58 protein-coding genes, 1 tRNA gene and 1 pseudogene (2 of these 60 cut by a window edge) are annotated in these 55,771 nt (G+C 63.1%); 37 read left to right on the top strand and 23 right to left on the bottom strand.

All coding sequences use genetic code 11. The annotated features are described in order from the left end of the window. The 13 genes from AMC99_RS12190 to AMC99_RS12135 all read left to right on the top strand — a co-directional run. Positions 1–693 carry the 3' portion of a helix-turn-helix domain-containing protein gene (locus AMC99_RS12190; protein WP_061926913.1) on the top strand. Its footprint begins 207 nt before the window's first position, so the window shows 693 of its 900 coding nt (coding positions 208–900); its start codon lies off the left edge, out of view; the stop codon is at positions 691–693. 104 nt (positions 694–797) lie between these two features. Continuing rightward, entirely contained in the window at positions 798–1,208 is a 411-nt protein-coding gene (locus tag AMC99_RS12185; protein ID WP_061926910.1) for an SUF system Fe-S cluster assembly regulator, read from the top strand. Next, entirely contained in the window at positions 1,205–2,719 is a 1,515-nt protein-coding gene (sufB, locus tag AMC99_RS12180) for a Fe-S cluster assembly protein SufB (protein ID WP_061926908.1), read from the top strand. The genes AMC99_RS12185 and sufB overlap by 4 nt, the downstream gene beginning before the upstream one ends. A gap of 62 nt (positions 2,720–2,781) precedes the next feature. Beyond that, a complete protein-coding gene (locus AMC99_RS12175; protein ID WP_157058327.1) occupies positions 2,782–3,111 on the top strand; it encodes a hypothetical protein in 330 nt (109 codons plus the stop codon). Beyond that, on the top strand, positions 3,108–3,644 hold the full coding sequence (locus AMC99_RS12170; protein WP_061926904.1) for an endonuclease domain-containing protein: 537 nt from the start codon (positions 3,108–3,110) through the stop codon (positions 3,642–3,644). The genes AMC99_RS12175 and AMC99_RS12170 overlap by 4 nt, the downstream gene beginning before the upstream one ends. Before the next feature lie 16 nt (positions 3,645–3,660). Continuing rightward, positions 3,661–3,819, top strand: a complete 159-nt coding sequence (locus AMC99_RS14035; RefSeq protein ID WP_157058326.1) for a hypothetical protein — start codon at positions 3,661–3,663, stop codon at positions 3,817–3,819. A 32-nt stretch (positions 3,820–3,851) separates the two neighbouring features. Beyond that, a complete protein-coding gene (sufC, locus tag AMC99_RS12165) occupies positions 3,852–4,601 on the top strand; it encodes a Fe-S cluster assembly ATPase SufC (protein ID WP_198143613.1) in 750 nt (249 codons plus the stop codon). Beyond that, entirely contained in the window at positions 4,598–5,350 is a 753-nt protein-coding gene (locus AMC99_RS12160; protein WP_061926901.1) for a SufD family Fe-S cluster assembly protein, read from the top strand. The genes sufC and AMC99_RS12160 overlap by 4 nt, the downstream gene beginning before the upstream one ends. 41 nt (positions 5,351–5,391) lie before the next feature. Then, complete coding sequence (locus AMC99_RS12155; RefSeq protein ID WP_232301551.1) at positions 5,392–6,573, top strand: cysteine desulfurase; 1,182 nt, start codon at positions 5,392–5,394, stop codon at positions 6,571–6,573. Further along, on the top strand, positions 6,570–7,073 hold the full coding sequence (locus AMC99_RS12150) for an SUF system Fe-S cluster assembly protein (RefSeq protein WP_061926897.1): 504 nt from the start codon (positions 6,570–6,572) through the stop codon (positions 7,071–7,073). Before AMC99_RS12155 ends, AMC99_RS12150 begins: the two co-directional genes overlap by 4 nt. A 1-nt stretch (position 7,074) precedes the next feature. Continuing rightward, positions 7,075–7,374, top strand: a complete 300-nt coding sequence (locus AMC99_RS12145) for a hypothetical protein (protein WP_061926895.1) — start codon at positions 7,075–7,077, stop codon at positions 7,372–7,374. Further along, on the top strand, positions 7,371–7,868 hold the full coding sequence (locus tag AMC99_RS12140; protein WP_061926893.1) for a GNAT family N-acetyltransferase: 498 nt from the start codon (positions 7,371–7,373) through the stop codon (positions 7,866–7,868). The genes AMC99_RS12145 and AMC99_RS12140 overlap by 4 nt, the downstream gene beginning before the upstream one ends. Continuing rightward, positions 7,865–8,227 carry a HesB/IscA family protein gene (locus AMC99_RS12135; RefSeq protein WP_061926891.1) on the top strand — a complete coding sequence of 121 codons (363 nt, stop codon included), beginning with the start codon at positions 7,865–7,867 and terminating at the stop codon, positions 8,225–8,227. Before AMC99_RS12140 ends, AMC99_RS12135 begins: the two co-directional genes overlap by 4 nt. A 43-nt stretch (positions 8,228–8,270) precedes the next feature. Here AMC99_RS12135 and AMC99_RS12130 read toward each other — a convergent pair whose 3' ends face one another. The 3 genes from AMC99_RS12130 to AMC99_RS12120 form a co-directional block, all read right to left on the bottom strand. Further along, positions 8,271–9,212 carry a hypothetical protein gene (locus AMC99_RS12130; RefSeq protein ID WP_061926889.1) on the bottom strand — a complete coding sequence of 314 codons (942 nt, stop codon included), beginning with the start codon at positions 9,210–9,212 and terminating at the stop codon, positions 8,271–8,273. A 107-nt stretch (positions 9,213–9,319) separates the two neighbouring features. Next, the gene (locus AMC99_RS12125; RefSeq protein WP_232301416.1) at positions 9,320–9,760 is read right to left on the bottom strand and encodes a hypothetical protein; all 441 of its coding nucleotides are present in this window, start codon (positions 9,758–9,760) and stop codon (positions 9,320–9,322) included. Beyond that, positions 9,750–10,436 (bottom strand): EI24 domain-containing protein, encoded by a 687-nt coding sequence (locus tag AMC99_RS12120; protein WP_061926888.1) that lies wholly within the window; start codon positions 10,434–10,436, stop codon positions 9,750–9,752. The genes AMC99_RS12125 and AMC99_RS12120 overlap by 11 nt, the downstream gene beginning before the upstream one ends. Positions 10,437–10,564: 128 nt before the next feature. On the opposite strand from AMC99_RS12120, the gene AMC99_RS12115 reads away from it, so the two are divergent. Next, positions 10,565–11,560: an adenosine kinase gene (locus AMC99_RS12115; protein ID WP_061926886.1), complete on the top strand. Its 996-nt coding sequence runs from the start codon at positions 10,565–10,567 to the stop codon at positions 11,558–11,560. Between the two features lie 25 nt (positions 11,561–11,585). Here the strand turns inward: AMC99_RS12115 and AMC99_RS12110 are convergent, their stop codons facing one another. Next, positions 11,586–11,969 (bottom strand): hypothetical protein, encoded by a 384-nt coding sequence (locus tag AMC99_RS12110; RefSeq protein ID WP_061926884.1) that lies wholly within the window; start codon positions 11,967–11,969, stop codon positions 11,586–11,588. A gap of 102 nt (positions 11,970–12,071) precedes the next feature. Beyond that, complete coding sequence (gene purD, locus AMC99_RS12105) at positions 12,072–13,355, bottom strand: phosphoribosylamine--glycine ligase (protein WP_061926882.1); 1,284 nt, start codon at positions 13,353–13,355, stop codon at positions 12,072–12,074. Here purD and xseA point away from each other — a divergent pair. From xseA to AMC99_RS12085, 4 genes are all read left to right on the top strand, one after another. Then, positions 13,354–14,859, top strand: a complete 1,506-nt coding sequence (gene xseA, locus AMC99_RS12100; protein ID WP_061926880.1) for an exodeoxyribonuclease VII large subunit — start codon at positions 13,354–13,356, stop codon at positions 14,857–14,859. The genes purD and xseA overlap by 2 nt on opposite strands. A 24-nt stretch (positions 14,860–14,883) precedes the next feature. Beyond that, on the top strand, positions 14,884–15,087 hold the full coding sequence (locus tag AMC99_RS12095; protein ID WP_061926878.1) for a DUF2093 domain-containing protein: 204 nt from the start codon (positions 14,884–14,886) through the stop codon (positions 15,085–15,087). Positions 15,088–15,179: 92 nt separating this feature from the next. Beyond that, the gene (locus tag AMC99_RS12090; RefSeq protein WP_232301415.1) at positions 15,180–16,022 is read left to right on the top strand and encodes a M23 family metallopeptidase; all 843 of its coding nucleotides are present in this window, start codon (positions 15,180–15,182) and stop codon (positions 16,020–16,022) included. A gap of 50 nt (positions 16,023–16,072) precedes the next feature. Continuing rightward, complete coding sequence (locus AMC99_RS12085) at positions 16,073–17,065, top strand: esterase-like activity of phytase family protein (protein WP_061926876.1); 993 nt, start codon at positions 16,073–16,075, stop codon at positions 17,063–17,065. 69 nt (positions 17,066–17,134) lie between these two features. Here AMC99_RS12085 and rpmB read toward each other — a convergent pair whose 3' ends face one another. Continuing rightward, complete coding sequence (rpmB, locus tag AMC99_RS12080; protein WP_061926874.1) at positions 17,135–17,422, bottom strand: 50S ribosomal protein L28; 288 nt, start codon at positions 17,420–17,422, stop codon at positions 17,135–17,137. Positions 17,423–17,598: 176 nt separating this feature from the next. Between rpmB and AMC99_RS12075 the strand changes: the two genes are divergently transcribed. Beyond that, positions 17,599–18,054: a nucleoside deaminase gene (locus AMC99_RS12075; protein ID WP_083440241.1), complete on the top strand. Its 456-nt coding sequence runs from the start codon at positions 17,599–17,601 to the stop codon at positions 18,052–18,054. 3 nt (positions 18,055–18,057) lie between these two features. Here the strand turns inward: AMC99_RS12075 and AMC99_RS12070 are convergent, their stop codons facing one another. From AMC99_RS12070 to AMC99_RS12050, 5 genes are all read right to left on the bottom strand, one after another. Continuing rightward, positions 18,058–18,765 carry a ribonuclease T2 family protein gene (locus AMC99_RS12070; RefSeq protein ID WP_061926870.1) on the bottom strand — a complete coding sequence of 236 codons (708 nt, stop codon included), beginning with the start codon at positions 18,763–18,765 and terminating at the stop codon, positions 18,058–18,060. Then, the gene (locus tag AMC99_RS12065) at positions 18,762–19,181 is read right to left on the bottom strand and encodes a hypothetical protein (protein WP_157058325.1); all 420 of its coding nucleotides are present in this window, start codon (positions 19,179–19,181) and stop codon (positions 18,762–18,764) included. The genes AMC99_RS12070 and AMC99_RS12065 overlap by 4 nt, the downstream gene beginning before the upstream one ends. A 58-nt stretch (positions 19,182–19,239) precedes the next feature. Next, positions 19,240–20,100 carry a carboxylating nicotinate-nucleotide diphosphorylase gene (gene nadC / locus AMC99_RS12060; protein ID WP_061926866.1) on the bottom strand — a complete coding sequence of 287 codons (861 nt, stop codon included), beginning with the start codon at positions 20,098–20,100 and terminating at the stop codon, positions 19,240–19,242. 118 nt (positions 20,101–20,218) lie between these two features. After that, positions 20,219–21,016, bottom strand: a complete 798-nt coding sequence (locus AMC99_RS12055) for a LytR/AlgR family response regulator transcription factor (protein WP_061926864.1) — start codon at positions 21,014–21,016, stop codon at positions 20,219–20,221. Further along, on the bottom strand, positions 21,013–22,230 hold the full coding sequence (locus tag AMC99_RS12050) for a sensor histidine kinase (RefSeq protein ID WP_061926862.1): 1,218 nt from the start codon (positions 22,228–22,230) through the stop codon (positions 21,013–21,015). The genes AMC99_RS12055 and AMC99_RS12050 overlap by 4 nt, the downstream gene beginning before the upstream one ends. 93 nt (positions 22,231–22,323) lie before the next feature. Between AMC99_RS12050 and AMC99_RS12045 the strand changes: the two genes are divergently transcribed. Then, positions 22,324–22,932, top strand: coding sequence for an HD domain-containing protein (locus AMC99_RS12045; protein WP_232301413.1), 609 nt, complete (start codon positions 22,324–22,326; stop codon positions 22,930–22,932). Between the two features lie 51 nt (positions 22,933–22,983). Here the strand turns inward: AMC99_RS12045 and AMC99_RS12040 are convergent, their stop codons facing one another. The 10 genes and pseudogenes from AMC99_RS12040 to AMC99_RS11995 all read right to left on the bottom strand — a co-directional run bounded on the left by AMC99_RS12040 (position 22,984) and on the right by AMC99_RS11995 (position 32,437). Then, entirely contained in the window at positions 22,984–23,967 is a 984-nt protein-coding gene (locus AMC99_RS12040) for a M48 family metalloprotease (RefSeq protein WP_061926860.1), read from the bottom strand. Next, the gene (locus AMC99_RS12035) at positions 23,967–24,659 is read right to left on the bottom strand and encodes a DsbA family protein (RefSeq protein WP_061926858.1); all 693 of its coding nucleotides are present in this window, start codon (positions 24,657–24,659) and stop codon (positions 23,967–23,969) included. Before AMC99_RS12035 ends, AMC99_RS12040 begins: the two co-directional genes overlap by 1 nt. Before the next feature lie 17 nt (positions 24,660–24,676). Further along, positions 24,677–26,032 carry a M48 family metalloprotease gene (locus AMC99_RS12030; RefSeq protein WP_061926856.1) on the bottom strand — a complete coding sequence of 452 codons (1,356 nt, stop codon included), beginning with the start codon at positions 26,030–26,032 and terminating at the stop codon, positions 24,677–24,679. Positions 26,033–26,042: 10 nt separating this feature from the next. Next, positions 26,043–26,978 carry an alpha/beta hydrolase gene (locus tag AMC99_RS12025; RefSeq protein WP_061926854.1) on the bottom strand — a complete coding sequence of 312 codons (936 nt, stop codon included), beginning with the start codon at positions 26,976–26,978 and terminating at the stop codon, positions 26,043–26,045. A 12-nt stretch (positions 26,979–26,990) separates the two neighbouring features. Beyond that, on the bottom strand, positions 26,991–28,085 hold the full coding sequence (locus AMC99_RS12020) for a phosphatase domain-containing protein (RefSeq protein ID WP_061926852.1): 1,095 nt from the start codon (positions 28,083–28,085) through the stop codon (positions 26,991–26,993). A gap of 1,324 nt (positions 28,086–29,409) precedes the next feature. Beyond that, a pseudogene (locus AMC99_RS14320) lies at positions 29,410–30,093 on the bottom strand (PAS domain-containing protein); the annotation flags it as partial. 138 nt (positions 30,094–30,231) lie between these two features. After that, positions 30,232–30,678, bottom strand: a complete 447-nt coding sequence (locus AMC99_RS12010) for a DUF2141 domain-containing protein (protein ID WP_061926848.1) — start codon at positions 30,676–30,678, stop codon at positions 30,232–30,234. Continuing rightward, positions 30,675–31,409, bottom strand: coding sequence for a sterol desaturase family protein (locus AMC99_RS12005; protein ID WP_061926846.1), 735 nt, complete (start codon positions 31,407–31,409; stop codon positions 30,675–30,677). Before AMC99_RS12005 ends, AMC99_RS12010 begins: the two co-directional genes overlap by 4 nt. A 51-nt stretch (positions 31,410–31,460) precedes the next feature. After that, the gene (locus AMC99_RS12000; protein WP_061928009.1) at positions 31,461–31,973 is read right to left on the bottom strand and encodes an MmcB family DNA repair protein; all 513 of its coding nucleotides are present in this window, start codon (positions 31,971–31,973) and stop codon (positions 31,461–31,463) included. Between the two features lie 53 nt (positions 31,974–32,026). Next, positions 32,027–32,437: a hypothetical protein gene (locus AMC99_RS11995; RefSeq protein ID WP_198143527.1), complete on the bottom strand. Its 411-nt coding sequence runs from the start codon at positions 32,435–32,437 to the stop codon at positions 32,027–32,029. Positions 32,438–32,587: 150 nt separating this feature from the next. Between AMC99_RS11995 and AMC99_RS11990 the strand changes: the two genes are divergently transcribed. The 10 genes from AMC99_RS11990 (at position 32,588) to AMC99_RS11945 (ending at position 47,036) form a co-directional block, all read left to right on the top strand. Then, positions 32,588–32,664: transfer RNA gene (locus AMC99_RS11990), tRNA-Arg, on the top strand. A gap of 175 nt (positions 32,665–32,839) precedes the next feature. Further along, entirely contained in the window at positions 32,840–35,905 is a 3,066-nt protein-coding gene (locus AMC99_RS11985; protein ID WP_061926842.1) for a TonB-dependent receptor, read from the top strand. A 132-nt stretch (positions 35,906–36,037) separates the two neighbouring features. After that, positions 36,038–37,588, top strand: coding sequence for a tryptophan halogenase family protein (locus tag AMC99_RS11980; RefSeq protein ID WP_061928007.1), 1,551 nt, complete (start codon positions 36,038–36,040; stop codon positions 37,586–37,588). Between the two features lies 1 nt (position 37,589). After that, positions 37,590–38,309 carry a SapC family protein gene (locus tag AMC99_RS11975; protein ID WP_061926840.1) on the top strand — a complete coding sequence of 240 codons (720 nt, stop codon included), beginning with the start codon at positions 37,590–37,592 and terminating at the stop codon, positions 38,307–38,309. Positions 38,310–38,334: 25 nt separating this feature from the next. After that, positions 38,335–39,333, top strand: coding sequence for a cupin-like domain-containing protein (locus tag AMC99_RS11970; RefSeq protein WP_083440164.1), 999 nt, complete (start codon positions 38,335–38,337; stop codon positions 39,331–39,333). Beyond that, positions 39,330–40,844 (top strand): tryptophan halogenase family protein, encoded by a 1,515-nt coding sequence (locus tag AMC99_RS11965; protein WP_232301411.1) that lies wholly within the window; start codon positions 39,330–39,332, stop codon positions 40,842–40,844. Before AMC99_RS11970 ends, AMC99_RS11965 begins: the two co-directional genes overlap by 4 nt. A gap of 88 nt (positions 40,845–40,932) precedes the next feature. Continuing rightward, on the top strand, positions 40,933–41,994 hold the full coding sequence (locus AMC99_RS11960) for a LacI family DNA-binding transcriptional regulator (RefSeq protein WP_061926836.1): 1,062 nt from the start codon (positions 40,933–40,935) through the stop codon (positions 41,992–41,994). Continuing rightward, on the top strand, positions 41,984–43,186 hold the full coding sequence (locus AMC99_RS11955; RefSeq protein ID WP_061926834.1) for an MFS transporter: 1,203 nt from the start codon (positions 41,984–41,986) through the stop codon (positions 43,184–43,186). Before AMC99_RS11960 ends, AMC99_RS11955 begins: the two co-directional genes overlap by 11 nt. A 78-nt stretch (positions 43,187–43,264) precedes the next feature. Continuing rightward, on the top strand, positions 43,265–45,652 hold the full coding sequence (locus tag AMC99_RS11950; RefSeq protein ID WP_061926832.1) for a glycoside hydrolase family 3 protein: 2,388 nt from the start codon (positions 43,265–43,267) through the stop codon (positions 45,650–45,652). An 88-nt stretch (positions 45,653–45,740) separates the two neighbouring features. After that, positions 45,741–47,036: a sugar MFS transporter gene (locus tag AMC99_RS11945; protein ID WP_061926830.1), complete on the top strand. Its 1,296-nt coding sequence runs from the start codon at positions 45,741–45,743 to the stop codon at positions 47,034–47,036. Between the two features lie 39 nt (positions 47,037–47,075). Here the strand turns inward: AMC99_RS11945 and AMC99_RS11940 are convergent, their stop codons facing one another. Beyond that, on the bottom strand, positions 47,076–48,284 hold the full coding sequence (locus AMC99_RS11940) for a M20 metallopeptidase family protein (protein ID WP_061928004.1): 1,209 nt from the start codon (positions 48,282–48,284) through the stop codon (positions 47,076–47,078). Positions 48,285–48,409: 125 nt separating this feature from the next. On the opposite strand from AMC99_RS11940, the gene AMC99_RS11935 reads away from it, so the two are divergent. Both AMC99_RS11935 and AMC99_RS11930 read left to right on the top strand, forming a co-directional pair. Further along, positions 48,410–49,435: a diacylglycerol/lipid kinase family protein gene (locus AMC99_RS11935; RefSeq protein WP_061928002.1), complete on the top strand. Its 1,026-nt coding sequence runs from the start codon at positions 48,410–48,412 to the stop codon at positions 49,433–49,435. Next, complete coding sequence (locus AMC99_RS11930; RefSeq protein WP_157058378.1) at positions 49,435–50,331, top strand: hypothetical protein; 897 nt, start codon at positions 49,435–49,437, stop codon at positions 50,329–50,331. Before AMC99_RS11935 ends, AMC99_RS11930 begins: the two co-directional genes overlap by 1 nt. Before the next feature lie 16 nt (positions 50,332–50,347). On the opposite strand, the gene AMC99_RS11925 is transcribed toward AMC99_RS11930, so the two are convergent. Continuing rightward, positions 50,348–50,851: a DUF2141 domain-containing protein gene (locus AMC99_RS11925; protein WP_061928000.1), complete on the bottom strand. Its 504-nt coding sequence runs from the start codon at positions 50,849–50,851 to the stop codon at positions 50,348–50,350. Between the two features lie 273 nt (positions 50,852–51,124). Here AMC99_RS11925 and rpe point away from each other — a divergent pair, with 273 nt between their 5' ends. The 5 genes from rpe to msrA form a co-directional block, all read left to right on the top strand. After that, positions 51,125–51,787, top strand: coding sequence for a ribulose-phosphate 3-epimerase (rpe, locus tag AMC99_RS11920; RefSeq protein ID WP_061926825.1), 663 nt, complete (start codon positions 51,125–51,127; stop codon positions 51,785–51,787). Next, entirely contained in the window at positions 51,787–53,658 is a 1,872-nt protein-coding gene (locus AMC99_RS11915; protein WP_061926823.1) for a heparinase II/III family protein, read from the top strand. Before rpe ends, AMC99_RS11915 begins: the two co-directional genes overlap by 1 nt. 8 nt (positions 53,659–53,666) lie before the next feature. Further along, positions 53,667–55,256, top strand: a complete 1,590-nt coding sequence (purH, locus tag AMC99_RS11910) for a bifunctional phosphoribosylaminoimidazolecarboxamide formyltransferase/IMP cyclohydrolase (protein ID WP_061926821.1) — start codon at positions 53,667–53,669, stop codon at positions 55,254–55,256. A 136-nt stretch (positions 55,257–55,392) separates the two neighbouring features. Beyond that, entirely contained in the window at positions 55,393–55,548 is a 156-nt protein-coding gene (locus tag AMC99_RS14030; protein ID WP_157058324.1) for a hypothetical protein, read from the top strand. Then, on the top strand, positions 55,545–55,771 hold the 5' end (the start) of the coding sequence (gene msrA, locus AMC99_RS11905) for a peptide-methionine (S)-S-oxide reductase MsrA (RefSeq protein WP_061926819.1). 457 nt of this gene lie beyond the right edge of the window; the window shows 227 of its 684 coding nt (coding positions 1–227); it begins with the start codon at positions 55,545–55,547; the stop codon falls past the right edge of the window. Before AMC99_RS14030 ends, msrA begins: the two co-directional genes overlap by 4 nt.

Genomic DNA, 55,771 nt, shown 5'->3' with positions numbered 1-55,771 from the left:
GGCTTTTTCGTTGGCCCGCTCACCGTGGCCTGCCCCTTCAGGATCGATGGCCCGACCGAGATACTCGGCGTATCCTTCACCTTCCACGGCTGGGCTGCGCTGACGCGGCTGCCGGTATCGAAGACCGGTGACCGCATGTTCGCGCCGGGCAAGGGCATGGTCGAGTACATAGGGCCGCAGCTGTCCGAACTCGCCGCCGCATTCGAATCCGGCGAGATCGACGCTGCCGGGGGCCTCGACCGGCTCGCAGAGTTGATGCGCGAATGGATCGAACCGCTGCCGCAGGAACATGCCCGGCTGATCGAGACGGTCTATGATTGGCTCAACAGCAGTTTCAGCCCCCAGCCGCCCGACCTTTATGCAAAGTTGCCCTATTCGGACCGCCAGACGCAGCGGCTGGTCAAACGGTTCTTCGGACTGCCCCCTGCGCGGCTCAAGCGGAGGTATCGCGCGATCCGTGCGGCAACCCTTCTGGGCGACAGCAAGCTGAGCGAAGAAAAGCGCAATGAAATCCGCGATGCGTTTTATGATCAGGCGCACTTGATCCGCGAAATCCGGGAATTCACCGGACGTACCCCGCGGTTCCTGTCGCAGCCCGGGAAGTCGATCGTCAGCGACATGCTCGGGCCGGAAGGATACGGACTGGCCGACCTCTTTGCGTCGTCGGGATTGCGCCACCCCGATCAGGACTGAGATTGCTAACGACTCGCAACAAGCGGAAATGCGTTGAAATCAGGCATCCCGGCGCATAGCTGCAAATCGGAACGAAATGGTCCGATTAAAGAACTGACTGCGCAATGAGACTTTCAAACCTGGCCGATTATGCCGTCGTTACAATGAGCGCAGCCGCGCGCCATTGCGGCGGTGCGCGCACCAGCGCGGCCGAACTGGCGGCAGAAACCGGCCTTCCGGCCCCAACCGTGCAGAAGGTCGTCAGCATGCTCAGCAAGGCCGGCCTGCTGCGTTCGGTTCGCGGGGCGGGTGGCGGCCTGCAGCTGGCCCGGCCTGCTGCGGCAATCAGCGTCGCCGATATCGTAGAGGCGGTGGAAGGGCCGATCGCCCTCACCCAGTGCGTCGATGGCGACGCCTGCGCCGTCGATCACAATTGCTCGGTCAAATCGCATTGGCCGGTCATCAACCAGGCATTGCGCGGGGCGCTGGCGGAAATCCCGCTGACCCGGCTCGCGCGTGAAGAAGTACCCGCATGAGCGACAATTTCGACACCCAGGATACCGAAATCCAGGACCGCGATGCGCGCGAGGCCGCCGCAAAGGCTGCCGAGTATGAGCATGGCTGGTCGGCGGACATCGAAACCGAATTCGCCGAAAAGGGCCTGACCGAGGACACCGTCCGTTTCATCAGCGCCAAGAAGGGCGAGCCGGAATGGATGCTCGACTGGCGCCTGAAGGCGTTCCGCCTGTGGCAGACGATGGAAGAGCCCGATTGGGCGAAGCTCGGCTATCCGGCGATCGATTACCAGGATGCCTATTACTACGCCGCGCCCAAGAAGAAGCCGACGCTGAAATCGCTCGATGAACTCGATCCCGAGATCAAGGCGGTTTACGACAAGCTCGGCATTCCCGTGGCGGAGCAGGAGCTGCTCGCCGGGGTCGAGGGTGCACGCAACCCGATGGCGGAAAAGAAGATCGCGGTCGATGCGGTATTCGACAGCGTTTCGGTCGCCACCACCTTCCGCGAGGAACTGAAGAAGGCTGGCGTCATATTCCTGTCGATTTCTGAAGCGGTGAAGGAATATCCCGAGCTGGTGAAGAAATGGCTCGGCAAGGTCGTGCCGCAGAAAGACAACTTCTTCGCCACGCTCAACAGCGCGGTCTTTTCGGACGGCACCTTCGTCTATGTGCCCGAAGGGGTGCGCTGCCCGATGGAGCTTTCCACCTATTTCCGCATCAATGCCGAAAATACGGGCCAGTTCGAACGCACGCTGATCATCGCGGAGAAGGGCACCTACGTCAGCTATCTCGAAGGCTGCACCGCGCCGATGCGCGACGAGAACCAGCTCCATGCCGCCGTGGTCGAACTGGTCGCGATGGAAGATGCCGAGATCAAGTATTCGACCGTCCAGAACTGGTACCCCGGCAATGCCGAGGGCAAGGGCGGCATCTACAATTTCGTGACCAAGCGCGGGCTGTGCCAGGGCGCGCGGTCCAAGATCAGCTGGACGCAGGTCGAAACCGGCAGCGCGGTGACGTGGAAATACCCCTCATGCGTGCTCAACGGCGAAGACAGCGTGGGTGAATTCTACTCGGTCGCCGTGACCAACAATTTCCAGCAAGCCGATACCGGCACCAAGATGGTGCACAATGGCAAGGGCAGCCGCTCGACGATCATTTCCAAGGGGATTTCGGCGGGCAAGTCGAACAACACCTATCGCGGGCTGGTTCGCGTGGGCGCCAATGCCGACAATGTCCGCAACTTCACCCAGTGCGACAGCCTGCTGCTGGGCGACCAATGCGGCGCGCATACAGTACCCTATATCGAGGTAAAGAACCCCAGTGCCCAGATCGAGCACGAGGCGACCACATCGAAGATCAGCGACGACCAGCTGTTCTACGCCATGCAGCGTGGGCTCGGCGAAGAAGAAGCCGTGGCGCTGATCGTCAACGGTTTTGCCAAGGATGTACTGAAAGAGCTGCCGATGGAGTTCGCCGTCGAAGCGCAGAAGCTGCTGGCGATCTCGCTTGAGGGGAGCGTGGGGTGAGGTATCAGTTTGTCTCGGCCGTTGCTCTTTTCGCCACGCCGGCTCTCGCATCTATGGGGCCTGTGTCCGATCCGTTGGACGGATTTCGCGCCGAGCAAGTCTCAACCATGATTGTTAAAAATCCAACCGACGCGATCGGGGCGGATCCCCGATTCGAGCCTGAGCAGAGCAATCCATCAATCTCGATAGATTGGACACGCGACGACAGCGCGCACCTTTGGGCAGACGTGATCTATCAAAATCCAGATACCGGTATCTATCGCGAGAGAAACGAGCGTTTCGAGTTTGCCCGGCGCGATGATGGTGATTGGAATATGGTTGGCTCGTGGTCGCGCTGGAAATGCCTAAACTCGGATGGCGATGATTGGTCGACTCAAGAGTGCCAACTATGACTGAACGCAAAACCCTCAACCTCCGCGACACATCGGAAGCCGAAACACCCGCGCTCAAGAAGAAGGGCCGCGGGTGGGAGATCAGCGAGAAGCGGCTCGATGCGCTGCATGACATGGCGCGGCAGAAGCGTCGCGATGCGAGCGAAGCGCACAAGGCACTGGCCGAACGCTTCAGCAAGGCGGATCTCGGGCGCTACACTTTCAAGCGCTTCGCCGTGGTGGGTTCGGCCATCGTCGACTTCAACTGCCACAATCTCGGCATGGCGATCATGATCGATGAGGAAGGACAGGACGAAACCCTCGCCAAGCGGCGCGACAAGAGCCTCGAAAGCGTCGGCATCCGCGTGATGCGGATCAAGGCGACGGACATTCTCGAAAACATGGACGCCGTCCTGCAACGGATCACCGCCGGTATGCGCATGCGCATCGCCGACAGGAACGAGGCAAGGCGCAAGCACAACGCCGAAAATCCGCGCCAGACCCGGCCGCGGTATGATCGACCAGGGGGATCACGCAATGACAGGTCTCGATAGTGTAATTTCGCCCGACATGCAGAAGCTGCTGGCATTCCTGCTGCCGGTGCTGTTCGCCATAGGCACGCTGGTGATGAATTTGAGCCGCGGCTTCACCATCGGCGGTTACGTTTTGATCGCCATTTTCACCGCATTGGCGATTTATTTCATGCCAGGCTTTGCCTCGCTCTTCTGATTCACAGGCTTTTTGAAACGATGACCAACCCGATTCTCGAAATCGAAAACCTCCACGCCGAAATTGACGGTAAGCAGATCCTCAATGGACTTACCCTGTCGGTCGCCGCCGGAGAAGTGCATGCGATCATGGGGCCCAACGGTGCAGGCAAGTCGACGCTCGCCTATGTGCTCGGCGGACGTCCGGGATATGAGGTGACGCAGGGCAGCGTGCGGTTCGCCGGCCAGGACCTGCTGGCGCTCGACCCGCATGAACGTGCCGCCTCGGGCCTGTTCCTCGGCTTCCAGTACCCGGTAGAGATCCCCGGTGTGTCGAATGTCCAGTTCCTGCGCGAAGCATTGAACGCTCAGCGCAAGTACCGCGATGAAGAGCCGCTCTCGGGCGGCGAATTCCTCAAGCTGGCGAAGGAAAAGGCAGGCCTGCTCAAGCTCGACATGGAAATGCTCAAGCGCAACGTGAACGTCGGCTTTTCGGGCGGCGAGAAGAAGCGCGCCGAAATGGTCCAGATGGGCATCCTCGATCCGAAATTCGCGGTACTCGACGAAACCGACAGCGGGCTCGACATCGATGCGCTGCGCATCGTGGGCGAAGGCATCAATGCGATCATGCGCGCACCCGACAAGGGCGTGCTGCTGATCACCCACTACCAGCGCCTGCTCGACGTGGTGAAGCCGGACAAGGTCTCTGTGCTTGCGGCTGGCCGCATCGTCCAGACCGGCGGGCCGGAACTCGCCCTACGCCTCGAAAACGAAGGCTATGACGCGGTGATGGCCGAGGCATGAGCGAGGCCGGAACCCTTCCAACGCGGCGCGACGAAGCATGGCGCTATGCTGCCATCGATCGGCTCGGCACCCTGCCCGAATGGCGCGAGATCGCCGTTCCTGAGGGCGAGACTTTGCGTGAATGTTTCGCCATCGAAGACGGCGCGGATGGCTCCGACAGCGAAGTCCGCCGCCTGCGCGTTTCGGTGGGTGAGGGCGCGCGCTGCGAAATCTTCGGCACGATCGCATCGCGCGATTATGCCCGGGTGGAAGTGCAGGTAACGCTTGCCCGGGGTGCGCATTTCGAGCTCGGCGGAGTGACGGTGGGCGGCCGCGATACGGTGCGCGAATTCGTCACCCATGTGATCCATGCTGAACCCGATGCGACCAGCAACCAGACCGTGCGCAGCGTTCACTGGGGGCAGGGCACCGGCAATTTCCTCGGCAATATCGACGTCGTCCGCCACGCGCAGAAGACCGACGCGGCGCAGGACTTCAAGGGCCTGCTGCTCGAAAAGGGCGCGAGCGTGAATGCCGTGCCGCAGCTCGAGATTTTCGCCGACGACGTGAAGTGCGCGCATGGCGCGACCGTGGGCCAGCTCGACAAGACGGCGCAGTTCTACATGGCCGCGCGCGGACTTCCGCCCGAAACCGTCCGCCGACTGCTGGTGCAGGCCTTCATCGGTGACGCATTCGTCGCTCTTGATGACGAGGACGAGGGCGAGCGCCTGATGCGCGCCGCGCTCGACAAGCTGGACGCGCACCTGTGACCCGGACGCTCGAACTGTCCCTGCGCGACGATTTTCCCGGCATGAAAACACCGGATGGCGCGCCGTGGCACTATCTCGATACCGCCGCGACCGCGCAGAAGCCGCAGACGGTGATCGATGCGATGACGCGCGCGCTCGGCAGCGACTATGCGACCGTTCATCGCGGGGTTTACGCACGTTCCGCCGACATGACTTTGCGCTACGAAGCGGCGCGCCGGCGTGTGGCCGGGTTCCTCGGCGGGCAGGAGGACGAGATCGTCTTTACCCGCGGGGCAACCGAGGCGATCAACCTCGTTGCGCAATGCTGGGGCATGACCCGTCTGGGCGAGGGCGACCGGATCGTGCTGTCCACGCTCGAGCATCATTCGAACATCGTTCCCTGGCAAATGGTGGCCGAACGCACCGGGGCCGAGATCGACGTCTGCCCGTTGACCGAAAGCGGCGAAATCGACCTCGGCGCACTCGAGGCGATCCTCACGCCGCGAACCAGGCTGGTTGCACTGGCTCATGTTTCGAACGTGTTGGGTTCGGTGCTCGACGCGAAACGCGCTGCCGAGCTTGCGCATTCGGTAGGCGCGAAGCTGCTGCTCGACGGGTGTCAGGCAGCCCCGCGCATTGCTGTCGATGTCGCAGAAATCGGCTGCGATTTCTATGTCTTCAGCGCGCACAAGCTCTACGGCCCGACGGGGATTGGGGCGCTTTGGGCGCGTGCCGAAATTCTCGAGGACATGCCGCCATATCAGGGCGGCGGCGCGATGATTGACCGGGTGACGTTCGATCGCACGACCTACGCTCCGCCGCCGCAGCGGTTCGAGGCGGGTACGCCCGCCATCGCCGAAGCAGTCGCGCTGCATGCGGCCATCGATTACGTCGAGGAAATCGGTCTCGACCGGATTCATCGGCGCGAGGCGGAGCTGGTTGCCCGCCTGCGCCGCGAACTCGGCAAGATGAACGATGTTACGCTCTTCGGCCCTGCCGAAAGTGCCGGCATCGTCAGCTTTGCGATCGACGGGGTGCATCCGCACGACCTCGGCACCATCCTCGACGAAGAAGGCGTCGCCATTCGCGCCGGGCACCATTGCGCCCAGCCGCTGATGGACCACCTCGGCGTGACGGCGACTGCGCGCGCCAGCTTCGGCCTTTATTCCGACGATAGCGATATCGACGCCATGCTCGCCGGCATCGAGCGCACCCGCCGTATTTTTGGGAGTAGCAACGGATGAACAAGCCATCCGAAGACCAGGATTTCGTAGCCGCACCGGCGCCCAACGAGGATGTGGTGCAGAAGCCGCCGCGCGCACGTGTTTCGGACGCGGTAGATCCCGACGAAACCCCGCGCGAAACGATGGAGCGCAAGCGCGACTATCTGGAGGGTTTCCTGCAGAAGAAGCCCGAGGGCCTCTCGCCCGGCGAACCCGGCGGCGATCTCTACGAGGCGGTCATTGCCGCGCTCAAGGAAATCTACGATCCCGAAATCCCGGTGAACATCTACGATCTCGGCCTGATTTACGGCGTCGAGATTTCCGATGAAAGCGATGCCCACATCACCATGACGCTGACGACCCCGCATTGCCCGGTCGCAGAAAGCATGCCGGGCGAGGTCGAACTGCGCGCCGCCAGCGTGCCCGGAGTGCGCGATGCAGAGGTCAATCTCGTCTGGGATCCGCCGTGGGGGCCGGACCGCATGACGGATGAGGCGCGGCTCGAACTGGGGATGCTCTGACTTGGAAGAGATGCTCGCGACCGCCGACATCCTGCTCGATCCGGATTCGGAGCAATGGCAGCGCATGCATGCGGTGCAGGATCTCGACAGGCACGGTCGGCCTGCTCTCCCCTACCTGTTCGAAGCATCGAACCTCGACTGGAGCCATGACCCGGCCATGTTGAGCCTCATCGGCGACAGCATTGCCAATATCTGGCGCGAAGCCGGGATCCTGATGACTGCTCCGGTCGAAGGTCTCCCGCCCCAGACTATCGACCAGATCGAGGCGCATCGCGATTACTTCAGGAAGCAGGCTTCATGACCGATCAGCAATCCCTTTCAATCACGGTCGCTGACTACAGCGCAGCCGACGACGCGGAAATCCTGCTTTCGCTGCTGGACGCCTATGCAAGGGACCCGATGGGCGGCGGCGAGCCGCTATCGGATCACGCCCGCACCAGCCTTGTATCCGGCATGGCGGCAACGCCAGGCGCATTCTCGCTGATCGCAAGGCTGGGCGGCGAGCCTGTCGGCCTCGCCAATTGCTTCACCACATTTTCGACCTTCGCCGGGGCACCGGTGGTCAACATCCACGACATGGCCGTCCTTCCGGGCCATCGCGGTACCGGTATCGGGCGCGCGCTGATGGGGGCGGTAGAGGGCGAGGCCTTGAAGCGCGGCGCCTGCAAGATCACATTGGAGGTGCTGAGCGGCAATATCACCGCGCAATCGCTCTACCGCTCATGCGGTTACGGCGACTATGCCCTCGATCCCGCCGCAGGCAGCGCATTGTTCTGGCAGAAGAAACTGACATGACCGAAACGACGACATCATCCCGGGCCCGCCCTGCTGCTGTGATCCTGACCCCGGCGGCGGAAGAGCGCATCGCAGAATTGATGGCGAAGGCGCCCGAGGATGCGATCGGCGTCAAGCTGTCGACCCCGCGCCGCGGCTGCAGCGGACTCGCCTATTCGGTCGATTACGTCAGTGAAGAAACCAAATTCGACGAAAAGATCGAGACGCCGGGCGGCATCTTCTACATCGATGGCGCAAGCGTGCTCTATCTCGTCGGTTCGACGATGGACTGGCAGGAAGACGATTTCACCGCAGGCTTCGTGTTCGAAAACCCGAACGCCAAAGGCGCTTGCGGCTGCGGCGAAAGCTTCATGGTCTGAACAGGTCCCGGGCGGCGCCAAGGTTGCACCGCTGCAAACCCGATCAGCCCTCGTCGACGATCCGGCTGAGCAGGGCGCGTTCCAGGTCGTCGACCTGACCGTCTGAATCGATCATCTTTTCGAGCCATTCCTGCTCGTGATCGGTCACGATGTTGCCAGCAGCCTGCGCCTCGGCAAAGTTCGTTCCGCGCACATTTTTGCCGAACACTTTACCAAAATGGTTCTTAACCTGCGGCATTTCCTTGGCCATTGCGCCAAAGAAACGCCCGACACTGGCGCTGTTGTCGGCTACGAAGCTTTCCAGCTCCTTCACCCGCTCATGGCTCAGATGCGCATTCTGCAGCTGGAAACCCTTGAGGTAGTTCGCGACGCCATCGACGAACAGGTCGTCCCACTGGGGCGCATTCTCGTCGTAAACGGTCTCGTCCTTGAGGCGGAACAGCATTTCGGCGTCGTAACGTGTCACGACTGCCGGGCCGTGCCCGCCCGATGCGAATACGAGGCGGCGGACAATGGCGCATTCGGCCGCGCTGATGTGCGTTGCCGACAGGTCGCCGCCGTGGCGCGTCGGCCCGGTCCCGGTGAGGACGGCCTTTTCGATCTGGTTCAGGGCATAATTCTTGAGGCTATCGGGCACGTTGCGGGCGCGTTCTACGATCCGCACCAGCAGTTCGAGTTCGCCCATGCTTTCGAGGCGCCCGTCGTGGTCGAGCGCCTGCATCAGCCATTGGGCTTCGCCTTCGTCGCACATCCCGCGCGGTTCGCTGCCGTTGAGCACGAATTCCGTGATCGCCTCGACGAAGAAATCGACCCACTCGGTGGTTGGATGCGTCAACGAGCGGTTGATCGCGAAGATCGCTTCGGCTTCTCCGCGATGGATCTGTCCGTCACCCCAGCCTAGCTGGCGCAGGCTGAGCAGTTCGGAAGGCGAGATTACGCCGTCTTCCGCCACCTGCTTGGCGAGTTCGGTAAACTGATGGCTCATGCGGTCTCAACCTTTCCCCGTGGGATCGTCCACTTTCAGGAAGGTGCAATCGCATATCAAGCTTAAGACCGGGTTACCGCGGGCCCCTGGCCCATGCTTCCCGCGGGTTAGCGCCTCCCGAGCGCGCGAACGCAGGCGGCCCTGTCGACCGCCTGGCCGTCGCTGGCCCGCCGTGCCTCGACATGGGTTGCGCTCGGCACGGCTCCGGGACTGAGCGGATAGAGATAGATATCGAGCACGCAGGGTTCGCCGCTGAATTGCAGCTTGCGCGCGTCGCCTTCCTTCACATCGAGCCGCGGCTTGCCCAGCAAAGCCTGCAACGCATCGGCATTGCGCCCGATCACGTTTTCGAGCCCGGCTGCACGCATGACTTGCGGCGCGATGAAGCCCGAGGCGGACGGCGCAACTTGCGGTGTTGACGGGCGCTGCGGCGGCGGGGTGGTTGCCGGGCGCAACACGCTCTGCGTGCTCTGCACAGGCGGCATGCCGCCCCCGCCGCAGGCAGCGAGCGCTCCTGATAGCATGACGATGGCGAGCTTACGGATCATGACGACCGAACCTGTGATTGACGAGATGGGTTCCCGCCGCGGCACCGATGACCGGCGCGAGGAAATTGGCGAAAGGAACCAGCATCATACCGGCAATGGCCGATCCCAACAGCAATCTCTCGCCCAGATGCACCGGGTTTGCGCTGTCCGGTTGGATGCGCTGCCTGAGCCAAGCCATGTCGGTCAATTCGCGCCCCAGCAAGACGGCATTGGCACCGAAGAAGGCAATTGCGGGGCCGATGGCGGTCGGGATCAGCAGGAGGGCGACCGGGATCGCGACGAGGTTTACGCCGATGGTGCGGCCGATGCTCCGCAGGCTGTTCGAAATGTCTTCGCTCAGCGGCAGCTTGCGCGCCCGGTTTGCAGCTGCGGGATAGTGCTTGCGCTCTACCGCGATCACGATTTCATCCGCGAACAGCTGGATCACGGCGATGGCAACGACACGGAACAGGAACCAGGCCCCCGCCAGCATCAGGAGCGCCGACAGCACGACATAGGTATCGCTGCTGAGGTCGAGATAGTCGGACACCAACCACGGGAGCGCCTTCGACACGCCGTATCCGGCAGCAACGAACAGCGCGACGGTGATCGCCACACTCTTTGCCAGCACCGCCAGGATCGCGCGGTCGCCCAATTGTCGCAGCGACAGGCTGATGGCGGAAATGACGGCGCGCATGGTAGCTGATCGTTTCGGAGCGCATCGGCGCCAAGTCAACGATTTCGAGGTCATTGCCCTTGGCGATCCCCCGCCAAGTCGCTAGGCGCGCCACCAGTAATGCAATTCAGGAAAATGTGACCCTACCTATGACCGAGCCGAGATACGACGTCATCGCCATCGGCAATGCCATCGTCGACGTTATGGCCCCTGCCACCGACGACCTGATCGAGGAACTGCAGCTCAATCGCGGCGGCATGACCCTGGTCGATGCCGAGCGGGCAAAGGAGCTTTACGACGCGATGGGTCCGGCGCGCGAGATTTCGGGCGGATCGGCGGCGAACACGCTGGCGGGTCTCTCGGCGCTCGGCGCGCAATGCGCTTTCATCGGGCAGGTATCGAACGACCAGCTGGGCGAGGTCTTCGCGCATGACATCCGCGCCGTGGGGATCGATTTCGACACCGCACCGCGCCAGGGCGAACCCTCGACCGCGCGCTGCCTGATCTTCGTGACGCCCGATGCGCAGCGTACGATGAACACCTTCCTCGGGGCGAGCCAGTTCCTTCCTGCCGAAGCTCTCGATGAAGAGGCGATCGGCGGCGCCCGCGTGCTCTATCTCGAAGGGTATCTGTGGGATCCGGAAGAACCGCGTGCCGCCATGCGCCGCGCCATCGAGGCCGCCCGAAATGCCGGGCGAGAGGTTGCTTTCACCCTTAGCGAGGTCTTCGTGATCGACCGCCACGGCGACGATTTCCGCGCGCTGATCGACGACGGGCTGATCGACATCCTGTTCGCCAACCACCTCGAACTGGCTGCCCTGACCGGCGAGGACGACCTTGAGGCGGGCATCGCCGCGCTCAAGGACAAGGTGCCGACGTTGGTCGTGACGCGCAGTTCCGACGGTGCCGTGGCGACGCGGAATGGCGAGCGCGCAGAAGTCGCCGCCGAACCGATCGACCAGGTTGTCGATACGACCGGCGCCGGCGACCTGTTCGCAGCAGGCTTCCTCTATGGCCACGTCAATGGCGAACCGCTGCAGAAATGCCTGCGCCGCGGGGCGATCGCCGCGTGCGAGATCATTTCGCACTATGGCGCGCGTACCGAGGCGAACCTCAAGGCATTGATGGACGAAAAGCTGGGCTGACCCGGCTCGCGGCCTGACTGGAGCCTCAGTCGGGCATCCGCTTGTAGTCGTCAGTGCGCAGCGTCATCAGATAGTCTGCGACCATTTGCGCCTGCTTCGGTTCGAGGTCGAAATCCATCACCTCGGGATAGTTGTGCGCGTCGAGCAGCCAGCTGACCATGGTTTCCTCGGTCAGTTCCTCGCGGTTGGCGATATCGACCCAGCGCGGGGCATGCGGATTGGGCGACAACTCGTTGTCTTCCAACGCGTGGCAGCCGCCGCAGGCAGCCTGGACGAAGGCGAGCGTATCGTGATCGACGGTCTTGGCGGCGGTTTGCTGCGCGCCGCGCGGAGCCGTCTCCGGAATTTCGGAGGTCATGCATCCCGCCACCAGTGGGACGAGCGCCGCGAGAAACAGGATACGCCGCATTATCGATTCTCCGAAACCCGATTCCAATCAAATTGGCCCAACCAACTTGGCGCCAACCAACTGGCCAAGCATCCCACCACCAGGCGGGCTTGGCAAGCGCGCTCAGCCCGCCTTGTTCGCTGCTTCGCGTTCGACCTCGCGCCAGCCGATATCGCGGCGGCAGAAGCCGCTCGGGAATGAGATTGCATCAACCGCTTCGTAGGCAATCCGCTGCGCCTCGGTCACGTTCTGGCCCATCGCCGTCACGTTGAGCACGCGGCCTCCGTTTGCCACCAGCGCGCCGTCAGCCATCGCGGTTCCGGCGTGGAAGACCTTGCCGGATACCGATTGCGCGCCGCCCACATTGATCGCGCCGCCTTTCTCTGGCGTGCCGGGATAGCCCTTGGCCGCCATTACGACGGTAAGCGCGGTTTCGTCGCCAAAGGGGGCATCGCAGCCGTCCAGTCGCCCTTCCGCGCAGGCGAGCATCAGCTGCGCGAGGTCGCCCCGGTAACGCATCATCAGAACCTGACATTCCGGATCGCCGAAACGGCAATTGTATTCGATCAGCCTCGGCCCGGTCTCGGTCAGCATCAGCCCTGCGTAAAGTACGCCCGAATAAGGCATTCCTTCTGCGCGCATCGTGTTGACTGTCGGTTCGATGATTTCGCGCATCACTTGCGCCTCGAGCTCCGGCGTCAGAACCGGCGCAGGGGAATAGGCACCCATGCCGCCGGTATTGGGGCCGGTATCGCCTTCGCCGACACGCTTGTGGTCCTGCGCGCTGCCAAAGGGCAGGATCGCGGTACCGTCTGTAAGCGCGAAGAAGCTTGCTTCCTCTCCGCGCATGAATTCCTCGATCACGACCTCGGCACCGGCATCGCCGAACTGGCCGCCGAACATGTCGGCCAGCGCGGCCTCGGCTTGCGTGCGGGTCTCGGCAATCACGACGCCCTTGCCAGCAGCAAGCCCGTCTGCCTTCAGGACATAGGGCGCATCGAAACGGTCGAGCGCCGCCGTCGCTTCGCCGAGGGTGGACGTCCTGACATATCCAGCGGTCGGAATGCCTGCGCGCTCGCACAGATCCTTGGTAAAGCCCTTGCTGCCTTCCAGCTGTGCCGCCGCCTTCGACGGGCCGAACACCGCGATTCCGGCGCTGCGAAGGCTGTCGGCCAGCCCGTCCACAAGCGGGGCCTCGGGCCCGACCACGACGAGCGCGATCCCGTGCTTCTGGCAAAATGCGATCACGGCTGCGTGATTGGTCGCATCGAGTGCAACCAGTTCGGCTTCCTCGGCGATGCCCGGGTTTCCGGGGGCAGCGTAAAGCTTTGTGAGCGAGGGGGATTGCGCCAGTTTCCACGCCAGCGCATGTTCGCGCCCGCCCGAGCCCAGAAGAAGGATATTCATGGCTGCTCCCGAAGAATACGACAATGCTGGAGGGCTGGTAGCGCGCTCGGCCAAGGGCGACAACGCCGAGCCGCTGACAATCAGCGAGATTTCGTCGGCATTGAAGCGGACGGTCGAGGATCGGTTCGGCTTCGTGCGCCTGCGGGGCGAGCTGTCGGGCGTCAAGCGCGCCGCGTCGGGTCACATGTACTGCTCGCTCAAGGACGAAAATGCCGTGATCGATGCGGTCATGTGGCGCGGCAATGCCGGGCGCTTGGCATTCCGGCCCGAAGACGGGATCGAAGTGATCGCGAGCGGCAAGATCACCACCTATCCCGGGCGGTCGAAGTACCAGATCGTGGTCGACAGCATGGAAATCGCGGGCGAGGGGGCATTGCTCGCCTTGCTCGAGAAGACCAAGGCAAGACTGGAGGCTGAAGGGCTGTTCGCGCGCGAGCGGAAGCGCGAAATTCCCTACCTGCCCAAGGTGATTGGCGTTGTCACTTCGCCAACCGGATCGGTTATCCGCGACATCCTGCACCGGCTGGAAGACCGCTTCCCCTCGCACGTGCTGGTGTGGCCGGTGCTGGTGCAGGGGCAGGGTGCCGCCGAACAGGTTGCACAGGCAATTCGCGGGTTTTCAGCGCTTTCCGAGGAGGGTTCCGTGCCCCGTCCGGACCTGGTGATCGTTGCGCGCGGCGGCGGCTCGATCGAGGACCTGTGGTCCTTCAACGAAGAGGTCGTCGTTCGCGCAATCGCGGAATGTTCCATTCCGGTTATTTCTGCGGTGGGTCACGAGACCGATACGACCCTTGCCGACTATGCTGCCGACCGGCGCGCGCCGACCCCTACTGCGGCCGCCGAAATGGCGGTCCCGGTCAGGACGGAGCTGATTGCGACCGTCGCCGATTTCGGGAATCGCCAGCGCCGCGCGGTCTATCGGCCGATCGAGATGGGGCGCGAACGCCTCGACGCCCGCGTCCGTCGTCTGCCGCAGGCACAGAACCTCCTGCAACCGCAGGCACAGCGCCTGGATGAACTTTCGGAGCGTCTACGCCGCGGGCTGATGGACCGTGCCGCGACCGGCCGCGACAAGCTGACCCGCAGCGCTGCACGCCTTTCCCCGCGATTGCTGGAAGGCGGATTGCGCGATGCTAGGCGCAGGCTCGATGGCGCTAGGTTGCAGCCAGCGCTCGTCACCCGCCCCATCGGGCTTGGCCGCGACCGTCTCGACGCATTGTGGCGGGTCGCGAGCCAGTTTCATCCGGAAAAGCCGCTCGAACGCGGTTATGCCATCGTTCGCGATGCCGATGGCAATGCATTGACCGGGAAAACCGCTGCGGAGCACCATGACCGGCTTGTCCTGCAGTTCCGCGATGGCAAGCTCTCCGTCCTGCGCGAGGGGTCCGATGCCAGCCCATCCTCACCGCCGCCACCGCCCAAGCCCGCCAGCTCCAAACCTCGCCGTGCGAAACCGTCCGCCGCAGGAGGAACCCCGCCCGTGCAGGATGATTTGTTCGGATAGGCGCGCTTTGCTAAGGGGACTGCCATGTTGATGTCATCGAGCGACGACGGGGCGAAGCTCCACTACGGCCCCAATAGTTTCCGCGTGCTTCGCGCAGGCCAGCACGTATTTTGTGCGATCACCGGCGAGGCGATCCCGCTGGAGGAACTGCGGTACTGGAGCGCCAAGCACCAGGAACCCTATGCTTCTGCAGAGGCAGCTGCCCAGCGCCTGGCGGAGCAGGACTGATTCGCGCAGCCGGATCGAAATTCGCAATATTCCTGGCTGCGAGCTGCCTGCTGGCGGCATGCAGCGGTGGCCCTGCCGAAAGCGGCGAGACAGTGCAGGCTCTGCCGACACCGGCGGCATCTCCCGTTGCAGCTAGAGCGCCGGCCCCTACTCCCACCCCTGATACGCCGAAGGGTCCGACCACCTTTCTCTATTCGGGTGAATTGACGCAAGGCGGCTGGATTCGTGGCCAGGCACCTGCGGGCACAGTCGCGGCGCGGCTGGGCGAGCAGAAACTGGTTTTGGGTGAGGAAGGGCGGTTTTTCGCCGCATTCGACCGCGATGCCGGAACGCAGGAAACGCTCGTCGCCGAACTGAAGGGCGGCAAGACTGTAATTTCGCCCCTGACGGTGACGCCGCGGGACTGGCAGATCGAACGGGTCAATGCCGCCCGTCGTCCCGGCGGTTCGAGCGAGGCCTTCATGGCGCGCCGCCGCCCCGAACTCGACGCGATCTGGAACGCGCGCGAAAAACGCACGGGCGCCGGAGGGTGGAGCCAGCAATTCATCTGGCCGGTGACCGGGCGAATCTCGGGCCGGTTCGGCTCCCAGCGCATCTACCGCGGCGAACCCGGAAGCTATCATTCGGGAATCGACATTTCGACCGGCACCAGCGGGACGCCTTATGTTGCCCCTGCCGATGGTGTCGTCGTGCTGGCAGCTGACGATTTCTCGCTCGAAGGCAAGCTGCTGATCATCGACCACGGGCAGGGCCTCAACAGCGCCTTCCTCCATTCCTCGGAACTTCTCGTGAAGGAAGGTGACCGGGTGAAACAGGGGCAGGTTATCGGCAGGATCGGTGCGAGCGGTCGCGCCACCGGGCCACATCTCCACTGGAGCCTGAAATGGTTCAATGCGCGGCTCGATCCGCTGCTGTTCACCGGTCCCATGTCCTGAAGCGCCCGCGGGCTTGACCTGACGCGGCGCGGCGGCAAACACGTTTTCCCATGAAATGGCGGCTGGTCATGATTGCGCTGGTCGCGCTTGCGCTGGCTCCCGGCACCTTTGTCCGCACGCCGATGGGGGAGCCGGACCTTCGGCCGATCCTCCGCATGGCGCCGCTCACGCACGAGCCCCGCTCATTCGATGGCTTCGAGATAGAGGGCGTGTGGCACCTGACCAGCCCCAACGACCTGTTCGGCGGGTTCTCCGGGCTGGCCGCCATCGGTGACGACGAATTTCTGGCGGTCAGCGACAAGGGCAGCTGGATGCGTTTTGGCGTGCCGGGGTCCGGAACAGGGGCTGTGTTTGGCGAACTAGACCGGGCGCGGCTGGGTGACAAGCGGCAGGTCGATGCGGAGGCGGTGACGCTGGATGCAACGAGCCGCCGCGTGTGGATCGCCTATGAAGGCACCAACACGATCGAGCGCAGCGGCTATGACCTCAAGGGGGCGCAGCGCGCGAAACCTGCCGGAATGAAGGACTGGCCGATCAATGGCGGGGCGGAAACGCTGACCCGGCTGGCAGGCGGGCGCTTCCTCGCCATCGGTGAAGGAAAGGCCGGATTGGGAGAAGTGGGCTATCCGGCGCTGCTGTTCGATGGCGATCCGGTTGCGGGCGCAGAGGCGACCTCGTTCCGCTTCGCTGCGCCCGATGGCTTTCGTGCGACCGATGCCCATGCGTTGCCCGACGGGCGCGTGGTGATCCTGATGCGTTCTATCAAGGGTTACCTGCCCCCGCGATTCGGGGCGAAACTGGCGATTGCCGATCCGGCAGAAATCAGGGCCGGCGAGATTTGGCGTGCCGAAGTGCTCGCGACCTTTCCCGCCTCATTGCCGAGCGACAATTTCGAAGGTCTGGCGGTGCAGCAGCGCGAGGGTGGCGGCCTGACGCTCTGGATCATGTCGGACGACAATGGCGCGAGTTTCCAGCGCACGCTGCTCTACAAGCTGCGCTGGGATCCTGCCGCAACGCGCGAAAACGCCATGAAGGACGGTTGACGCGAAAAAGCGCGCAGGGTCGCCCCCGCACGCCTTTCGAATACCAAAGCTGGCCGTGAGGCCGGAAGGTCAGGCCGCAGCCATCGCCTTCTTCAGCTCGCGCTTCACCTTGAGCGCGCCTGCCGAAAGCTTCTCGTCGCTGGTCTTCAGCAGCCAGTTGTCGAGACCGCCATTGTGTTCGACCGAACGCAGGCCCTGTGTCGAAACGCGGAACTTGAAGCTGCGGTCGAGCTTTTCGCTCAGCAGCGTGACGTTCTGCAAATTGGGCAGGAATACCCGCTTGGTCTTGTTGTTGGCGTGGCTCACGTTGTGGCCAACCTGGCGGCCTTTGCCGGTCAGTTCGCAGATGCGCGACATGATATCTCTCGTTCGTTCACAATTGCAGGCCGCCAAGTGATTCGGCAGACCCATTACCAGTCGGGTTTTCCCGGAAAGCGGCGCGCTTAGCGGGGCATGGGCGAATCGTCAAGCAAAGTTGCCGCCTGCCCGACAAGCCGCTAGCGCGGTGCGATGACGTGCTGCGGATCCCCTTCATGACTAGATGGCCGGTCCCCGAGCCGATGCGCCGTGCGCTCGATGCCGCAAGCGAGGCTGGCACGCAAGGCGAAGTGCCGATCGGCGCGGTCGTGGCGCTCGATGGTGAGATTGTCGCGGTTGCCGCCAACCGCACCCGCCAGCCGCCCGATCCCACAGGCCATGCCGAGATTCGCGCGCTTCGCATGGCGGCAGAAGCGCTGGGGCAGGATCGGCTGACCGGATGCGACCTCTATGTCACGCTCGAACCTTGCGCGATGTGTGCAGGCGCGATCAGCCACGCGCGAATCGCCCGGCTCTATTACGCGGCGAGCGATCCCAAGGGGGGCGCGGTCGAACATGGCGCACGCGTGTTCGAGCAGGATCAGTGCCTCCACCGGCCCGAGGTTTATACCGGACTTGCCGAGCAGGAAGCGGGCGACATGCTGCGCGAATTCTTCCGCGAGCGACGCTAGGCTCTAGAGCCCGCGCCAGATCTTAGCCTTGGCATCGTCCTTTGCGCCCATGCGGCTGCGGTCGCAGCGCGAGGGGCGGAAGCGCCTGTCGTAACAGAGGCGCAATTCCTCGAGCCAGCCGCGCTGGTTGAGGTGCACGCCGACCCCGGCCGAGGTCCAGCCCGGATTGGCATCGACGAAGGCCTTGCGGATTTCGCCTGCGGTCAGCCCGTCCTGCCGCGAAATGCGGTCGTAATCGGGCCAGCGGTAGGAGTTCCAGAGGATGTTCGCGACCTTGTAATAGGTCGCCGGGCGCCGCGTCATGCAGCTGCCATGCTTTGCCCATTGATGGACGACGAGGCTGGTCGATGGCGACACGCAAAGCTGCCGTGCGACGTCGATTCCGGTCGGGTGTTGCTGCGTCGGGCACCATTGCGGCCATCCGCGCTCGCTATCGGGCCATAGTCCGTGCAGCACGAAGCCGAAGCGTCCGTGGCGACCCGAACATTGCAGCGCCTGTGCCCTGCTGCTTTCGCGCCCACGACAGTATTCGGGGCTCCAGCTGAGCGCCATGGTATAGCCGCTGACCGGCGTTTGCCGGATCGGCCCCTCGCGTTCGGCGAAGGGCGGGGTAACCGCTCGCGGCATCCGGCATTGATAGGATTGTGCCTGTGCCGCGCCGGTAGTGAAAAGCGCCGCAAGCCAGACGATGCCTGCGGCGCTGATCCTCATTCGAAAACCGAAGGGTCGGCGGCCGAACTTCCGTCGAACCATGCCTTCGCATCGGGCGTGAACAGGAAATAGATCGAACCCAGCGACAGTGCCGTCGCGAGCAGCGACATCAGCATCTGGACAGTGGGAAGGGCCAGCGTCGCCGGAATGCCGATCAGGCCCCATATGGTGAGGACCACGAGGATCCATTTCGCCACCTTGCTCGCGCGGCGCGAGATGAAATACCACAGCAGCAGCGAGATCGTGATGCCGAAGGCAAATACGCCGATCATGAAGCCGCTGCCCATGCCGATTTCTGCCAGGTCGCCCTGGGTCATCGCGACCATGTCGTCGAAAAACAGCACGAAATTGATCAGGCCGACGACAAGCGAACCCAGGTAAAGCTTGTCGAACATTTGTATTGATGCAGGACGCATGGCGTACCCTCCCCCATGAAAACTGCGGAGAGAATAACGGTTTATCCGGCAAGGGCAATCAGAGCGGCGTGAAATCCAGCCCGATATCCGCAGCCGGCGCGCTCTGGGTCAATCGTCCGACAGAGACATAGTCGACGCCTGTCGCCGCCTTGGCCTTGATCGTTTGCAGGTTGATCCCGCCGCTTGCCTCTGTCGGTACGCGGCCTGCGACGAGAGCTACCGCTTCGCGCAGGGTATCAGGTTCCATATTGTCGAGCAGCAGGCGGGTCGCGCCCGCTTGCAGTGCAGGTTCGATCTGGTCGATCCGGTCGACCTCGCAGATGATGTCCTTCACGCCACCTTCGACGGCGCGGCGGACGGCCTCGCCCACCGATCCGGCGACAAGCACGTGGTTGTCCTTGATCATCGCAGCATCCCACAATCCCATGCGGTGGTTGCTGCCACCACCCATGCGCACCGCGTATTTTTCGAGGTGGCGCAGGCCCGGAATGGTCTTGCGCGTGTCGAGCAGCGTGCAATCGGGATTGTCCATTGCCCGCACATACTCGGCGACCATGGTGGCGATGCCGGAGAGGTGCTGGACGGTATTGAGCGCGGCGCGCTCTGCCGTCAGCATGGCGCGGGCATTGCCCTCGAGATGCATGAGGTCGGTTCCGGCCGGAACGCTCGCGCCTTCCTCGACGAGGATGGTGATGGTCATGTCGGGGTCGAGCGTGCGGAAGAACGCCTCTGCCACGGGTAGTCCCGCGACATGGATTGCATCGCGCGTGTCCATCACGCCCGAAAAACGCGCGTCTGCGGGAATCACGCTTTCGGAAGTGACGTCCTTCCCGCCTCCGGGCAGCCCCTCGCCAAGATCTTCGGCCAGCGTGTCACGGACGAATTTGTCGAGATCGAAACCGGTCAGTTTAAATGTCATGCAGTGTTCCTAACCGGGCCGGTGGAGGCCCGGCAAGGGCGACCGCCCGCCCGCAGCGGGTGCAGCTTGCTGCACGTCTAGCGAGGACGCTCCGACGGAGGTCGGTGCGGCAAACAAATCAATGAACGAAGCGCGCCACGACGTCGCGATAGCTGCGCGAAACCTTCACTTCTGCGCCGCTGTCGAGCACGAGGAAACATTCGCCATTGGTGTGCGGGCGGACCTGGCGCACCTGGTCGAGATTGACGATGGTCGAACGGTGGACGCGCTGGAACTTGCGCGGATCGAGCCGGCGTTCGAGGTCCTTCATCGTTTCGCGCAGGATCAGCGAATTGTCGCCGGTGTAGATGCACATGTAATCGCCGGCCGCCTCGATATGTTCGATCGTGTCGGTTTCGACGCGGAAGATCTGGCCGCGATCCTTCACGTTGATCAGCTTCTCGTAACGGTCGCCGGCCTCGCCTTCGCCATCGGAGAATTCCTCGGCCTTGTCGGGCGCGACTTCGCTCAGCACGTGCATCAGCTTTTCGGCTTCTTCGGCGCTCTTCTTTTCGGCGATGCGCATGCGCACACGTTCGATCGTGTCTGCCAGCTTGTCTTCATCGACCGGCTTCATCAGATAATTGACCGCATTCGCTTCGAAGGCGCGGATGGCGTGTTCCTCGAATGCAGTGACGAACACGAACAGCGGGGGTTCGATCTCCATCACACCCTTCACGACCGAAAATCCGTCGAAACCGGGCATCTGGATGTCGAGGAAGACGAGATCGGGTTTTTCCGTCTTGATCTTGCGGATGGCTTCGCGGCCGTTCGAACAGGTGCCGATGATTTCGACGTCTTCGAAGGGCTCGAGCCGCAGTTGCAGGCCCTGGATGGCCAGCTTCTCGTCATCGACCAGGATTGTGCGAATAGTCATGCGTTACTTCCAATAGGGCGGCCCGCTTCAAGGGGGATAACGGGCTCAGGGGGTGTGGGTTTCAATTTTTGCGCTGCCGGGGCGAAATCGGGTTCTTCGCTCGCCTCGGGTTCGAAGGGGATTTCGATCAGTACGCTGAACCCCCCACCGGGCTCGGATCGCGTTTCGAAACGGTGGTTTTCTCCATATGCCTGCAGCAACCGATTGCGAATATTCGCCAGGCCGACCCCGGTCGACACCGGTTCGCCAGGCCGGTTCGCAGCCAAGGTGAGCAGGTCTCGCTGGACCGGACCGTCCATGCCCGGGCCACTGTCCTCGACCGTGATTCGCACCCTTTCGCCGACAACGCGTGCGGTCACGGCGATTTCGGCACCCTCTTCCTGCGGCGAGACGGCATATTTGATCGCGTTCTCGACCAGCGGTTGAAGCAGCATCGAAGGCAGGCTGGCATCGCAGGCTGCATCCTCGATCTCGAAGCGGGTGCGCAGCCGTTCCTCGAACCGCATCCGCTCGATCCCGAGGTAAAGCTTCAGCGTCTCGATCTCTTGCGCCAGCGTCACCTGGCTGCCCGGCTGGGTCACCAGCGTATGGCGCAGGAAGGACGACAGACGTGTCAGCATCGCATTTGCAGGCTCGGTCTGTTTCAGCAGCACGAGGGTGCTGATCGAGTTTAGCGTGTTGAACAGGAAATGCGGGTTGAGCTGGTAACGCAGCATCGCAAGCTGCGCGCTGGTCGCCTGCGCTTCCAATCGCTCGAGCCGGTCGGTCTGCTCCTCGATCGTGAGGAAGTAATTGGTCGCGTAATAGAGCGCGCTCCACCCGCCGAGCAGGGTCAGCGGGATGTAGGACAGGCCGATGAAGCGCTGGGCAAAGGTCGTCTCGCGAATACCGGCATAATAGATGCCCTGCACCCAGGCATCGATCGAGGCATGGATGATCACCGCCACGATCAGCACGACGCCGGTCATGCCCCACGTCACCAGCGGCTTGCGGTTGATCAGCTGGCGATAGATCACCGACAGGATCAGGCTGATCGAAAAGCCGGTGATCGTCGTGATCAGGATGACGACCAGCAATTCCCATGACTGGCCATTTGCCAGTGCGGACATGGCGCGCAGCAGGAATGCGCCGCCCCAGCCGGCCAGCTGGAGGTTCCAGAAAGCCCTGTTCTTGTTCGCGAAGAAGGGCGTGGGGCGGAAGGGCAGCATCGCCATAACCTCCTCCGATAGCGGATTTTGCGCGAAGGTGCAGTTTGTTTTGCCCGTTTCCGGCGCGTCGGTTACACTGCTCGGCGTAGGAGAGCGACAATGAACACGATGACAGAGACGCTGCACGGCGCACACGAACACGCGAAGTTCCGCGAGATGAAGGAAGGCACGGCAGAAGACTGGGCCATCATCGGCAAGGAATATCGCGAGTTTGCCAAGGGCCTGCCCGACCGCGTCCTCGACCATCTCAAACTGCTCAAGGGCGATTTTGGCGGCTTTCCCGTATGCCGCCTCGAACACAGCCTGCAGACCGCGACCCGCGCCCACCGCGACGGCCGTGACGAACAATATGTCGTGATGGCGTTGCTCCACGATATCGGCGACACGCTGGGGAGCTATAACCACCCCGAGGTGGCCGCATCGATCATCAAACCCTTCGTGACCGACGAGATCCACTGGATCTGCGAAAACCACGGCGCGTTCCAGGGCTATTACTATTTCCACTTCCTCGGCATGGACAAGGACGCGCGCGAGAAATTCCGCGGCCACCCGCATTTCGAGGCCTGCCGCGAATTCTGCGAGAAATACGATCAGGCCGCGTTCGATCCGGATTACGAAAGCGAGAGCCTCGAATTTTTCGAACCGATGGTGCGCCGGGTGATGGAGCGTCCGCTGGCATCGATGTACGCCAAGGTCGTCGACGACTGATCCGATGCGCCCTGTGCCGCCCTGTGCCGCCCTGTGCCGCGTTAGGTCACGCTAGGGTGCGGTTATGTCGCGCTTGAAACGCGCGGCCCAATCAGCCGGTTTTCCTTCGGAAATCAACGCGTTCACCAGTGCGACTTCGGTTCGGATCACATCGCGACGTTCATCCCAGCCTTCATGTGTGCGCTTGCGGAACAGGCCACCATCATTGCGTGGTCCCCAGCGTTCCATGAACCGTATCGCCGCCTCCGGAGGGTAGCCGGCATTGGCGAGTAGCCAGGGCATCAGGCGGTCCGACTCGCGCTCGGTCAGTCGCAAGTTCCTGCGCTTGCGGCCCTCGGTGTCGAGCCATGCGCGATGGCGGAGGAGGTTATGCGCCAGCTCGTGCGCAACCGCCGCTGCGAACTCGTCATCCGGGTAGTCCATCCCGACAAATTCCGCCCCGAATTGAACCCGTTTGCCATCTGCAAGAGCCTGATCGCCTTTCGGGGTCAGCTCGAACCGCGTGGCGCAGGTTTCGACCGGCAGGATTTCCTCTGCCGACACGTCTCCTGTAGGCAAAGCCCAGGCGACCACGACACGGGAATCGGGACTGAGTTCGAAAGCCACCGCCCGATTGACCTCTAGGATCCTCTGCCAGGCCGGGACCATTGCTGGAAACTGTTCGGCGATCTGCACCTCGTTGACCGAGATGAGCGCGGCGTCTGCCGTTATTCCTGCGAGCGCTGCCGGCGACCCGGAAGCGACTGCCTGGACTGCGATGTCGCCCTGCAGGCCGAGTGCATCACGCACCGCAGCCGCATCGCCGTAAGCAGCGGCATCGTGGAGCAGCCAGCCGAGCGAAAGCTCCTTGTCCTCGCAATAGGCCGCATTTCCCCGCGCAAGCCGCCAGCCGGCTTCGAACAGGCGCGCTTCCTTCGCCTGGAAGTCGCGCAGGGTATTTCGCAATCCGGCAGTCGTACCATCGTCACTCGCCAGAGCCGCGCCGTGAGGGACGCTGGCGAACAGCAGTCCGGCAATGAGCAGGCGGCCGAACATCACTCGCCGGCGCTGTCGATCGCTTTCCTGAGAGCTCCGAAACCGACTGCACCTTCGAACACCTTGTTCGACGTCACCCAACTTGGGGTCCCCGAAAAGCCGAGTTGCTGGGCGAGGGCGTAATTGCTCGCTAGCTCACGGTCGACATCTGGCGCTGCGCCGTCCACCTGCGCCTGTTCCATGTCCAGTCCGACTTCACGCGCAGCCTGGTTGATGGTTTCGGGCGTTGCGGGTGCGAGGCGGTACATCACCTCGTGGAATTCGGCGTATTTGCCCTGTTTCGCGGCGGCGAGGGCCATGCGCGAGGCCATCTCGCTGCCCTGGAAGATAGGCCATTCGCGAATGACGATCTTCAACTCGGGATCGGAATCGAGCAGCCGCGCCACATCCTCCTGGCTCTGCTTGCAATAGCCGCAATTGTAATCGGCGAACTCGACCAGAACCTTGCTGCCATTGGGGTTGCCGAGCACTGCGCCCGGGAAGGGCTCGCTGACCGTGTCGGTCACGCTGGCCAGCTTGCGCTCGCCTTCTTGTCGCTGCCACGCATCTGCCATTTCCGGCAGGATTTCGGGGTTTTCGAGGAGATAGGCACGCGTCTGGCTGTTGGCCATGCCGGTCCAGCTGAACAGGCCTGCGCCGAGAAAACCGAAAACCAGCGCGAGCGCTGCCGTCAGCAGTGATTGTCTTAGCATTTCCTGGTTGCCCCCACCTATTTCCTGTCGCGTATCCGTTCCAGTTCGGCGCGCGCCTGGAAGGATATATCCTGTGCCCTGATCCAGTCCGGCGAACCGACCGGCAGGCCCTCCTCTGCGACCTGCGCGCTGCGCAATGCCTCGGCATAGCGCCGGTTCATGACCTGTTGTTCTGCACTGGCGAGCCGCGCACGTGGCATATCACCCCGCGCCGCATAGACGACGCCCAGCTGGTACCAGGCGAAGGGGTTCAGCCGGTCGCGAGCCACAGCTGCGCGCAACACTTGCTCGGCTTCTTCGAAGTTAGACTGGTCCTCTGTCGCGATGAGCGCGTGGCCAAGGATCGAGGCGATCAGCGGCTCGTTCTTCGACAGCTCGGTTGCCTTGCGCAGCGCCGGGAGAGCTTCGTCGGGGCGCCCCGATTCCAGCAGGACCTGCCCCTTCAATTCGAGAAAATAAGGGTCGTTGGGGTCCTTCGCGAGCAGCGCATCCGTTTCCGAAAGAGCATCAGCGATCAACGCTTCCTTGTGATAGGCGTAGGCGCGGGCATAGTGCGCTTCGACCCGCTGGTCGCTCTCCGGATAATAGACGAGCGTGCGGTCGGGCGGCGTGAGGAAGCCGTAAAGTTTCGCCTTCACGCGCTGGAACCTTGCCTCCAGCGCGGGGTCTGTTTCGCGCTCCCACGCAGGGTCGCGAACGTAATCCTCGCGCAGGCGGGTGATGCGTTCGGCAGAAAGAGGGTGCGTCTGGTTGAACGATGCTTCCTCGCTCTGGTCGCGGCCATAGCGCTGGGCTTGGTTCTGCAGTTTGCCGAAGAATTCGAGCGAACCCTTGCCGGAAATGCCCGCGGTCGAAAGATATTGCGCACCGGCGGCATCGGCAGAGGATTCCTGCACGCGGCTGAAGGCAAGGAACTTGCCCAGTGCAGCGCGCTGCCCCGCCATCATCACGCCCATTGCGGCATCGCCAGCCCCGGCCACGGCAGCTCCGACACCGAGCAGCAGGCTCAGGATCGAAATGTTGCTGGCGTCCGAAATACCTTCGCCATAGCGCACGATATGTCCGCCGGTGATGTGCCCAAGTTCATGCGCGATCACGCCTTGCACCTGGTTGGCATTATCGGCCGCATGGATCAGGCCGCTATGGATGTAGATCGCCTGACCACCCGCCACGAAGGCGTTGATCGACGGATCGTTGAGCAGGACTATGTCGACATTGCCTGGCGCAAGGCCCGCGGCCTCGACCAGCGGATCGGCGAGATCCTGCAGGAGCGCCTCGGTCTCTGCATCGCGCAGGACGGATTGCGCCATTGCGGGCTGCGCGCTCAACGACAGGGCGAGCACGAGGGCTAAAAGCTTGGACAACAGGCGCATTGGGTCGGTTCTACCGTGTTTCGCCCTGAACCGGAACTGAAGAGCGCACCTCGGCAGCAAACTGCAGGATTTCGGCCAGGACGTCGCGGCGCCCCCGCCATGGGGATGCGAGCGCGAGAAGGGGATCGTTGTGGTCCATGGCCGGATACTCTTCGAGTTTCACTTCTACTCCGGCGCCTTCCAGCTTGCGTGCCAGAGCCTGGCTGTTGCGCGGCTTCACCAATGTGTCCTGCAGCCCATGGATCAACAGGAAGGGTGGGGCGCCCTTGCGAACGAGATTGACCGGCTGGGTGCCTTCCGGATCGGTGGCATTGCCGAATGCATCGCGGGTCGAATCCGTGTCGAACGGAAAAAAGTCATAGGGTCCGGACAGCCCCACCACACCTGCGATAGAACTTGCGGGGACACCTTCACTTGCCAGCCACCTGGGGTCGAGGGCGAGCATTGCGACGTTGTAGGCGCCTGCCGAATGGCCAACCAGGATGATGTGGTCCGGGTCTCCCCCGTATTCGGCGATGTTCTCTCGCACCCACCGCACAGATGCCGCACCATCCTCCAGCATGGCGGGATAGGCACCCTTTGCACCCAGCCGGTAGCCGGCATTGACGACGATGTAGCCACTGGGCGCAAGCGTGCGGCCGGTGAAGTCGTAGTCGTCAGGGTCGCCGCTGCGCCAGCTGCCGCCGTGGACGAAGACAATGACGGGGAGCTTGCTATCTGCAGGCGTCGCGTCCTGGCGCAGGACGAACAGGCGCTGCTGCGGGTCCGGACCGTATGAGATCGCCTCGCTGCGCGTGACCCCGGCATCGCCGCCCGTGACCTTGTCGAAGGCATTGAGCACGGCGGGGCCGTTGCGCTGGATTGCGATCTGCAGCGCAATGCCGGCGATGATTGCAATGGCGAGGACAATTCCAAGCGCCCAGAAGATCATGCGACGTCCCTTCATCCCCAAACTCACCTACTTTGCTTCCTGTTCGACCGTTTCGACAATCTTTTCCGCATCCCGGTCGGATGAAAGCCCGGCAGCCCGCAGGAAATTTTGCCCGGTCGAATAATCGTCACCCAGCCATAAGGGCACGCTGTGCGCTTCGATCGTCGCCTTCCCCGCGATTTCCTCGGCTGACAAGGGCTCGCCCGCCGCGGTGCGAATGAAAATCGCCGCGATGCGCGTGGGGAAGCGTTCGACCAATTCGGCATAGGCGGGCAGATCGCCCTGGGTGTCGTCGCCGATCAGGGCGAAGCGCAGGTGCGGATAATGGGCGAGGATATCGCCGATCGCTTCGGTCTTGTGGGCGCCATGGCTCGATGAACCGAATGTCTCGCTATTCATGCCCCAGTCGCGCAGCATGATGGGCCCCAGCGGCAGGCCGCGGGCCTGCTTGAACGCCACGAGATAGGAGAACAGATTCCATGGGCTCGACGAAACATAGAAGAATGGGCGGTGGGTGGCCGGAACACCCTTGCCCGCCTGGGCCATGTCGGGATCGAGCAGCGCACCGCCGCCAAGCGCGCCGTAAAACGCGTCCGCCCCCGGCACGGCGATCCTGTCGTCCGGCAATTCGGCAAGAACGCGGCGCCAGTTGCGCAGCAGCGACCTGACCCCGCCGGTGATGCCTGTCTCTATGATGGTGTCGTCTATGTCCGAAATGACCGCGAGATCGGCGTGATCGCCCGGTGAGAGGACATGCCCTTCGACGCATTGATCGCCATTGCGATTGGTCCAGTGCAGCTCGACCACTTCCCAACGGGTGTGCTTCGCATGGAGCCATTTGCCGTTCAGTTCGACATCGAAATGCACGAACCCTTCAGCATCGGTTTGAGCGTGATGGTCGGATCGCAACCCGTCATTACGCTCGACCACCAGCTTGACTGCCAGCCCGGCGACCTCGTGCGAGACAAAGTGCGCCAGCATCGTCCGGAACGCCTGGATCCGCCCCCTTCGGTCATACCGATGGTGGTCTGCGCGCAGGGCACGGGCCGAAATGCGAAGGCGATCTTCGTTGCGATAACCGTAATAGGGCTGGATGCGAACCGGACGGGTGGGGAGGACCATGGCGCATGGTCCTAACGCAGCGAGGGGGCGGAGCATAGGCCCCACCCCCCCGAAGTTTTTCGTTGGCGAACTGTTAGCCTACGAGCTTGCGTCCGACACGTTCGATCAGGGCAATATCGTCGTCGATTTCGCCGAGAACCGCGATCTCGCCGCTTTCGGTGCGGCGGATCATCACGACGGCGAATTCCGGACCTTCGGCTGACAGGTCTTCGAGGCCGAAGTGGTCGAGCTTGCGCAGTTTCCTGGCCAGCGCCGCGCGCGGTTCGTCGGTCGGATCGACAGGCTTGCCCTGTTCTTCCTTGCGCATACGGCGTTCGGCATTGACGACGCCCTTCAGGCCGCCATCTGCTTCGGAAAGGAAGCCTGCGAGCTTGCCGCGTTCGATGCCGACGCGGTGTGCGTGGCTCAGTACCGCTGCATATTCGGTCAGGCGTGTCTTGTCGTAGTCGGCGCCGAACACGAGCTTGACGACCGGGGTCATCGGCGCGCGTTCCTGGCTGGTCAGGCCGCTTTCTGCGACGAGCTCTTCATAGGCGGCGGGTTCATTCTGTGCTGCCAGCGAGAAGTCGTAGGCGCGGCCGACCGCAGCATAAAGGGCGGTGCGGCTGCGATCTTCGCAGCTGCGCGCCGTCTGTGCGAGTTCGCGGGCCGATGCGAGATAGTCATAGAGGCCGGCTTCGCCATCGAGTTCGTCGGTAACCGGCTCGTCGAAGTCCGTGACTTCTTCTGCAGCGGGAATTTCCATTGCGGGTTCGGCTTCGGCCGGAACCACAGCTTGCTGAGCAGGCTCGTAAGCGCTCGGAATGGCTGGTTCGGCAGCGTCGAACTCATCCGTGAGATCGGAAGCGAATGCGTTTTCATCCTCTGATGTTTCGTCTTCCGAGGGAGCGAAAGCACCAAGGTCGAAAGTCTCAACTTCCTCGGCTTCGTCCTCGACTTCGGCAGTTGCCGGAATTTCGTCGTCGGAATGCCCGAAACCGTTTCCGTAATTGCCGTCGTCCCACGAAACTTCGGCCGAATAATCGTAGTCGCCGTCTTCGCCGAGCGGACCGGTGAAGGCTTCGACACCGTTCAGGTCGATCGCTTCGGATTTCTTGACGGGCGCGCGAATGTGGTCGGTCAGCGAAGCGAAATCGTAATTCGCCTCGTCCTCTTCCTCGCCCTCTTCGTCCTCGTCATATTCGTCTTCGAGCGAATAGTTTCCGAAGGCCGGTTCGGGCAGGTCGCTGCCGTAGTCGACTTCGTCTTCGGCACCAAGTTCGAGCGGCGCGACATCGTTCATGTCATCGGCGTCGTCTTCGGCGTCGTCGGCAAAAGAGATCTCGTCGTCGAAGCCCGGGCCATCGGCCCAGTCGGTTACCGGCTCGGCGCCGCGCTTGACCGGCTCGTCTTCCTCGACTTCGGCTTCGGCAGGTTCGATCGCCTGGTCGATTTCGAGCAGCAGCTCGTCGGCAGTCGCGGCGTCGGCCATTTCCTTCCAGTTGATGACGCCATAGATGAAATCGATGGTGTCGTCGTCGCTGGAGAAGGGCAGCAGGATGCCGCGATAAAGGATGGTCGAGCCGCGCTGGTTGACGAATTCGGCCTCGAACCCGATCGGCGCCTGGTTGGCAAGGATCTGGAGATAGTGATCGGTGATGCGCGACAGCAGCGAGCGCGGCGGCACATCCGAAAGCTTGTTGATTTCGTCCGTTGCACCGCATTCGGCGGCGAGCATATCGCCAAGGTACTGGACGGCGGGATCCTCGATGCCGGTCGAGAAGTCGAGCAGCACGCTATAGGGCCCGAAGTCGGTCAGGCTCGACGGGTCGAGATCCTCGATCGACGGGAAATTGTGGTCGCCAAGCAGGCCGGCCCAATGGTTATAGGCGCGCACCTGCATGCGCCGTTCGTCACGACCGATGGATGCAGGCGGCATATCGCCCGCGTTTTCATCCTCGGTCAGATCGTAATCGACTGCATCGCCTGAAATATCAGACGATTCGAACGATCCGCGCAGCGTATCCATGACCCAATTTGCCCCCTAAGTGACGGTTACAGTCACGGTTCTGGCGGCACATGGTAAACATACTGTTAAATGATTTCGTTTTCTTGCAGTCGCGGCGGCGCGGCAGCTTCGTGACGTCACGCAGGCAAATGTCCTGATTCAGAGCATGTAGCGCATGCGGATGGTCAGCACCTTGGCGTCACCTGCATAGTCGAAAGCGGCTTCGTCGAACTTTGGCGGACCCATGCGCACCGGCGCATCGCGGGAAAAGCCGAACCCTTCCTTGGGCATCATGCCCAGCGCCCGGTCGGCCTTGCCATTGTCGTTCTCGTCATGAAGCAGGGCGACGGCATAGCGCCCCGGCTTGACGTTATCGAAGGTCAGATGGACCTCCTTCCCCGCCGGAACGACGGTGCGATGGGATGCGGCATCCTTGCGGCATCTCGGGAAGACATCGGGCTGCGTCGTCATGCAGGCGCGAACGACTCCCTCGCTCGAGCGCAGGTTCGTGATGGTGATCGACACCTGCCCGTTGGTCGGCGGTGTGGCGCCCGTCAGCAAGGTTGCACTTGCAGCGGCCAGGATCAGCGCAGCGGGTTTCTTCATGATTGCATAGCTCCGCCCAGTTTTTGCGAAAGGCCGCGATCGGTCCCGCACAGGCGATCCCAGAACCGGAAATAGAGGCCGTAATTGCATCGATACTCTTCGTGATGTCGCTCGTGATGGCTGGCAGTTATCAACCATCCGCCCAACCGGGAATGAACGAGCCGGCGGGGAAACATCTCCCATCCCATGTGATTGGTCACGCCCATCACGGTCATGATGGTCAGGACGGTCCCGAGCATGGCGATATGGATCGGCACGATGAACACCAGCAGCGGGATGACAATGGCGCCGGTGACGGCTTCGACAGGGTGGAAGCTCATCGCGGTCCATGCCGTCGGCGGGCGGCTGGCGTGGTGGACCGCATGGGCGATGCGAAACCAGCGCGGCCGGTGCATCAACCGGTGGGTCCAGTAGAACCAGGTATCGTGGGCAAACAGGTATATGAACAGTGACACCGGCAGGTACCACAGCGGATAAGCCTGGAAATCGGTGTAGATTTGCGTCCAGCCATGGTTCTGCCAACCCCAGGCGACGAGGCCTGCGGGGAAGCCGTAGATGGCAGCGGATAATAGCGACCAGCCGATTTCGGACCGGATCTGGCGGTCAAGCCCGTCGTAAAGCCCTGGTCTCACCCGCCTCGTCGCCCAGGCGAACAGGCCGCTCGACAGCAGGTATCGCACCGCGACGATCACGGTCATGGCAATCATGGAGACGAGTGCGGCTGTCAGCATGGCGCCACCTATGCCCCAGTCATCGGGCTGCGCCCAGTCCGGATTTGCGGATTATGCGCCGCGCAGATGCTCGACGCAGGCAGGATCGAGCAAGGCCGTCTGGCGTCGCAGTGCCGCACGGGCGAGCCGTTCGACCTCGGTCTTGCGGCGCGCCGCGTTGAGCGGCCGCAGCGGGGCAGGGCGCAGGATTTCCGCATCATAGCCATCGGCCACGATTATGCCGCAGCAGTCCGGTTTGAAATCGGGGCCTTCCAGCGGAGCCCGATCGAGCGCAGGCGGCATGCCCCAGAAGAACCGATCGCAGAAATCGAGATAGTCAGGCCATTTGCCGTCGCCAAGCAGGTCGGCACGGGCAACCTTGATCTCTACGATGACGATCCGCCCCTTGGGATCGATGCCCATAAGATCGGCCCTGCGCCCGTTGCGCAGCGGCATTTCCGGGATGCACCAGATATCGTTGCGAGCGAACAGACGGCCTATCCCGCGCACCACCGCAGCGGCATCGAAGGCCTCGGCCTGCGGCAGTTCTGCCGAATCACTAATTCCGGGCGACGATTGAATCATGCTCCGAAGTTGGAACATAGCACGAACGCGGTCAAGCCTTCCGGCTTGAAATGTCAGTCGGCGGCCGCGAGCGTTACTGCGCCGCTGGCGGGGCACATGGCGAGGAGGCCCGCGCGAGCGAAATAGAATTCGCGCCACAGGGCCAGCGCCGGAGCGGTCGTGTCCGAGCCGCGCGACGCGATCAGGCGCAAGGCTGTCAGGCCCGGTTGCAGCATGGCATCGATATCGTTCAGGCCGCGCTCGACGAAATAGGCGCGGTTTTCCCCGCAATCCGCCACGCGTGCGGGAAAGCCGGCCAGTTCCTTGGTGAAGGGTTCTCGGGCCAGCGCCGCCATTGCCGCGATTTCCTGGGCCGTTTCATGCAGTGCCTGCCAGCGAAGGGCGAGCGGTGAGACGGAATTCTCGCCCCGTGCGAAGCTTTCGCGCATGGCGCGAATCTGCTCTGGCTGTTCCATTGCTGACATGGTGTCAGGGTCTAGGGACGACTTCCTTGAGAAAATCCTAAAGGACCCGGAAAGGATAAAGCCACAGCCAAGGTTCAGGCGGCTGCATTTTGATGTGGCCCCTGCCGCGCCGCTTTGCTAAGCGCGCCCGGCTCGCATCTGCGACGGCATGCACCCGTAGCTCAGCTGGATAGAGCGCTGCCCTCCGAAGGCAGAGGCCACAGGTTCGAATCCTGTCGGGTGCGCCACTTCCTGAAGATCGATAATCGCATGCGCCACCGGGCGTATGCAGGACGTGCAGGAAAGCCACAGCGCCGTTCAAACGTATGCGCATGCTTGACCAAGTGAACGTTATCAAATAGGGAACGTTCACAATTTGAACATCATGCGCCTTTTGTGCATGGCTCTGGGAGGAGAAACTTGATGGTCTGGAAGCGTGAAAACGCTGGTGCGAAGCTGTTGGCGGGGGCTTCTGTCGTCGCGCTCGGCATGACGGCACAAACTGCCTTCGCGCAGGACACCGAAGAAGCGGCAGCAGCGGAAGATTACGACAACGTCATCGTCGTTTCGGGCATCCGTGCCTCGCTGCAGCGCGCCATGGACATCAAGCGCGACGCGCAGGGCGTCGTCGATGCCATCTCGGCCGAAGACATCGGCAAGTTCCCCGATACGAACCTCGCCGAATCGCTGCAGCGCATCACCGGCGTTTCGATTGACCGCAACAGCGGTGAAGGCTCGACCGTCACGGTTCGCGGCTTCGGCCCCGAATTCAACCTCGTCCTCCTCAACGGTCGCCAGATGCCTGCGTCGGGCCTCGGCAGCTGCTGTGAAGCTCCGGCATCGCGCAGCTTCGACTTCGCCAACCTCGCTTCCGAAGGCATTGCAGGCGTAGAAGTCTACAAGTCCGGCCGTGCGAGCCTGCCGACCGGCGGTATCGGTTCGGTAATCAACATCAAGACGCCCAAGCCGCTCGATCGTCCGGGCTTCCAGGGCAGCATCGGTGCGAAGGGCGTGCTCGACCACACCTTCGACGGCACCGAAATCACCCCGGAAATCTCGGGCATCATCTCGAACACCTTCGGCGACGACCGCTTCGGCATCCTCATCAGCGGTTCGTACCAGAAGCGCCGCGCAAGCCTGGCGCAGTTCAACGCCGGCTGGCGCGAAGGTTACCTCGGCAACGAAAACAACTGGGGCTCACTTCCCGGTACACAGCCAGCTGACGGCCTGACGATTCCGCCGCCGGAAAACGACTGGCGTGTCCTTTACGTCAATCCGAACCTTCTCAACCAGATCGAGAATCGTCCGGATCCGACGGACATCTACCAGGTCACCCAGAACGCCGGCTACGACTTCACCGATATCAAGCGCGAGCGCATCAATGGCCAGGCCGTGCTGCAGTTCCAGCCGACCGACAATCTGTCGGCCAGCATCGACTACACCTACGCGCAGAACACCATCGATGCCCGCACCAACAGCATCGGCGTATGGTTCAATCACGAAAATACCTCGAGCAGCTGGACCGATGGCCCGGCGGCAGGCCCGAACTTCTACGCAGAAGCATTCGGCCCGGGTAAGGATCTCGCGGTCACCGGCGCAGTCGCGGCGAATCGCACGATCCTTCAGTCGATTGGCGGCACCCTCGAGTGGGAAGGTCTCGGCGGTCTTCGCGTGAAGCTCGACGGTCACCACTCGACTTCGGAAAGCAAGCCGACCTCGCCCTATGGCAGCAACATCGCTGTCGGCAACGCGATCTTCGGTGTCCAGAACCAGGTGGTCGACTTCACGACCGACATGCCGGTCATCTCGGTCAACATGTATCCGGGTTCGGAAATCGACGCTTCGAACATCCGTCCCTCGGGCAACGCATTCCGCAATGCCTACATGAAGGACACGATCAACGAGCTGTCGCTCAAGGCCGGTTACGATTTCGACTCCAGCTTCATCGACAGCCTCGACTTCGGCGCGACCTACACCGAAAACAAGGTTCGTTCGGCATACGGCTTCCTCCAGACCGACTCCTGGGGCGGTACGCTCGCAGCCGACGAGCTTCCGGATGATTTCTTCACGCTGACCGACCTACCCTCGAACCTTGCCGGAATGTCCGGTTCGCAGGCCGAAGGCATCATCCCGAGCTATTTCGACATCGATACCGAAGGCCTCATCGAGTTCCTCGACGACGAAGTTTCGATCTGTAGCGCTCCGTGGTCCGGCACGCCCTCGGGTGTCGGCTGCCTTGCCGAATTCACCGTCGACCGTCGCCTGCGCGAGCGCACCGTTTCGCCGTTCATCCAGACGACCCATTCGTTCACGCTCGGCGGCGAAACCCCTGCCGACCTGCGCCTTGGCCTTCGCTATGAAGAAACCAAGGTGAAGTCCTCGGCACTGGTTCCGATCCCTATCGGTACGTCGCAGATTTCGTACAATGAAATCGCGATCATCTACGACAATTCGGCGGCAGACTTCACGACGCTGACCGGCAAGTATGACAACTGGTTGCCGGCGATCGATTTCAGCATGGAGCCGTTCCAAGACGTCAAGCTGCGCGCTTCGTACAGCCACACGATCACCCGTCCGGCATACAACAATCTCGATGGCGGCCTGACCGTTGCTTCGCCCATTCGTCCGGGCGGCGGCAGCACCGGCGGCGCGGGTAACCCCGGCCTGCTGCCCTACAAGTCGAAGAACATCGATCTTTCGGCAGAGTGGTACTACGCCCCGGCGAGCTACATTTCGGTCGGCTTCTTCGCCAAGAATGTCAGCAACTTCATCGGCACCACGACGACACAGTCGGCTGCCTTTGGCCTGACCAACCCGGGCCAGGGCGCGATCTTCCAGGAAGCCGTCGCGAACCAGCCCAGCAATGCGCCTTTCGCGCCTGACGCCAGCCGTCCGGGCGAATCGATAATCGAATACGTCATTGCGAACTACCCCGATGCGGTGGAATACAATGGCAGCGGCGATCCGATCGGTATTCTCGGCCAGTCGACCGACCCTGAAGTGATCTTCACCCTGGGTCAGCCGGGCAATAGCGACCAGACCGCGAACCTGACGGGCTGGGAATTCGCCCTTCAGCACAGCTTCGGCGAAACCGGCTTCGGCACGATCCTGAACTACACGATCGTGAACAGCGACACGTCTTACGACAACAGCCTGCGCTATACCGAAACGCAGTTTGCCGTAACGGGCGTCAGCGACAGCGCCAACGCCGTGGTCTACTACGACAAGAATGGCCTGCAGGCCCGTATCGCCTACAACTGGCGCGACGAATTCCTGTCGGGTTACGGCCTCGACCCGTACTATGTCGAAAGCTACGGCCAGTTCGACGCCAGCGCGAGTTATGAATTCAACAACGGCCTGACGGTCTTTGTCGAAGGCATCAACATCACCAATGAAGACCGTCGTGGCCACATGCGCAACGACCAGACCGTCTTCTTCGCGGCACCGGGTTATGCCCGTTACGCGGCAGGTGTGCGCTTCACCTGGTAAGTCGTCGGGCTTGAACAGGCCCCGATGATGACAGAGAGTCGCGCTGCCTCGGCAGGGCGACTCTCTTTCGTTTGGGCCTTGCGCTAAAGCAGGTCCGGACCCCGGGCTTCGGAAAGAAAAATGAGCGGTACAATGTCAGCTAGCGTTGCCAGAACCGTGATCCTCGGCGGGGGAACGGCCGGCTGGCTTGCGGCCTGTTTCCTCGCTGTCCGAAGGCCCGAGCTTTCGATCACACTGGTGGAGGCACCCGACATTCCGACCATCGGCGTCGGCGAGGGGACCTGGCCCACCATGCGCGGCACGCTCGAGGCGATAGGGATCGAGGAAAGCGAATTCCTTGCCCGCTGCGATGCCAGCTTCAAGCAGGGCTCGCGCTTCGACGGATGGGTCGATGGCGAACCGGACGACAGATACTACCATCCCTTCAGCGCGCCGCCACCCGGTGACATGCACGGCCTGGTCGCGGCATGGCAGCAAGCCGCTCAGGACCGGTCCTTTGCCCATGCGATGACGCCGCAGGCGCAGCTATGCGACCGCGATCTCGCGCCGCGCCAGACCGGGATGCCTGGCTACGCCGCGGCTGCCAATTACGGCTATCACCTCGATGCAGGAAAGTTCGCTGCCCTGCTTGCAGAGCATGGCGAACAACGCCTCGGCATCAGGCGGATTGCCGCCCGGGTGGATGAGATCGAACGTGCGGCCGGCGGCGACATCGCCGCCGTTGTGACAAGCGATGGTGAAAGGATAGAAGGCGACTTCTTCATCGATTGCAGCGGGCATGCCGGTGTCCTGATCGGCGGTGCGCTCGGCTCCGAATGGGTCGACCGGTCCGACGTTTCTTTCAACGACCGCGCGCTCGCCGTGCAAGTGCCCGTAGCGCCGGGAAGTGCAGTCGCTTCGCAGACCGTCGGCACGGCGCACGAGGCGGGCTGGCTGTGGGATATCGCCTTGCCGACGCGGCGCGGGATCGGGTGCGTCTATAGCTCGCGCTTCATCGATGACGACCGGGCCGATGCCATTCTGCGGCGATATGTCGCGGCGCATGTGCCACATATCGACGTGGAAGGGCTGCAGCCGCGCAAACTATCCTTCAGGACAGGCCATCGCCGCGACTTCTGGCGCCGGAACTGCGTCGCCATCGGGCTGTCGGCAGGCTTCATCGAACCACTCGAAGCTTCGGCGATCGTCCTCATCGAGCTCTCCGTGCGCGCTCTGGCGGACAATTTTCCGGCCTCACGCCGGGCGATGGACATACATGCCGGTCGATTCAACGACCTGTTCCGATATCGCTGGGACCGGATCGTCGACTTCCTGAAACTTCATTACGTCCTCAGCCGCCGCGAAGAACCTTACTGGCAGGCGCAACGCAGCGCCGAAAGCATCCCTCCGCGCCTTGCCGAACAGATCGAGCTGTGGCGCGACCAGCCGCCGTCGTCATGGGACTTCCCGCAGGTGGACGAGATCTTCTCCGCCGCGAGCCAGCAGTTCGTCCTTTACGGAATGGGCTTCCCCGTTCCGCCCTCAGCCACGAACCCTGCGCCGGAGGCTGCGCTTGCGCGGATCGCAGAAGTGCGCGACCAGACACGCGCGCTCAGCGCGGCGCTACCGACCAACCGCGCCTATCTCGACAAAGTCGCCGCATCCCGGACGGATGCAGCGATGCAAAAGGAACAGACTGCCTGACATGACCGATCACCGTTTCCTCAGCAGCGAAGAACATCGCGACCTGCGCATCAACACCGGGGCCTCTGCCGAGCTCGGCGACGGGGTCATGGCAGCGATGACCGTTCCGCATGAATTTCGCCAGGTCCAGGCGCACTATCCCATCGTGTTTCGCCGCGATGCCGAAACGGGTAGTTATGTCGCCCTGGCGCTGTTCGGCTTTACCGAGGGCGAGAACCTGTTCGTCAACGACGGCAAATGGGACACGCGCTACCAGCCGCTCGCCCATTCGATCCAGCCGTTCCTGATCGGACGCCCATCGCAGGAAAGCGGGGAAAGCCAGGTCCATGTGGACATGGATCACCCACGGATTTCAACCGATGGCGAGGGGATGCGCGTTTTCGACGATGACGGCTCGATGACGCCCTATCTCGAAAACATCGTCAACAAGCTCGGCATGTTGCACGACAGCTACCAGGCGAGCGGCGCATTCTACGAAGCGATGAAGCGCTATGACTTGATCGAACCCTTCACCCTTGAAGTGCCGCTGAAAGACGGCTCGAAACACTCGCTCGTCGGATTTGCCACCATCCACGAAGAGAAGCTGCAGGCGCTGACCGGGGACGAACTGGCCGATCTGCACAAGGACGGTCACCTGATGCCGGTCTTCATGGTGCTGGCTTCGATGAGCCACTTTACCGACCTGATCGCGCGCAAGAACGCACGGATCGACATTGGCTGAGGCGTGCGCCTCTGTCCTTGATTCCATGCCGCGCATGGAAGAGCGCGAGGCAGGTGATGCCGCCGCGCTCGATGCGCTGATCTGTTCTGCCGACAGGCCATTCGTCATCCGCGGTCTCGTGGCCGAATGGCCGCTTGTCCAGGCGGGCAAGCGGTCGGCGAAGGAAGCCCGCGACTATCTGGTCGATCACGCCCGCAAGCGCCCCTTCACCGTATCTCTCGGCCCCCCGGGGCATGATGGCCGCTTGTTCTACGACAGCGATATGGAGATGAATTTCCAGACCGCGCGCGGCGACCTCGCAGCGATCTTCAAGGGGATCGACGATAACGAGGGCAGGGCGAACCCGCCGACGATCTATCTCACTTCGGTCGACGTGCATGATTTCTTCGACGGGCTGCACGAGGCGAACCATGTCGATCTGGGCAATCGCCAGCCCATCACCAGCATCTGGATCGGAACCAGGACGGTGGTGGCGGCGCATAATGATTTTCCCGACAACCTCGCCTGCTGCGCGGTCGGGCGCCGCCGCTTCACGGTCTTTCCGCCGGACCAGTTCCCCAATCTCTATCTCGGCCCGATCGATAATACGCCGGCCGGCCGTGCCGTCAGCATGGTCGATTTCCACGATCCCGACTGGGATGCGCATCCACGCTTTGCCGAGGCGGTGAAGCATGGGCTCGTCGCTGATCTCGAGCCGGGCGACGCGGTCTTCGTACCCAGCCTGTGGTGGCACCATGTCGAGGGGCGCGACGGCTTCAACGCCATGATCAATTACTGGTGGCGCGAGACCCCGCGCTGGCTGGGCCAGCCGCAGGACGCGCTCAATCACGCGATCCTGGCCGTGCGCGATTTGCCGGAAGACGAAAAGGCGATCTGGCGACAGCTCTTCGATTACTACGTATTCGAAAACGGGCCCGAGGTCGCAGCGCATATTCCCGAAGGCAAACGGGGCATTCTCGATCCGCTGACGGCCGAAACGGCAGGCCGGATACGCGCTTTCCTGATGAGGACGATCAACCAATGAACGACAGCAAACCCATGGCGAAACCGATCAAGCGGGTCGTGGTCGCAGGTGGCGGCACGGCAGGCTGGATGGCGGCGGCCGCCCTTGCCCGCGCTTTCGGAAACGTGATTGATCTGACGCTGGTGGAATCCGAAGCAATCGGGACCGTCGGAGTTGGCGAAGCGACGATCCCGCCGCTGGTCGGCTACAACCGCCTGCTGAACATCAATGAAGCCGAATTCATGCGGGAAACGCAGGCGACCTTCAAACTCGGGATCGAGTTCGAGAACTGGAAGGTCGATGGCGAAAAATACTTCCACTCCTTCGGCACGACCGGGCGCGATCACTGGGCCGCCAATTTCCTGCACTTCTGGATGCACGGGAAGACCAGGGGGCACACGGCGAGCTTCGACGATTACTGCCTGGAACTGAAGGCCGCCTATGCGCACAAGTTCGCGCAATTGCCCGACAACCGGCTGAACTATGCCTACCACCTCGATTCCTCGCGCTATGCCGCGTTCCTGCGCAAGATCGCGGAGAGCGAGGGCGCGACCCGGGTCGAGGGCAAGATCGCCGAGGTCGAACTGGACAGCGAAAGCGGCGATATTGCCGCGCTGAGGCTCGATTCCGGCAAGCGGATCGAAGGCGACCTGTTCGTCGATTGCACCGGCTTTCGAGCGCTGCTGATCGGCGGCGCCCTGCATGTCGGCTATGACGACTGGACCCACTGGCTGCCCTGCGATGCCGCGGTCGCGGTCCAGACGGAAAGCGTGCGCGAACCGATCCCCTACACACGCGCGATCGCGCATGACGCGGGCTGGCAATGGCGCATCCCGCTGCAGCACCGCCAGGGCAACGGCATCGTCTATTGCAGCCGCTATCTCGACAAGGATGCAGCTGCCGAGCGTCTGCTGTCGAGCGTCGAGGGCAAGACGCTGACGGATCCGAACTTCATCAGGTTCCAGACCGGCGCCCGGCGCAAGCAATGGCACCGCAATTGCGTGGCGGTGGGTCTTTCGGGCGGGTTCATGGAGCCGCTGGAATCGACCAGCATCCATTTGATCCAGCGCGCCGTCGTCCGCCTGATCCGCATGTTGCCCGCCGGGACGATCGACCAGAGCGACATCGACGAATTCAACGACCAGCAGCTGACCGACATGGTCCAGATCCGCGACTTCCTGATCCTGCATTACAAGGCGACCGAGCGTGGCGATTCCCCGTTCTGGCGCCAGTGCCGCGACATGGATATTCCCGACAGCCTGCAGCACAAGATCGACCTGTTCCGCCAGACAGGTCTGGTGTTCCGCAAGAACGACGAACTTTTCGTCGAGAACAGCTGGATCCAAGTAATGATGGGCCAGGGTATTGTCCCTGAATCCTATCACCCGATTGCCACCAAGCTTTCGGACAGTGAACTGGACAACCTGCTCACGAATATACGCGAATCTGTAGAAAAAACGGTTGCCGGGCTGCCCGCGCACCACGCCTATGTTTCGCAATTCTGCGGCGCCAATACAAAGGCGGCTGCCTGATTGCCGCAACAATTGCATGACATGGCTGGAACTGGCGCGGGTGTTGGGATAAGTCCGCCCGCCAAGGGATCGAAGGGGGTAACGGCAGGTGGCTAGGCGTCGCCAGGCAGTGACTATCAAGCATGTTGCAGCGGACGCAGGGGTGTCGCTGCAAACGGTCAGCCGCGTCATCAACAATGAACCCAATGTTCGCCCGGAAATGAAGGAGCGGGTGCAGGCGTCGATCGACAGGCTGGGCTATGTCCCCTCGATCGCGGCCCAGCGGATGAGCGGTTCGAGGTCCTATCTCATCCTTGCCATCAACGATCGCGAACGCACGATTGCCGACTGGCGCGAGCGCATCGGTACCGACTGGGTCGACCAGATGCTGCTCGGCGGGATGCTGACCTGTGCCGAACACGGCTATCGCATGATGGTCGAACTGGTCGACACGCATAACGACCATGTCGAACGCGAACTGTCGGCGATGATCGCAGCGCTCCAGCCGGACGGGGTGATCCTGACACCGCCGCACTCGGAAAACCCGCTCATCACCGGGCTGCTGGCCAAGCGCCAGATCTCTTTCGCACGGATCAGCTCGCTCGAGCCGGGGCCGGGCATCCGCCTGACGCTGGATGATGATGGCTCTGCTCGAAAGGCGACCGAACACCTGATCGGCCTCGGCCACACCCGGATTGCGCTGATCGCCGGGCCTGAGGAATACAGCCTCAGCGGATGGCGCATCGACGGCTGGCTGCGCGCCATGCAGGACGCTGGCCTTGCTACCGATGGCTTGTGCGAACGCGGCGACTTCAGTTTCGAATCCGGTCTCAAGGCAGCACGCCGCCTGCTCGATTCCCCTGACCGTCCGACCGCGATCATCGCTTCGAGTGACCAGATGTCGCTGGCGACGCTCGAGGTGGCTCGCGACCTTGAGCTCGAGATCCCGCGCGACCTGTCGCTCGTCAGTTTCGACAACACGCCCATCGTCAAATTCACGCAGCCTGCACTGACAGCGGTCGATCAGCCGATCGCCGAGACGATTTCCCGGGCTGTCGAACTGCTCATCAATCAGGACAAGATCGCCATGCCGACAGAGCCGATCAACGTCGAAGGTTCGCTGGTAGAGCGTGCCTCGACCGGGCCTGTGCCGGCTGCAAATGGCGGCTGACACCCCTTCGCAAGAGCGCCAGCCGCTCTGGTTCCTGCTTCTGCTGACACTGGCCGTGGCAGGCGGCGCGGTTGCCTATGTCCCCTTCCTCACCGTCCTTCTGCCGGTCCGCATCAGCGAGTTGATGGGCGGCGAGGACGTTGCAGCGCTATCCTATTCGACATTTGCAGGCGCCGTGATCGCCAGTCTCGCCAATATCGGTTTCGGCTGGCTCAGCGATCGCAGCGGCACGAGGCGCGGCTGGATCCTCGCCGGAATGATCGCCTCGGGTGCGCTGCTCGTCTGCGTCGGCTATGCCACCTCTCTCTCGCAGATCATCGCCATCGTCATGGTCTGGCAGATGTCGCTCAACATGATGCTGTCGCCATTGCTCGCTTGGGCGGGAGACTGCGTGCCGGACGAACAGAAGGGCCTGCTCGGCGGACTCTTTGCGCTCGCCCCGGCACTGGGCGCACTGTCGGGCGCCTTCGTCACATTCCCCGGGCTTGCCGACGGCCAGACGCGCCTCGTGCTGGTCGCCGCGATCGTCGGCGTGATGATCGCGCCGGCCCTCGTATTCGGTGGCGGACGGCGCATGCCCCGCCTGATGGAGCCTGCGGACAAGCTCTCTCAGCGGGCAGAGGCGGGCAAGCGCCAGCGCAAGGCCATCGTCGGGATGTGGACCGCGAGGCTGCTCGTGCAGGTATCCGAAGCCGCGTTGTTCGCATTCCTGCTGTTCTGGATGCGCTCGATCACGCCCGATTTCGGTGAGAACCGGGCAGCGAATATCTTCAGCGTCGTGCTGGTCGTGGCAGTGCCGATAGCGCTGGTCGCGGGGCGCTGGTCGGACCGCCATGGCCGCCCGATGGTGCCGCTGGCTATCTGCGCGGCGCTGTCCTCCCTCGGCCTTATCGCGATGGCGCTTGCAACGACGGAGAATTCGGCCCTTGCCGGCTATGTCCTGTTCGGCATCAGTTCGATGACGTTCCTGTCGCTCCATTCGAGCCAGACGCTCCGGGTATTGCCGCGTCCGCAGCATCGGGCGCGCGATCTCGGCTTCTTCAATCTCACCAATACGGTTCCTTCTTTGATCATCCCTGGCCTGACGCTTGCACTGGTGCCCGTCGCCGGATTCAGCGCGCTGTTCGTGCTGCTTGCTGCGCTGGCGGCGGTCGCCTGCCTGCTGATCCTCTTCCTTGCCCGCGCCAGATAGGCGCTTGATTTTCACTTCCCAGCGTGTAATCCCTCGAATTGAGAACGTTCTCAAAAGGGCGTTTGGGAGGGATAATTCGTGAATACCGCTTTTCGTGCACTTCATTTTACTGCGGCGATTGCGCTTGCGGCCGGCCTCGGCGCATGTGCCACCACGCCTGTTGAGCCCGTTGAATCCGCAGCCGCTCCCGCTGCGAGCGAAGACGAGCAGGTTGCCGCCCTGCTTTCGAAGATGAGCCTGGAGCGCAAGGTTGCCCAGCTGATCCAGCCGCAGATCAATTCGTTCACCGCGCAGGACATGGAGCGTTATCGCTTCGGCAGTTACCTCAACGGCGGAAACGGTGGCCCCTATGGCGACGAATTCGCCAGTGCCGGCGAATGGCTGCGCCTCGCAGATGAAATGTACGATGCTTCGGTCAAGCCGCTGCCCAATGGCGAGCCGGCAATCCCCACCATGTGGGGCACCGATGCCGTGCACGGGCATACCAATGTCACCGGCGCGACCATCTTCCCGCACAACGTTGGCCTGGGCGCGACGCATGATCCCGATCTCGTCCGCCGGATCGGCGCGGCCACTGCGGCAGAAATCGAGGCGACCGGCATCGACTGGAACTTCTCGCCGACGGTTGCCGTTGCGCAGGACGACCGCTGGGGTCGGGCCTACGAAAGCTATTCCGAAGACCCGCAACTCGTCGCCGAACTGGGCGCGGCGCTGGTCGAAGGCTTGCAAGGTGCGCCGGGTACCGATGATTATCTCGGCGATCGCCGGGTTATCGCCACGGCCAAGCACTTCTTCGGCGATGGCGGCACGGCGCAGGGCATCGACACCGGTGACGTCCATGGCGACATCGAGGAACTGAAGAAAATCCACGCAGTGCCCTACCCCGTCGCGATCGACGCTGGCGTGCAGGCGGTGATGGCCAGCTTCAATTCGATCAACGGCAAGAAGATGCATGGCAACGAAGCCTTGCTGACCGGCGTGCTGCGTGACGAAATGGGCTTTGACGGGCTGGTGGTCGGCGACTGGAACGGCCACGGCCAGGTCAAGGGTTGCACCGTGACGGATTGCGCTCAGGCTCTGAAGGCCGGCCTCGACATCTACATGGTGCCCGACGACTGGAAGCCGCTGCTCGAAAATCTCGTCGCGCAGGTCGAGGATGGCACCATCCCGATGGCGACCCTCGACCGTGCGGTTGCACGCATCCTGAAGGTCAAGCTGCGCGCCGGGATAATCGGCCCCGATGCAAAGCGTCCATCCGAACGCGGCGTAGGCGGCCAACTCGATATCGTCGGCTCGCCCGAACACCGGGCGCTCGCACGCGAGGCGGTGGCAAAATCGCAGGTCATCCTGAAGAACAACGGCGTCCTGCCGCTGAAACCGGGCGCTAGGTTCCTCGTCGCCGGAAGCGCTGCGGACAGCATCCAGCAGGCGGCCGGTGGCTGGACCCTGACATGGCAGGGTGGCAGCGAGCTGACCAACGATTACTTTCCCGGCGCGACCTCGATCTACAAGGGCATTGCCGACGAAGTGGCTGCGGCTGGCGGCAATGTCATCCTGTCGAAGGATGGCGACCTGCCGCGCGGCGTGGTCGATGCGGCAATCGTCGTATTCGGCGAACAGCCTTATGCCGAATTCTATGGCGACCGTAAGAATCTCGCCTTCTCCGACGAAGAGGGGCTGGCGCTCATCCGCAAGCTCAAGAAGGCGAACATCCCGGTGGTCGCAGTCTTCCTTTCGGGGCGTCCAATGTGGGTCAATCGCGAGCTCAACGCGGCCGATGCCTTCGTGGCAAGCTGGCTGCCCGGCGGTGAGGGGGCAGGCGTGTCCGACATCCTGTTCGGCAAGCGCGAGGCAAGCGGGCGGCTATCGTTCAGCTGGCCGGTCGAATGCAATGGCAAGCCCGTCAATGGACCCGAAGGCGCCCTGTTCAAGCGCGGCTATGGCCTCGCGACCGGCCAGACCGGTGGTCCCGATGTGCTGAGCGAAGAATGCGGGTTCCTGTCCGACGCACCGTCCAACGCGTGGTACGAAAACGGCCGCCTGTCGCAGGGCGTTACCGCTTCTGCCGGCGGCAAGGCGCTGCCAGACCTGCGCGGCGAAGCGGCGGGCATTACTGCACGCGGCATCGATCGCCTGCGACAGGAAGATGCGCGCGAAGTCACTTTCGAGCCCGGTTCCTCGCTCACTATCACCGGCGACGGCAGCAAGGGCGGCGATTTCGTGATCGATTATTCGGTTGCAGCCAGCCCGACGGCGCCGGTGACGGTCAAGGTGGGCGACAAGGTCCTCGACGTCACCGCAGACCTTGCGGTCGCGGGCGGCAAGGACTGGCGCCAGATGATCCTGACGGAAAGCTGCATCGCTGGCGGAAACGCCATCACGATCACGTCGCAGGGTCCGCTCAAGTTCAGCATTTCGGGCATTGCGCGGGTCGATTTGCCCGAAGGCACGGACTGTTCGTTCTGATCGGACGTATTCGAATACGCATGGACGCGCCGAGGGTATGCGTTAGTCCATGCATTCCGCATCAAGCGGGAACCTGGGAGAGAAAATAATGGCACTCGCACCCGATGTTTCGTCGAGCACGGATCCGTCGCCGATCGAGGAAGAGGGCAACGGCATCCACGCCCCCGGCCTCAATTACTTCGTCTTCGGCCTGTTCTTCATCTTTGGCGGGATCACGTCGCTTAACGATGTGATCATCCCGAAGCTGAAAGAGCTTTTCACGCTCAATTACACCGAAGCGATGCTGATCCAGTTCTGCTTCTTCGCCGCATACGCCCTCGTCGGCATCCCCGGCGCGAAGCTGGTCAAGAAGATCGGATACATGCGCGGCGCGGTCGCAGGCCTCGTCACCATGATTGTCGGCTGCCTGCTGTTCATTCCGGCGAGCCAGATCGTTGCCTACCCGCTGTTCCTCGGTGCGTTCTTCGTTCTCGCAAGCGGCGTGGTGATCGTGCAGGTCGTCGCCAACCCCCTGATCTCGCTGCTCGGACCGCAAAAGACCGCGCACAGCCGCCTTACCTTCGCGCAGGCTTTCAATTCGCTCGGCACGACGGTTTTCCCGATCGTCGGCGCGGCGGTCATCCTGGGCAGCCTCGCCAACGTCACCGCCGATCAGCTGAGCGGCGCGGAACTGACCGCCTACCGCCAGGCCGAAAGCGAAGCGATCTGGCAGGGCTATCTCGGTGTCGCCGTCCTGATTGCGCTGGTCGCGCTCGCCGTGTGGATGTTCCGCAACCGGCTGCAAGGCGAACGGCACGAAGCATCGGCAGGGCTGGCAGGCCTCGACCTGCTGAAACGCACCCGCTTCGGTTTCGGTGCGCTGTGCATCTTCCTTTACGTGGGGGCAGAGGTCTCGATCGGTTCGATCATCATCAACTACCTCGCCGAGGAGCGCGTGCTGGGCCAGCCCGAAAGCGTGATCGGCTGGATGATCGGCCTCTATTGGGGCGGCGCCATGGTTGGCCGCTTCATCGGCTCGGCCTTCCTCCGCATCTTCTCGCCGGGCAAGATCCTCGCCTTCAACGCGACCGGTTCGATCCTGCTGATCCTGATCAGCGCGAACACGTCGGGTGAACTGGCGGCCTACAGCCTGCTCGCAGTCGGCCTGATGAACTCGATCATGTTCCCGACCATCTTCAGCCTCGCCTGCGAAAAGCTGGGCCCGCGCGCTGCCGACGGTTCGGGGATCATCAACGTGGCGATCTGCGGCGGCGCGATCGTGCCGCTGGTGTTCGGCGCGGTGGCCGACGCGACCGGCGGCAATCTGGCGCTGGCGCTCGCCATTCCTGCGATCTGTTACGCCATCATCGCCGGCTTCGGGATTTTCGCCCGCAAGCCGGCCTGACCGGGGAACTCTCCCTGAAACTACTCGGGCGCGGCGGGGTCAGTCCCAGCCGTGCTCGAGGAATTTCAGCGCACATCCGGCCAGCATGGCCGTGCCGCGCGGCAGGGCGGCTTCATCGACATGCATCCGCGGCGAATGGATCGCGCAGCACGAACGCCAGTCGTCACCTTCGCGCGCCACGCCGAGGAAGAACATCGCCCCCGGCACCTTCTCCAGGACGTAGGAGAAGTCTTCTGCGCCCATGATCGGCTCGCCGAGCGTGCGCCAGCCTTCCACTCCGCCGAGTTCGGTGGCAACGCCCTGACCCAGGGTCACAGCCCGTTCGTCGCAGATGGTGACAGGGAAACCGTGGCGGATCGTGCAGATCGCCTCGACCCCGTAAGCGGCCGCGGTCTGCACCGCCACTTCCTCGATCAGGCGATGCACCTTCTCGCGGTGCTTCGGCGTGAGCGTGCGCATCGTGCCGCCCAGTTCGACATCGTCGGCGATCACGTTGTGGGCGGTCCCGGCGTGGATCTTCGTCACCGTCACGACAACCGCGCTTCCGGCGTTGAAGCGGCGAGTGACCATCGCCTGGATCGCGCCGACGATGGCGGCAGCCGCCGGAACCGGATCGGCACAATCATGCGGCATGGAGGCGTGACCGCCCCGGCCTTTTACGGTGATGGAAAATTCGTCCGCCGCAGCCATCAGTGGACCGGCGCGCCCGGCCAGCGTGCCGAAACGCGCATTGGGCATGATATGGAGCGCGAAGGCGGCATCGGGCAGCGGGTCGAGCAGACCGTCGTCGATCATGAAGCGGGCGCCATGATACCCCTCTTCGCCCGGCTGGAACATGAAATCGACCGTGCCGGAAAAACTGTCGCGCCGGTCGCTCAGCAACCGCGCTGCACCTGCCAGCATCGCCGTATGCGTGTCGTGTCCGCAGGCGTGCATGCGGCCGGGGATGGTCGAGGCGAAATCGAGATCGGTCTTCTCGTCCATCGGCAGCGCGTCCATGTCGCCGCGCAGGAGAACGCGGCGCTTCTCGCCCGCAGCCGCTCCAGTCCCTTCCAGAGTTGCCACAGCACCGGTGCACGAGGTGCCTTCGCGCCATGTCAGCGGCAGGTCGCCAAGCGCCTCTCGCACTTTGGCGAGCGTCTTGGGCGTTTCCAGCCCCAGTTCGGGTTCGCGGTGAATGGCGCGGCGCAGCGAGACGATGCTTTCGGACAGGCCGGAAGCGCGTTCGAGGAGGTCCTTGGTCAGCATGGCGGGCATCGTAACCCAAGCTTGCCGCGACGTCGCCGTAATTTCGTCACCCTCCTTGGCCGAATTGTTACGGAACGGAGAAAATTATAGCCCCGAGTCGCGGTTTGGGGGTAGATGCTGTCCCCATGGCCAAGTCGATCTACGATTTTGCGCAAGGCTCGTCGCATCCATCGGATGGCGGCAGCGAAAGCGCCGGGACCGCCGTGGGCGCGGAGCACCCGACCGTTGGCGTCATCTACAATCCGCGCAGCCACCGCAACAAGGGCCGCGATCTCAATTGCGACCACACGCCGCATGTGCAGGTCGTGCAGCCGGGCGACCGTTCGCAATTGCCGCAGGCGCTTCAGCGGCTCGCCGATCGCGGGGTCGAATTGCTCGTCATCAATGGCGGGGATGGAACGGTGCGCGACGTGCTGACCTTTGGCGCTGCCGTGTTCAAGGACAACTGGCCGACGCTGGCCGTCCTGCCCAAGGGCAAGACCAATGCGCTCGCCGTCGATCTTGATGGACCGGCCGACTGGTCGTTGCAGGAGGCAGTCGATGCCTATGACAACGGCCGCAGGATCCGTCGCCGCCCGCTGGTCGTGACGCGGCTCGACGAAGAAGGCGTGCCTGTCTTCGGCTTCATCCTCGGCGCGGGCGTTTTCACCCTTGCGACGGAAGCCGGGCAGGGGGCGCACAAGCTCGGCGCTTTCAACAGCCTTGCTGTCGCAGTCACCACCGGCTGGACCATGCTCCAGCTTTTCGGGCGTAGCAGCAACCGCTGGCGCAAGGGTGTGAAGATGCAGCTGTTGCTTGGCTCAAATCGCGTGCCGATGGAGCATAGCGGCAGGGGCGATCCTGCCAATCGTCAGATCTTGTTCGCTTCGACGCTGGAACGCTTTCCCGCTGGACTGAAGCCCTTCGGCGCGCTCCGAAACGGCCTGAAAATTGCCGTGCTGGACCAGGTTACCCGCCGCACCATGGCCTTCATTCCCGCAATCCTGATGGGCCGGATGAACAGGAACCTACGCAAGCGCGGCATCCACCAGTTGACCGCCAGCTCGTTCGAAATGGAGCTTGAAGACAGCTTCATCCTCGATGGCGAGGCCTTTCCTGCCGGACGCTACCGCGTCGATCAGGGCCCCGAACTCGAATTCGTCGCGCCGTGATGGAGGCGCTCGAAGAGCGCATCGGCAAGACCCTGTCCGCACCGGTCAACGATGCGGTCGCGTCGTTCGCAAGCCGGCTGGCGCAGGAATGCGGTGCGCTGGCCGTGCTGTTCTATGGCTCCAACCTGCGCACCGGATCGCTCGACGGTGTGCTCGACTATTACGTCCTGCTGCCCGGCGAACAGGCGGAGCGCATCTGGCCGCGGGTCAGCTACCGCGAATGGGACCACAACGGCGAAACGCTGCGCGCCAAGATCGCCACAATGTCGCTCAAAACCTTTGCCGAGGCATCGCGGGGCGAATTGCTCGATACCACGATCTGGGCACGCTTCGTCCAGCCGAGCGCGCTGGTGTGGGCGCGTGACGAGGCGGCTGCGGCACAAATGCGATCGGCCATTGCCTCTGCCGCGCAGACTGCGACGCGGCTGGCGGTTGCGCTCGGCCCCGAACGGGGCACGGCGGAGGATTACTGGCGGGCGCTGTTCCGCGCCACATACCAGGCAGAATTCCGGGTCGAGAAACCGGGGCGCGAAGATTCGATCCTGTCGGTCAATGCGCAGCATTTCGACGGGTTGCTGCCACTGGCGCTGGCCGCGCAGGGCATCGAGTTCGGCCGTGCCGGAGATGTGATCGAGCCCAAGATGGCGGAGCCGCTCCGCCGCCAGGTTCGCGCATGGTGGGCGAAGCGCCGCCGCATGGGCAAGCCGATGAACGTTATCCGGCTGGTCAAGGCGAGCACCACTTTCGACGGCGCGGCGCGCTATGCCGCATGGAAGGTCGAACGCCATACCGGCGTGCCGGTCAAGCTGACGCCGTGGCGCGAAAAACACCCGGTGCTTGCGGCACCGGGCGTGTTGTTCAATGTGTGGTGGGAACGCAGGAAGCGCGGCGACTAACCCGCGCGTCAGGCGATCACATGTATTTCATCGTGATCGCGATCGACTTCACGCCGCTGCCAACTTCGAATGCGGTCTTCCTGTAGTTGGGCTTGCCCATGTTGAGGATGTTGATCGACGGGTTGTTGGACATCCCGCCGCCATCGCTCGACAGATCGGTCTTGCCATTGCCGTTCATGTCGTGGCGTACCGCGATGCCATAGGTGCCGGACGAAGGCACCGGCACGCAGACCGTCATCGAACCGGCACGCGCCGGCGTTTCGATGCGGCTCAGCCAGCGGCCCTTTTCAAGCCAGTCCGAAGACGTGCCGTAATAGCTCTGCACGCGCACCTTGCCCTGCGAGCTTTTGACGCCATTGATCGTCACGCGCACCGCCGGACCTGCGCCCGGGGCGCAGGATCGCATGTCGTTGGAGATTTTTTGCCGGTACTGCGGTTGCGCGATCGTCGGCACGGCAAGCGCCATTGCGCCAGCGCCGAGTGCCGCCATGATCAGGCCGGTTTTTGCAATATCGTTCATCGTCATCCCTGTTGTTTCGGAAATACCGCGCGCAATTTCAAGACGCACGGCCCGGTAGTCTTGCGCACTATTTGCCAGCATGGCGCTGAATTGGCGCTGAACTTGTCCAATTGCCGCTGTTCAGGTCCGAAGTAAGCCGCAATTGTGGAAATTCGCCGCAGGAAGCGCCGTCCTCTGGGGAAAAGGGCGCGCGCGGGATTGTGGCGCATCGGCGCGAATCCTAGTGCGATGACAGAGCGCCCCCGCATTTCCAGCAAGGTTGGTGGACCTAACATGGCGACACCGCTGATATCACCCTCGATCCTCTCGGCCGATTTCGCCCGGCTTGGCGAAGAGGTGCGCGCCGTCGACACTGCCGGAGCGGACTGGATCCACATCGACGTGATGGACGGGCATTACGTGCCGAACATCACGATCGGGCCCGACGTGGTGAAGGCGCTTCGCCCGCATAGCGACAAGACCTTCGACGTCCACCTGATGATCGCGCCGATCGACCCCTATCTCGAAGCCTTTGCCGAGGCGGGCGCGGATATCATCACCGTCCATCCGGAAGCGGGTCCGCATATCCACCGCACGCTGCAGGCGATCCGTTCGCTGGGCAAGAAGCCGGGCGTCGTGCTCAATCCCGGCACGCCGGTCGAAGTGCTCGACAATCTGATCGACCTCGTCGACCTCGTGCTGGTGATGAGCGTCAATCCCGGTTTCGGCGGGCAGAGCTTCATCCATTCGCAGCTCGACAAGGTCCGGCGAATCCGCGCCATGATCGAAGCGACCGGTCGGCCGATCCATCTCGAAGTCGATGGCGGTGTAAATCCCGAAACGGCCAAGCTCTGCGTCGAGGCTGGTGCCGATGTGCTGGTTGCAGGCTCTGCCACCTTCAAGGGCGGTCCCGATTGCTATGCAGCCAATATCGCTGCGCTGAAGGGAGCCGGCTGATGGACACGCTGTTTTCCAAGACCGACGACGAACGCGACCTGTTCGAAGCGAGCGAGCCGTCGGAGGCCGCCGAAAGCAGGGCCATCCCGATGAAGCGCGAGGACAGCCAGCCTGTCCTGAACGATCCCGAGGAAACGGCTCCGCTTGCTCCGTCACGGGCATTGGCGCTGAGCGATTTCGTGCCGCCTTCCGCCGGACCGGGCGAGCGGCTGATCCGGCTTGCCTATCGCATGGGCGTTTCGGGTTCGACGCTGGCATCGCCGTTTCGCAAGCCTTCGAGGACGCGGCTGCTCGCCACCGTTGAAAGCCCGCTGCCGGGCGACCGCGCTGCAGGGATGGCCTTGCGCGCCGGGCATTTCCTCGTCCACGGGGTGAAGGCTCCGATCGGGCAGATGGAGTTTGCATCCTCTTCGCGTCTGACGCCGCCGTTCGAGCGTGTCGTTCACGGTTTTTCGTGGCTGCGCGACCTGTCCGCCTCCGCCCCGCGCGAACAGTGCATCTCCACTGCCGAGCGGATCTGCGGGGCATGGCTCGATGCCAATGAGAAACCGGCCAAGGGTTCGGCATGGACGGCGGAACATGCCGGGCAGCGCCTGCTCGCATGGCTGGTCAACGCGCCGCTGGTCCTGTCGGGACAGGATGCCAAGCTGCGTCCGCGCATGCTCGCGGCGATCGAGCGCACTGCCCGCTGGCTCGACCGTAACGCTGCCCGTTCGACCGACCAGCTCGGCCAGGTGGCAGGCTGGACCGCCATTACCGCTGCCGGGCTCCTTCTGCCCGATGGCAAGCCGCGCCGCCTGTTCGGCGAAGCTGGTCTGGTAAAGGCGCTGGGCGAACTCGTCGCAGAGGATGGCGGCGTGCTGTCACGCAGCCCCCTGGCGCAGATGGATGCGATCGGGCTGCTGGTGGACCTGCGTGCCTGTTATGTCGCGGCCGATCGCGAGATGCCGTCTTCGCTGGGCGTGATGCTCGAACTGCTCGTCCCGCCGCTGCTGGCCCTGCGCCATGGCGACGGCGGGTTGGGCAGCTGGCAGGGTGGCAGCGCGTTTTCCGCCAACCGGCTTTCCGCCTTGATCGAGGCGAGCGGGGTTCGCACCCGTCCGCTGAAAGAGGTTCGTCAGTGGGGCTATCACCGGCTTTCGGGCGGCCAGACCACGGTCCTGTTCGATGCCGCACCCCCGCCCAAGCCGCGCCATGCGCGCTGGGGGTGTGCCTCCACCCTTGCCTTCGAAATGTCCGAAGGGCCGCACCGCTTGATCGTCAATTGCGGCGGGGCCGCGCTAGCCGGGGGCCAGGTACCGGCCCGGATCGAGCAGGGCCTACGCGCCACGGCAGCGCATTCGGCGCTGGTGCTCGACGATGTCAATTCGACCGCGGTGATGATGCACGGCCAGCTCGGCAAGGGCGTCGAACAGGTCGAAGTCGAAAGCCGCACCATGCGCCGCGGCGGTGAAGAGGCGATGCGCATCGAGGCCAGCCACGATGGCTATGCGACGCGTTTCGGGCTGGTTCACCAGCGCATTCTGATGCTGCGCGGCGATGGCCAGGAATTGCGCGGCGAGGATATCCTCCTGCCCAAGAACCAGAAGGGCAAGCGCGGCAAGATCGACTTCGCCATCAGGTTCCACCTCGGCCATCAGGTCGAGGTTCGCCTGTCCGAGGATCGCCGCGGTGCCAGCTTGCTGCTGCCGAGCGGCAGCCTCTGGCAATTCCGCCTCGGCGGTGACGATGGCAATGCCGGCGTCGCGATCGAGGAAAGCCTGTGGGTCGACGGCGAAGGGCGGCCCCACCCGATCCAGCAGCTCGTGGTGCAGGGAATGACACAGCGCAGCGGGGGACAATTCTCCTGGCTGCTCAAGAAGATGGGATAATTTTTCCGGTGAGTGAAGTTCAGATCAAGCGGGCACTGCTGTCGGTGTCCGACAAGAGCGGATTGGTGGAACTGGGCAAGGCGCTGGCCCAGCGCGGCGTCGACCTGGTGTCGACCGGCGGCACGGCCAAGGCGTTGCGCGATGCGGGGCTCGACGTGCGCGACATTTCCGACCTGACCGGATTCCCTGAAATGATGGATGGGCGGGTGAAGACCCTACACCCCAAGGTCCATGGCGGATTGCTCGCCGTCCGCGACGATCCGGCGCATGCGGCCGCCATGGCAGAACACGATATCGGGGCGATCGACCTCGTGGTGGTCAATCTCTATCCCTTCGAACAGACGGTGGCGAAGGGTGCAGAGCGCGACGAAGTGATCGAGAACATCGACATCGGAGGCCCGTCCATGGTTCGCAGCTCGGCCAAGAACCATGCCTATGTCACCATCGTCACCGATCCGGCGGATTACGACACCCTGGTAGAGGAAATGTCGTCGACGGGCGGTGCGACCACGCTCGATTTCCGCAAGCGCATGGCGGCCAAGGCCTTTGCCGCAACAGCCGCCTATGATTCCGCGATCAGCCAGTGGTTCGCCTATGCCGACCAGGGCGAGATGTTCCCCGCCAGCCGCGCGATGGCCAGCACGCTCGTCTCGACCCTGCGCTATGGCGAGAACCCGCACCAGCACGCAGCACTCTACGTTCCCCGGCGGGTGGTGGCGAAGGGCCTGCCGCAGGCCGAGCAGGTCCAAGGCAAGGAGCTGAGCTACAACAATTATAACGACGCCAATGCGGCGCTCGAACTGGCGGCGGAATTTGCCGGCGGCGAGCCTGCCGTGGTGATCGTGAAGCACGCCAACCCCTGCGGTGTCGCCCAGCGTCCGACCCTGCTCGAAGCATGGGAAGAGGCGCTCGCATGCGATAGCGTTTCCGCGTTTGGCGGGATCGTTGCCACCAACGTCCCGCTCGACGGTCCGACGGCAGAGGCGATCTGCAAGATCTTTACAGAGGTCGTCGTGGCTCCGGGGGCAGACGAGGCTGCCCGCGCCGCATTTGCCAGGAAGAAGAACCTGCGCCTGCTGATCACCGATGGCCTACCCGATCCGCGCCGACCCGGCGTGACGCAGGTCGTCATCGCGGGCGGATTGCTCGTCCAGACCCGCGACAATGGCGCGATCTCCGAAGCTGACCTGAAGGTCGTGACCGAGCGAGAGCCGACCGCACAAGAACTGAAGGATTGCCTGTTCGCCTGGACCGTGGCGCGCCACGTCAAATCGAATGCCATCGTCTATGCGCGTGACGGCGCGACCGCAGGCATCGGTGCAGGGCAGATGAACCGGCGCGACAGCTCGCGCATTGCCGCGATGAAAGCGGCAGAGGCGGCCGAAACCTACGAATGGGACCAGCCGCGCACCATCGGCAGCGCGGTCGCCTCAGACGCGTTCTTCCCCTTTGCCGACGGCCTTCTTGCTGCGGCAGAGGCAGGCGCGACCGCCGTGATCCAGCCGGGCGGTTCGATCCGCGACGACGAAGTGATCGAGGCGGCCAACAAGGCGGGTCTCGCCATGGTCTTCACCGGGATGCGCCACTTCCGCCATTGATCCCACGTCAGCCGGACAACCCCAACGCGTCGGCCATCGCTGGCTGAACGCGGCACAACAGCTGCGTTCACCAAATGCTAAGCGCGGGCGCCTATAACCCCGGCTAACGAACGAAGCAGAGACAAGAGAATCCGCCATGGGCCTGTTCAAAGCCGACCTTTATCGCAATTTCGCCATCGGTTTCGCGATCGGTGCTGCGGCGGTGGGCGCAATGACGGCCGACGAGTGGAAGGCCGAGATTGCAACTCCGGCCTATGCCGCCACGGCGGAGGCCGCTAGCATCGGGCAATGATGCGCGTCCTGCCTATCCTCGCAGCATTGGGTCTTGCCCTGGCCGGGTGCCAGGGATCTGCCGCTTCGGCAGAAGAGATCGTTCGTGCGCCAGCAGCCAAGCGGATCGCCAATGAAGAGGCGGGCCTGAAGACCGCGGTTTTCGCCGGCGGATGCTTCTGGGGCGTCGAGGGTGTCTTCAGCCATGTGAAGGGCGTGAAGGCGGCCATGTCCGGTTATCACGG

This window comes from Altererythrobacter epoxidivorans, from assembly GCF_001281485.1.
Taxonomy (GTDB): domain Bacteria; phylum Pseudomonadota; class Alphaproteobacteria; order Sphingomonadales; family Sphingomonadaceae; genus Erythrobacter; species Erythrobacter epoxidivorans.
The sequence above is the reverse complement of the archived record's forward strand: the minus strand, read 5'-3'. Positions and strand labels throughout refer to the sequence as shown.

Excerpts from the sequence above, each read along its gene's own strand:
- AMC99_RS12185 (WP_061926910.1), top strand. The coding sequence starts at position 798 with ATGAGACTTTCAAACCTGGCCGATTATGCCGTCGTTACAATGAGCGCA.
- sufB (WP_061926908.1), top strand. The coding sequence starts at position 1,205 with ATGAGCGACAATTTCGACACCCAGGATACCGAAATCCAGGACCGCGAT.
- AMC99_RS12170 (WP_061926904.1), top strand. The coding sequence starts at position 3,108 with ATGACTGAACGCAAAACCCTCAACCTCCGCGACACATCGGAAGCCGAA.
- AMC99_RS14035 (WP_157058326.1), top strand. The coding sequence starts at position 3,661 with ATGCAGAAGCTGCTGGCATTCCTGCTGCCGGTGCTGTTCGCCATAGGC.
- AMC99_RS12160 (WP_061926901.1), top strand. The coding sequence starts at position 4,598 with ATGAGCGAGGCCGGAACCCTTCCAACGCGGCGCGACGAAGCATGGCGC.
- AMC99_RS12155 (WP_232301551.1), top strand. The coding sequence starts at position 5,392 with ATGAAAACACCGGATGGCGCGCCGTGGCACTATCTCGATACCGCCGCG.
- AMC99_RS12150 (WP_061926897.1), top strand. The coding sequence starts at position 6,570 with ATGAACAAGCCATCCGAAGACCAGGATTTCGTAGCCGCACCGGCGCCC.
- AMC99_RS12140 (WP_061926893.1), top strand. The coding sequence starts at position 7,371 with ATGACCGATCAGCAATCCCTTTCAATCACGGTCGCTGACTACAGCGCA.
- AMC99_RS12135 (WP_061926891.1), top strand. The coding sequence starts at position 7,865 with ATGACCGAAACGACGACATCATCCCGGGCCCGCCCTGCTGCTGTGATC.
- AMC99_RS12130 (WP_061926889.1), bottom strand. The coding sequence starts at position 9,212 with ATGAGCCATCAGTTTACCGAACTCGCCAAGCAGGTGGCGGAAGACGGC.
- AMC99_RS12125 (WP_232301416.1), bottom strand. The coding sequence starts at position 9,760 with ATGATCCGTAAGCTCGCCATCGTCATGCTATCAGGAGCGCTCGCTGCC.
- AMC99_RS12120 (WP_061926888.1), bottom strand. The coding sequence starts at position 10,436 with ATGCGCGCCGTCATTTCCGCCATCAGCCTGTCGCTGCGACAATTGGGC.
- AMC99_RS12115 (WP_061926886.1), top strand. The coding sequence starts at position 10,565 with ATGACCGAGCCGAGATACGACGTCATCGCCATCGGCAATGCCATCGTC.
- AMC99_RS12110 (WP_061926884.1), bottom strand. The coding sequence starts at position 11,969 with ATGCGGCGTATCCTGTTTCTCGCGGCGCTCGTCCCACTGGTGGCGGGA.
- xseA (WP_061926880.1), top strand. The coding sequence starts at position 13,354 with ATGGCTGCTCCCGAAGAATACGACAATGCTGGAGGGCTGGTAGCGCGC.
- purD (WP_061926882.1), bottom strand. The coding sequence starts at position 13,355 with ATGAATATCCTTCTTCTGGGCTCGGGCGGGCGCGAACATGCGCTGGCG.
- AMC99_RS12095 (WP_061926878.1), top strand. The coding sequence starts at position 14,884 with ATGTTGATGTCATCGAGCGACGACGGGGCGAAGCTCCACTACGGCCCC.
- AMC99_RS12085 (WP_061926876.1), top strand. The coding sequence starts at position 16,073 with ATGAAATGGCGGCTGGTCATGATTGCGCTGGTCGCGCTTGCGCTGGCT.
- rpmB (WP_061926874.1), bottom strand. The coding sequence starts at position 17,422 with ATGTCGCGCATCTGCGAACTGACCGGCAAAGGCCGCCAGGTTGGCCAC.
- AMC99_RS12075 (WP_083440241.1), top strand. The coding sequence starts at position 17,599 with ATGACTAGATGGCCGGTCCCCGAGCCGATGCGCCGTGCGCTCGATGCC.
- AMC99_RS12070 (WP_061926870.1), bottom strand. The coding sequence starts at position 18,765 with ATGAGGATCAGCGCCGCAGGCATCGTCTGGCTTGCGGCGCTTTTCACT.
- AMC99_RS12065 (WP_157058325.1), bottom strand. The coding sequence starts at position 19,181 with ATGCGTCCTGCATCAATACAAATGTTCGACAAGCTTTACCTGGGTTCG.
- nadC (WP_061926866.1), bottom strand. The coding sequence starts at position 20,100 with ATGACATTTAAACTGACCGGTTTCGATCTCGACAAATTCGTCCGTGAC.
- AMC99_RS12055 (WP_061926864.1), bottom strand. The coding sequence starts at position 21,016 with ATGACTATTCGCACAATCCTGGTCGATGACGAGAAGCTGGCCATCCAG.
- AMC99_RS12050 (WP_061926862.1), bottom strand. The coding sequence starts at position 22,230 with ATGGCGATGCTGCCCTTCCGCCCCACGCCCTTCTTCGCGAACAAGAAC.
- AMC99_RS12045 (WP_232301413.1), top strand. The coding sequence starts at position 22,324 with ATGAACACGATGACAGAGACGCTGCACGGCGCACACGAACACGCGAAG.
- AMC99_RS12040 (WP_061926860.1), bottom strand. The coding sequence starts at position 23,967 with ATGTTCGGCCGCCTGCTCATTGCCGGACTGCTGTTCGCCAGCGTCCCT.
- AMC99_RS12035 (WP_061926858.1), bottom strand. The coding sequence starts at position 24,659 with ATGCTAAGACAATCACTGCTGACGGCAGCGCTCGCGCTGGTTTTCGGT.
- AMC99_RS12030 (WP_061926856.1), bottom strand. The coding sequence starts at position 26,032 with ATGCGCCTGTTGTCCAAGCTTTTAGCCCTCGTGCTCGCCCTGTCGTTG.
- AMC99_RS12025 (WP_061926854.1), bottom strand. The coding sequence starts at position 26,978 with ATGAAGGGACGTCGCATGATCTTCTGGGCGCTTGGAATTGTCCTCGCC.
- AMC99_RS12020 (WP_061926852.1), bottom strand. The coding sequence starts at position 28,085 with ATGGTCCTCCCCACCCGTCCGGTTCGCATCCAGCCCTATTACGGTTAT.
- AMC99_RS12010 (WP_061926848.1), bottom strand. The coding sequence starts at position 30,678 with ATGAAGAAACCCGCTGCGCTGATCCTGGCCGCTGCAAGTGCAACCTTG.
- AMC99_RS12005 (WP_061926846.1), bottom strand. The coding sequence starts at position 31,409 with ATGCTGACAGCCGCACTCGTCTCCATGATTGCCATGACCGTGATCGTC.
- AMC99_RS12000 (WP_061928009.1), bottom strand. The coding sequence starts at position 31,973 with ATGATTCAATCGTCGCCCGGAATTAGTGATTCGGCAGAACTGCCGCAG.
- AMC99_RS11995 (WP_198143527.1), bottom strand. The coding sequence starts at position 32,437 with ATGTCAGCAATGGAACAGCCAGAGCAGATTCGCGCCATGCGCGAAAGC.
- AMC99_RS11985 (WP_061926842.1), top strand. The coding sequence starts at position 32,840 with ATGGTCTGGAAGCGTGAAAACGCTGGTGCGAAGCTGTTGGCGGGGGCT.
- AMC99_RS11980 (WP_061928007.1), top strand. The coding sequence starts at position 36,038 with ATGTCAGCTAGCGTTGCCAGAACCGTGATCCTCGGCGGGGGAACGGCC.
- AMC99_RS11975 (WP_061926840.1), top strand. The coding sequence starts at position 37,590 with ATGACCGATCACCGTTTCCTCAGCAGCGAAGAACATCGCGACCTGCGC.
- AMC99_RS11970 (WP_083440164.1), top strand. The coding sequence starts at position 38,335 with ATGCCGCGCATGGAAGAGCGCGAGGCAGGTGATGCCGCCGCGCTCGAT.
- AMC99_RS11965 (WP_232301411.1), top strand. The coding sequence starts at position 39,330 with ATGAACGACAGCAAACCCATGGCGAAACCGATCAAGCGGGTCGTGGTC.
- AMC99_RS11955 (WP_061926834.1), top strand. The coding sequence starts at position 41,984 with ATGGCGGCTGACACCCCTTCGCAAGAGCGCCAGCCGCTCTGGTTCCTG.
- AMC99_RS11945 (WP_061926830.1), top strand. The coding sequence starts at position 45,741 with ATGGCACTCGCACCCGATGTTTCGTCGAGCACGGATCCGTCGCCGATC.
- AMC99_RS11940 (WP_061928004.1), bottom strand. The coding sequence starts at position 48,284 with ATGCTGACCAAGGACCTCCTCGAACGCGCTTCCGGCCTGTCCGAAAGC.
- AMC99_RS11935 (WP_061928002.1), top strand. The coding sequence starts at position 48,410 with ATGGCCAAGTCGATCTACGATTTTGCGCAAGGCTCGTCGCATCCATCG.
- AMC99_RS11930 (WP_157058378.1), top strand. The coding sequence starts at position 49,435 with ATGGAGGCGCTCGAAGAGCGCATCGGCAAGACCCTGTCCGCACCGGTC.
- AMC99_RS11925 (WP_061928000.1), bottom strand. The coding sequence starts at position 50,851 with ATGAACGATATTGCAAAAACCGGCCTGATCATGGCGGCACTCGGCGCT.
- rpe (WP_061926825.1), top strand. The coding sequence starts at position 51,125 with ATGGCGACACCGCTGATATCACCCTCGATCCTCTCGGCCGATTTCGCC.
- AMC99_RS11915 (WP_061926823.1), top strand. The coding sequence starts at position 51,787 with ATGGACACGCTGTTTTCCAAGACCGACGACGAACGCGACCTGTTCGAA.
- AMC99_RS14030 (WP_157058324.1), top strand. The coding sequence starts at position 55,393 with ATGGGCCTGTTCAAAGCCGACCTTTATCGCAATTTCGCCATCGGTTTC.